Raw genomic sequence first — 56,569 nt, forward strand, 5'->3', positions numbered from 1 at the left:
GGCTGGGGGGCTGGATATCTGGGCGAATACAATGTGGTGTCCGCTTTTGTGTTTGAACTGGTCGCCACCTTCCTGTTTGTCGTCGTGATCCTTGGCGCGACGGGGGCAGGCGCGCCCGGTGCCGTCGCGGGCATGGCCATTGGCCTGACCCTGGTGGTGATCCATCTGGTGGGCATCAATGTGACCGGCGTGTCGGTGAACCCGGCGCGGTCTTTTGGTCCGGCGCTGTTTGCAGGTGGGCACGCCCTCAGCCAATTGTGGCTGTTCATCTTGGCCCCCGTGCTTGGTGCCGCTGCCGCCGGGGCCTTGTTCAGATCTGGCCTGCTGGACGCGGGTACAGCCACCGAGTAACATGAAAAAAGCCCCGGAGAAACTCCGGGGCTTTCTTTCTATTTCAACGCTTTAGACGTCAAACGCCAGGGGCGTGATCGTCTTGAACAACCCGGTGTCGCGCAGCGCCTGGCGCACATCTTCCGGCACGGGTGCATCGACATAGAGAAGCGCAATCGCATCTCCACCCGCCTCATTCCGGCCCAGGGTGAAGTTGGCGATGTTCACGCCACGCTCGCCCATGGTGGCCCCCAACGCGCCGATGATGCCGGGGATGTCATCATTGGTGGTGTAGAGCATGTGGTTGCCGATCTCGGCGTCGATATTGATGCCTTTGATCTGGATGAAGCGCGGTTTGCCGTCCGAGAACACGGTGCCCGCGATCGAGCGTTCGCGCTGTTCGGTCACCACGGTCACCTTGATGTAACCGTCAAACGACCCGCCCTTGGCCTGCGTGGTGGTCGAGGTTTTGATACCACGATCCGCCGCCACAACCGGCGCAGAAACCATATTCACATCAGGGGTTTGCGGCTTCATCAGGCCGGCGATCACGGCGCAGTCCAGCGCCTTCAGGTTCATTTCAGACGCGACACCATCATAGAGGATGTTCACCGCCTTGATCGGCTCATCGGTCATCTGGCCCACAAAGGCACCGAGGTGTTCGGCCAGTTTGATCCACGGGCCCATCACCTTGGCTTCTTCGGCGGTGACCGACGGCATGTTCAGCGCGTTTTGCACGGCCCCGGTCAAGAGGTAATCCGACATCTGTTCGGCCACTTGCAGGGCGACGTTTTCCTGTGCCTCGGTGGTGGCGGCGCCCAGGTGCGGGGTGCAGACCACGTTGGGAAGGCCAAAGAGCGCATTCTCGCGGGCGGGTTCTTCGGCGAACACGTCAAAGGCCGCGCCTGCGACATGACCCGATTTCAGCAGATCCGCCAGCGCCTCTTCATCCACCAGACCGCCGCGGGCACAGTTGATGATCCGCACACCTTTCTTTGTCTTTTCAAGGGCTTCACGCGACAGGATGTTCTTGGTCGCGTCCAGAAGCGGCACGTGCAGCGTGATGAAATCCGCGCGCGGCAACAGCTCTTCCAGCTCGACTTTTTCGACCCCCATCTGCGCGGCTTTCTCTTCCGACAGGAAGGGATCGTAAGCGATGACTTTCATCTTCAGGCCCAGCGCCCGGTCGCAAACAATGCCACCGATATTGCCGGCGCCGATCACGCCAAGCGTCTTGTTGGTCAGCTCGACCCCCATAAACTTCGACTTCTCCCATTTGCCCGCATGGGTCGAAGCAGAGGCCTCGGGGATCTGACGCGCCACTGCAAACATCATCGCAATCGCATGTTCGGCGGTGGTGATCATATTGCCGAACGGCGTGTTCATCACGATCACGCCTTTCTTGGAAGCTGCTGTTTTATCAACATTATCCGTACCGATCCCGGCGCGGCCAACCACTTTCAGGTTGGTGGCGGCCTCCAGAATGGTCGGGGTCACCTTGGTCGCGGACCGGATCGCCAGACCATCATATTGGCCGATGACTTCAGCCAGCTTTTCCTTGTCTTTGCCAAGCTCGGGCATGAAATCCACATCAATGCCACGGTCGCGGAAAATCTGGACGGCGGTTTCCGAAAGCTTGTCGGATACGAGAACTTTGGGGGCCATGTGCTGGGCTCCTATTCTTTAAAGTTTTTAAAGGGCCGGGACCCAAAACTTTAAACTTTTTTCAGCCTCAGAGGCGAAAGTTTAAAGTTTTTCGAGGGTCCAGCGGGTCATCTTATGAAAAGGATCCGAACCGGATCAGAGTGCTGCGATTTCCGCGTTGAACGCCCAGTCGATCCACGGCATCAGCGCCGCCACGTCAGAGGCTTCCACCGTGCCGCCACACCAGATGCGCAGACCGGCCGGTGCGTCGCGATAGGCGCCCACATCCAGCGCCACACCTTCGGCTTCCAATCGCTTGGCAACGGCCTTGGCGAAAGTTGCCCCATCGGTGATGCGCGCGTCGTTGAACTTCACGCAGACCGAGGTGTTCGACCGGGTCGCCGGATCATCGGCCAGAAAGTCGATCCAGTCGGTGGCTTCGACAAATTTCGTCACTTCGGCAGTGTTGGCATCGGCGCGGGCGATCAGCCCTTCCAGACCACCGACCGAGCGCGCCCAATCGAGCGCAAACAGGTAGTCTTCGACCGCCAGCATCGACGGCGTGTTGATCGTCGCGCCGGTAAAGATGCCTTCGATCAGCTTGCCACCTTTGGTCAGGCGGAAAATTTTCGGCAGCGGCCAGGCCGGGGTGTAGCTTTCCAGACGCTCCACCGCACGCGGGCTCAGGATCAGGATCCCGTGCGCCGCTTCGCCACCCAGCACCTTCTGCCAGGAAAACGTGGTCACATCCAGCTTGTCCCAGGGCAGGTCCATCGCAAAGGCGGCGCTGGTCGCATCACAAATGGTCAGCCCTTCACGGTCCGCCGGGATCCAGTCGCCGTTCGGAACGCGCACACCCGAGGTGGTGCCGTTCCAGGTGAAGACAACATCATTGGCAAAATCAACCGAGGCCAGATCCGGCAATTGGCCGTATTCGGCGGTCTTGGTGACAGCCTCCAGTTTCAGCTGTTTGGTCACGTCGGTGACCCAGCCGGACCCAAACGATTCCCACGCCAGCATTTCCACGCCGCGTGCGCCCAACAGCGACCAGAGCGCCATTTCAACAGCGCCCGTGTCAGATGCGGGCACAATGCCGATCTTGTAATCCGCCGGGATGCCCAGCACCTCACGGGTGCCTTCGATCGCCGCTTTCAGCTTGTCCTTGCCGATGGCGGCACGGTGCGAACGGCCCAAAGCGGCGTCCGACAGAGCATCCAAATTCCATGTGGGGGGTTTGGCACAGGGGCCAGAAGAAAACCGCGGGTTCGCCGGGCGGTTTGCCGGTTGCTGAGTAGCCATAGATGCTATCCTTCCAGATAAATGCCCTTCGTTGGGGAAGGGTGTCCCACGGACCGACATAAGGGGCGTTTTGATGCTGCACAAGCAAAATAATGTCGGTTTTGTCGCGGGATACGTCGAATACGGGCGCAAAATGACCACTATCGGAAACTTTCGGTCGCGCCGGATGCGGCGGTTTCTTGGGTTCATGGCGGATTTGATCTTGTGAAACGGACGGGATTCGCCGCATGTCTGGGGCAACAGGACACCCGCGCAGAAAGGCCCGTCACATGTATTTCGCCACGCTTCTTACCGCCCCCTCTGCCCCGTCGCTTGACGCCGCGCTGGTTGAAAATCTGCGCAACGCCTGGGGCGGCGGTGATGCGGTCTGGCTGGCGGCGGATGAGGCGGCGGAATTTGCGCTGGACCGGATGCCCGACAATCAGTGGGAGGTCTGGGCCGATCTGCAAGAGCTCGGCGTGGATCTGGTTGTGCTGCCCGCCGAGGGGCGCCGCAAAAAGATGCTGCTGGCGGATATGGACAGCACGATGATCCAGCAGGAATGTATTGATGAGCTGGCGGATGAGGCCGGTGTGGGCGAACGGGTCAAGGACATCACCGCGCGCGCAATGAATGGCGAGCTGGATTTCGAGGGCGCGTTGATCGAGCGGGTGGGGCTGTTGAAAGGCTTGCCGGAAAATGTGATCACAGATGTGATCACAAATCGCATCACCTTTATGCCTGGCGGCAAGGCGCTGCTCGCAACCATGAAAGCCAACGGTGCCTATGCGGCGCTGGTGTCCGGCGGGTTCACCGCCTTTACCGGACATGTGGCCGACGCGCTGGGGTTTGACGAAAACCGCGCCAATACGCTGAACGTGGCAGAGGGCGTGCTGACCGGCACCGTGGGGATGCCCATTTTGGGGCGCGAGGCCAAGGTGCAGGCGCTGAAAGAGATCTCGGCCCGGCTTGGGTTGGACCATGCGGATGTGATGGCCGTGGGCGATGGCGCTAATGATCTGGGCATGTTGGGTCTGGCGGGGGCCGGTGTGGCCCTGCACGCCAAACCGTCGGTCGCCGCCGAATGTGACATCCGCATCAACTACGGCGATCTGACTGCGCTGTTGTACATCCAGGGCTATGCGAAAGAAGACTTCGCCGCCTGACCCGTCTGGCGGCCTCCTGGTGAACATGTTAGGGCCTGTCTGACCTTCGCAGCAGGAGCGCCAAATGTTTGAGATCACAGGTGAAATCATCGCTTTACTGATGGGCGCGGCCTTTGTGGCCGGGTTTGTCGACGCGATTGCCGGCGGCGGTGGGTTGATCACCCTGCCCGCCCTGATGCTGGCCGGCGTCCCACCCGTGACCGCGCTGGCGACCAACAAGGTGCAGGGGCTGTTTGGCGCGGGGATGGCGGCGGTGAATTACGCGCGCGCGGGCCATGTGACCCTGCGCCGCCAGATCCGCCCGGCGCTCTTGTCTTTTGCGGGCGCGCTGATCGGCGCGCTGCTTGCCTCATCGCTGCCGACCGAGGTGATCCGGCTGGGATTGCCGGTTTTGCTGGTGGGTGTGGCGCTGTTTTTTGCGCTGAAACCCGGGCTGGATGACGTGGACAAGATCGAACGCATCTCGCCCTTGCTGTTTTCGCTGAGCTTCGTGCCGCTGATCGGGTTTTATGACGGGCTGTTGGGGCCGGGAACCGGGGCGTTTTTCATGCTGGGGTTTGTCAGCCTCGCGGGTTACGGCATTCTGCGCGCCACGGCGCATACCAAGCTGTTGAACTTCGCGTCGAATGTCGGCGGGCTGGCCGGGTTCATGCTCGTCGCCCCGCCGCTTTGGGCGCTTGGGCTGGCGATGGGGGTGGCGCAGATGGCAGGGGCCTGGCTGGGCTCGCATCTGGCCAGCCGGATCGGCGCGCGGTTGATCAAACCGGTGCTGGTGATCGCCTCGAGCGCGCTGGCGATCAAGCTGATCAGCGAATGGGTCTGACGGGGTGCTGCCGTGCCTTTTTCCCTGTCGGTCATCAGGCTTGCCGATCGCCTCGCTGTGCTCGGCAAGGGGCTTTGCCCCTCGGACTGCGTCCCCGGGCTCCGCCCGTTCTTCGGGCGAATTGATCCCCCGGATCAATTCCTGAAAGCCCTCGAACCCCAGGATATTTCCGATTAGAAAATGAACGGCACCTGGCCTCTTTTTCCTTGTTCCAAATATCCCAGGGTGAGCCGCGCATGCGGCGAGGGGCAGCGCCCCTCTTTCAGGCTCACGTAGTGAGCCACCGGCAGCGCGCCCAAAGCGAAGCGGTGGGCGCCCCTTCCTGGCGCGCGCTCCCTTAGGAGCAAATTGATGCAGTCGGTTTGATTTCGCCCGTGTCCACGCCGGCAAAATTCACCACGCGCGGATTGAGGCGTTTTTTGACCATCGGGTCTGCCGGATCAGCGACGCCAAGCCGCGCGAGGATCGCGGCGATTGCGCATTCCGAGGCACGGGTGGACCCGTCATTGACTTTCAACGCGACGCCGAGTTTCTGTTCCGGCAGGATTGCGATGAAAAAGGCTTCCGCCCCGGTTTTCACCGCCACTTTGCCCTTCATGGCGCGCATCAGTTCGGTGCAGGCGCGGCCTTCGCCGGCCACCAGATCGGGGTGCGCCATCATCGCCTCGCGCAGGCGCACCATGGCGCTGTCGCGGGCGGAACGACCTTCCTCGGCGCTGGCAAATGCCGCCATCGCGCGGCCCATGGCGTGCAGGGATGTGGCGAAGTTGGGCGCAGAGCAGCCATCGATGCCGAACCCCGGGCTGTCCATGCCGGTTACCTCTTCAAACGCCCGTTTCGCAGCCTGTTGCACCGGGTGGTCCGGGTTCACGTAATCCGCCACCTCGGCCCCGATATGACGCGCGAGGGTCAAAAACCCCGCGTGTTTGCCCGAGCAATTGTTGTGTATGCGGCAGGGTTTTTCTTCCGCGCAAATCAGGGCCTTTTTCGCCGGGCGATCCGCGGGCATTTGCGGCCCACAACAGAGGTCATCATTGCCCAGGCCCATTTCCGTGAGCCAGGCCGAGACGCGATCCGTGTGAATGGCCGCCCCTTCGTGGCTGGCGCAGGCCAGGGCGAGTTGTTCGGTCGTCAGCCCCGCCGCATCCGCCGCGCCGCTTTCCACCAAGGGCAGCGCCTGCAGCATTTTGGCGGACGAGCGCGGCAGGATCACCTCGTCCGGATTGCCCCAGCCTTCGATCACCTCACCCGCCGCGTTGACCACAACCGCATGGCCCCAATGCTGGCTTTCCATGAAATCGCCACGCCAGATTTCCACCAGACGCTCTGGTGCTTTTGCTTTACTCACCCCGATCACTCCCTTTTGATCCGCATTTCATCACGTCAAACACGCGGAAACGCGCAAAAATCCGCCACTTATTCAGGTTCCGGGGCTTTCACAATCCCGGCAATTCACGTTAGACTATGCGGCGTAGGTTTGAAATGCCCAGGCACCCGGACCCGTGATGAAAACCGCATAGACGGTTGGGGCATCGCGCCGTGGCATATTGGGGCAAGAGGCAGGAACAGCTTGGAGGCTGTAAGGACATGAAACGAGTGATCGCAGCTGTCACCGGTGCCATGATGATGGGCACCCTCAGCACCACAGCAGGTTTGGCGCAGGAAAGCACCAACCGCGTGGCTGCAAACACCGACTGGAGCGTGTTTGTCGAAGACAACCCCACCGAATGCTGGAGCGTCTCCAGCCCGAAAGAAACCGTGAACACCAAAAACGGCCGGGCCGTTGCGGTGAACCGTGGCGACATATTGCTGTTTGTGAGCTACCGCCCTGGTGCCAAGGTTAAGGGGCAGGTGTCGTTCACCGGCGGTTACCCCTTTGCCAAAGGGTCCACGGTATCGCTGACCGTGGGCAGCAATGTCTATCAGTTGTTCACCGACGGCGAATGGGCCTGGGCGGCCCCGGCGGATGACGCCAAGATCGTTGCCGCGATGAAACGCGGTGCGCAGGCCGTGTTGCAGGCGCAATCGTCACGCGGCACCAAGACCAAGGACACCTTCTCGCTTCTGGGCTTTACCGCTGCGGTGGAAGAAGCGGGCAAGCGTTGCGGCGGCTGATCCACGCCCCGCGTTCTTTGATCCAGATCTGAAGGCGCCCCCGTGCGGATATGTTCCGGGCGGGGTTTTGCTATGTAGGGCCTGCATATGCCTGTGGGGTGACAAGCCCTCTGTGCTAGTCTATGGCAGTGTTTCCAGCTTCATCGGATCGGTTTTCGCTGCCTCTCACCTTTGGTTCGAACGCAGAAATCCGATACAGGGTTCCACCGAATCTGGAAACGCTTTATAGACACCGATCTGCACGAAAAGACCCCGCCCCGCCTGTCGCAAGGCCAGTTTCAAGGGGTGGGTTGTATCAAGGAACGCGCCATGGATCCGAAACCGACCACCACCACCGCCGAGAATACGGCCCCCATTACACAAGAGGTAAAGGTTGCCCCGCGCATTCTGGTGCCCGAGGCCAAGCCGAACCTTGTGGGCATGACCCGCGACGCGATGCGCACGGCCCTGATCGAGATGGGCACGCCGGAAAAACAGGCCAAGATGCGGGTGAACCAGATCTGGCAGTGGATCTACCAATGGGGCAAGCGCGACTTTGCCGAAATGACCAACCTGGCCAAGGCGTTCCGCGCCCAATTGGCCGAGCATTTCGTGATTGAAACACCTGAGGTGGTGCAGAAACTGGTCAGCGAAGATGGCACGCGCAAATACCTGGTGCGGATTGCCGGCGGGCACGAGGTTGAGGTGGTGTATATCCCCGAAGAAGGCCGCGGCACGCTGTGTATTTCTTCACAGGTGGGCTGCACGCTGACCTGTTCTTTCTGCCACACGGGGACGCAAAAACTGGTGCGCAATCTGACCGCGGGCGAGATCATTGGCCAGGTGATGATGGCGCGGGACGATCTGGAGGAATGGCCCACCCCGGGCGCGCCAAAGGATGAAACGCGGCTGTTGTCAAACATCGTGCTGATGGGCATGGGCGAGCCGCTGTACAATTTTGAAAACGTGCGCGACGCGATGAAGATTGCGATGGACCCGGAAGGGATCCAGCTGTCGCGCCGCCGGATTACCCTGTCCACATCCGGTGTGGTGCCGGAAATTGCCCGCACCGCGCAGGAAATCGGTTGCCTTCTGGCGATCTCGTTCCACGCCACGACGGACGAGGTGCGGGATGTGCTGGTGCCGATCAACAAGCGGTGGAACATTGAAGAGCTGTTGGGCGCGCTGGCGGATTATCCCAAGGCGTCGAATTCAGAACGGATCACCTTTGAATATGTGATGCTCGATGGGGTGAATGACAGTGACGCGGACGCGCATCGCCTGATTGATCACATCAAGCGGCATAATATTCCGGCCAAGATCAACCTGATCCCGTTCAATGAATGGCCGGGCAGCCCTTATAAACGGTCCTCGAACAACCGGATCCGGGCCTTTGCCAACATCATCTATCAGGCGGGCTATGCCAGCCCCATTCGCAAGACGCGCGGCGATGACATCATGGCGGCCTGTGGGCAGTTGAAATCGGCCACGGAACGCGCGCGCAAGTCGCGCAAAGAGATCGAGAAAGAGGCGGGGTTGTCGTGACCCCCTGACGAGATGAGCCAAGACGCATAGACGGATGCGAGGGCGCTGCCCTCGCGCTCCCGGGATATTTGCGGACCAAAGATGGGGGCCGTGATCCTCACTTTGCGATTGTTTCGAATTCCTCAGAAATGCCCCAATTGCGCACGAATTGTGCCATCAGCCAGCGCGATGTTGCTTTCAGGGTTAATGCTCTGAAGGAGAAGGCTGTGACCATGCAACATCGTGACATCAAGGAAATGGAAATGCTGGCCCGCTTTCTGAAGCGTGAGCGCGACAAGGTGCCGAGTTTTTCCGAGTTTCGCACGCGCCTGCGCAATTACGGCTATTGCATTCGCCGGGAAGAGGGTGGGCATTTCCTGCATGCGCTGCCGTCGCGTCGGCGGATTTGTTCGATGCCGATGGAAGTGTTTGGTTAACACCCCGTCTGACAAGTAAACTACAAAAACCCCCGGTGTATCGCTCCGGGGGTTTTGTTTTATGGTTTTGCCTTTTCGGACAGTTGGCTTACCGCCCCGGGATCACATCGCGCGGTTGATCAGCGCTGTCCCAGCCATCGATTGCGGCAATCGCCTCTTCGGCGCTGTCGACAAAACGGAAGAGGTTGAGGTCTTCGGGGCTGATGGTGCCTGCGTCCGACAGGGCGTCCCAATTGACGATCTTGGTCCAGAAGTCGCGCCCGAAAAGCAGGATCGGCAGGCGGTTCATCCGGCCGGTCTGCACCAGGGTCAGGGTTTCAAACAGCTCGTCCAGCGTGCCGAAGCCGCCGGGGAAGACGGCGATCGCCTCGGCCCGCATCAGGAAATGCATCTTGCGGATGGCGAAATAGTGGAAGTTGAAGCAGAGGTCCGGGGTCACATATTCATTGGGTGCCTGTTCGTGGGGCAGCACGATATTGAGGCCAATGGACACGCCGCCCGCATCAACGGCGCCACGGTTGCCCGCCTCCATCACGCCGGGGCCGCCACCGGTGACCACCACATGTTCCTTGCCCCCCGTGGCGAGCGAACGTTCGGTCATCAGCTTGGCGAACTCGCGCGCCTCGTCATAAAAGGCCGACAGATCCGCCAGCGTCTGGGTGCGCGCGCTGTCTTTCTTGGCGGGTTCCGGGATCCGGGCCCCGCCAAACAGCACCACGGTGCTTTGCACCCCATATTCCGACATCATCAGTTCCGGCTTCAACAGCTCCAGCTGCAACCGCACCGGGCGCAGCTCTTCACGGCACATGAAATCCTGATCATCATAGGCCAGGCGATAGGCCGGGGCGCGGGTTTGCGGCGTATCCGGTGTGTGATGTGATGCCTCGCGGTCCTGACGTGAACGGCGCAGCGGGTGGCGACGCCCCTGTTCGGGCTTCGGGGTGTGATCTTCCATGTAAATTCCTGTTCGATACGCGTTAATCTGGTTTGCTCCCGTCGATGTTAGCGCGCACCCGCGGGAGTGACCAGCCACGCCCCGTCACGTTTCAGTGCAAATCCACGGGGTCAAACGGGGAATTTCACTTGCCGCGCGGCAGGGGTGATTTTATCTATTATCTTGGAAACGAGGATCTCATGACCGCCACCATCGCCGACACCATCTATCAAGCGCTGAGTGCCAAGATCATTTCCGGTGACCTGATCGCCGGGGAAAAGCTGCGCCAGGACCATATCGCCAAGGCGTTCAACACCAGCCATGTGCCGGTGCGCGAGGCGCTTTTGCGGCTGGAGGCGCATGGGCTGGCGGTCAGCATTCCGCGCCGGGGTACGCGGGTGACCCTGCTCGATCCCGGTGAGGTGCGCGAGGTGACCGAGATGCGCGTGGCGCTGGAAACGCTGGCGCTGTCGCACGCTATCCCGCGTCTGACCGCCACGGATCTGAAGGTAATCGAGGCGACGCGCGTGGCCTGTGACGCGGCTGAGGATATGGCCAGTTGGGAGGCAAAGAACCGTGCCTTTCACCGCGCGATCCTGACGCCTTGCGCCATGCCACGCCTGCTGTCGACCATCGACGATCTGCATATCGCCAGCGCGCGCCACCTGTTTGCCCATTGGAAACACCGCTGGACGCAGCGCGCCGATATGGATCACGCGGCGATCCTGCAGGCGATGAAAAAGCGCGACGTGGAGGCGGCGTCTGACATCCTCACCCGCCATCTGCGCCGCGTCAGGTAAGGCCCGACAGACACGGCCCCAGCAAAGGATCCCCCATGGACTGGACACAAGAGATCACAGCCGCCAGCGCGCGGATCGCCCAACATGTGCTGCGCACCCCGGTGGCCGAGCTACGGTTGCCCAGGTTTGACCGCCCCATCGAGGTGAAGTTTGAACAGATGCAGCACACCGGCACGTTCAAGGCGCGCGGCGCGTTCAATTCGCTTCTGTCAGCCCATGTGCCGCAAGCCGGGATCGTCGCGGCCTCTGGCGGCAATCACGGCGCGGCGGTCGCCTATGCGGCCAGCCAGCTGGGCCACACCGCGGCGGTGTTTGTGCCGGAAATGGCGGGGCCTGCAAAGATCGACCTCATTTGCCGCGCGGGGGCCGATCTGCGCGTGGTGCCGGGGGCCTATGCAGATGCGCTGGACGCCGCGCTGGCCTATGAGGCCGAGACCGGCGCGATGCAGGTCCATGCTTATGACGCGCTGGGAACGCTGGCCGGTCAGGGAACGGTGATGCAGGAATGGGAGGAACAGGGTCTGATGGCCGACACGGTGCTGATCGCCGTGGGCGGCGGAGGCTTGATCGGCGGATCGCTGGCGTGGACGTCCGGGCAGACGCAGGGGGGACGCAAGATTGTGGCGGTGGAGCCGGAAACGTCTTGTGCGCTGCACGCGGCGCTTCAGGCCGGCGCACCGGTCGATGTGGACGTGTCGGGCATTGCCGCCAACGCACTGGGGGCGAAGCGGATTGGGCAACTGTGTTTCGATCTGGCGCGCGATCATCTGCATGACAGTGTGCTGGTCACCGATGCGGCGATTGCCGAGGCGCAGAAAATCCTGTGGCAAAGCCTGCGGCAATATGTGGAACCGGCCGGGGCGACGGCGCTGGCGGCGCTTCTGTCCGGGGCCTATTGCCCCGCGCCCGATGGACGCATTGCGGTGCTGATCTGCGGCGCGAACCCGGCACCTGACCCGTTTTCCTGAACATTTCACCGCAATCCGGGCGCAAAACCGTCGTTTTGGCGATTGAGCGCGCGGGCGCGGGCCTTTATACGCGGTGCGAACCGATCCATCGGACCTGAACGTTTAAGGGAGAGACCCCATGTCAAATGCCCAACTGGAACAAGCCATCGAAGCCGCGTGGGACGCGCGCGACACGATCACGCCCTCGACCGGCGGGGAAACCCGCGAAGCGATCGAGGCCACGCTGAATGCGCTGGACAGTGGCAAGCTGCGTGTGGCGGAACGTCAGGATGACGGCAACTGGCATGTGAACCAATGGGCGAAGAAGGCGGTGCTGCTGGGCTTTCGCATCAAGGATATGGAGTTCCACGATGGCGGCCCGCAAGGTGGCGGCTGGTGGGACAAGGTCGACAGCAAGTTCAAAGGCTGGGGCGACCATGAATGGAAAGAAGCGGGCTTTCGCGCCGTGCCGAACTGCGTTGTGCGCAAATCAGCCTATGTCGCGCCGGGCGCGGTGCTGATGCCGTCTTTCGTGAACCTTGGCGCCTATGTGGACGAGGGCACGATGGTTGACACCTGGGTGACGGTTGGGTCCTGCGCACAGATCGGCAAGAACGTGCACCTGTCGGGCGGTGTGGGCATTGGCGGCGTGTTGGAGCCAATGCAGGCCGGCCCGACCATCATCGAAGACAATTGCTTTATCGGCGCGCGGTCTGAGGTGGTCGAAGGCTGCATCATCCGCGAAGGGTCTGTGCTGGGCATGGGCGTTTTCATCGGCCAGTCGACCAAAATCGTCGACCGCGAAACCGGCGAAGTGATGTATGGCGAAGTGCCAGCAGGCTCGGTTGTGGTGGCTGGCTCCATGCCATCGAAAAACGGGGTGAACCTTTATTGCGCCGTGATCGTGAAACGCGTCGACGCCAAGACGCGGTCGAAGACCTCGATCAACGACCTGTTGCGCGACTGATCAGGAGCAAACAAACCCGATGATTTTCGCGTCCATCGCGGACAATTCTGGGCGTGCCGGGCCACATGCGCGGCGCGCCCTTGCCATTCTGGATCTGGGCTGTGTGGCCGGGTTCGGGCTGGTCTGTTTCGAACCGCTTCTTTTGTTGATTTATTTGCTTGGCTACGGGGTGATTGGGACCGTCGTGCTGATGACACTGTTTGCCCTGCCCCTGTTGTTTCTGGCCGGGCTGGCCCTGCGCGCCTTTCGCCCGGCGCGAGATACAACAGGCGACAATCTGGTCGGCACATTGGGCGACGCACCGCGCGACACAGCGGGCAAAACACAAGGCAAGACGGGCTGAACGGTCTTTTCCTCTTGCCTAAAATACCTCGGGGTGAGCGCGGCACGCGCGAGGGGCAGCGCCCCTTCCCCTTTCACCCATTCAGTTCGACGCGCCGAAATATTTGCGCCGCAACTGATCATACCGCCCGCTTTCGCGCAGCGACAACAGCGCCCGGTTGATGTCTTCGGTCAGCGGGCTGCCTGTGGCCAGGGCAATGCCATAGTTTTCGCTTTTGAACACGCGGGGCAACAGGCGCCCGGCGCGGCTGCCGTTTTCGTTGATATACCAGGCCAGGATCGGCCCATCGAACACCACGGCCTCCAGCGCGCCTGTTTCAAAAGCGGTCAACAGGTCGTCCAGATTGTCATACCCACCATAGGCGATCTCGCGTTGATCAAGGAAAAGCGCGGCGGTGGAGCCGGTCGTAGTGCCAATGCGCCGCCCGTCCAGATCGGCGAGGCTGTCGATATTGCCGGAAATCGCTGCGACCGTCATCGCCGCGGTGATCCGCGCCACGAAGATCGACACGATAAAGAGCGAGGAAATCACCAAAAGGATCGCAAAGACCCGCCCACCCCGCGATTGCGGCACACGTTCTTCGAACCCGCCATTGACCACCAGATTGAGCGCCCACCAGAAAGAGGGGAACAGGGCCTCGTTCAGCGGGCGGTCAAAGTAAACCTGCTTGCGCCGTTCAAACAGCCACATCATCATGCCCCCGCCAAACAACAGCGCCCCGGCCAGCAACACCGCCAGGGCGATGTCCCGATTAAAAAGCGCTGCAAACAGGCTGCTGCCATCCGACCCTTCGGGCGGCAGCATGATCTGCAGGCCGGCCTCGAAAATCGGATGCGAGAAATCGAGGATTTCTTCGCGCGCAGCCGTGATCGAGATATTGGCCACCGCCCCTTGCACCCGGCCGCTTTCGATGGCCGTGAACATGTCTGTGAAACGGGTCTGCATGTCAAACTGCACCGGGCGGCCGATCTCGGTGCCGATGGCGCGCATGAGTTCAACCGAGAACCCCTCGACACCGGTGTCGGTTTGATAGGCAAACGGGGCACGATCCACCGTGGCAAACACCAGGGGCTCTTCGCCCGTTTGCATTACGGTTTGCGCCATCACCTTCGGACTGGCGGCCAGCAAAAGAAGGCTGGTCAACACCAGCACAACGCAACGAAATGAGTACATGACAATTGGTCCCCACCAGATATCACGCCCCGTCTATACGCTTTGCTTTCAAAGGACCAGTAGGACGATAGGGCAGGTTGTGAAAACCCCAAGAGGCTGGACCTTCGCGGTTTTTTTCGGCATGTGAAGGACGAACAGACAGGAGCACCCCATGTCAGGCAACGCAAATTCGGGCAATGCGAAACCCGCCAAAAAAACGAAGAAGAAGCAACAGGTCTATACCCTGCTGGTCGAAGTTGGCCGCAAGGACGGCGACGGGCTGCCTGCAGACGCCACCGGCGGGGCGTTGGTTTGCTATGCCTCTGGCGTGGACGAAGCCGAAGCTGTGCGCGAAACCGTGGCAATCCTGAAACAGGCGGATCTGGCGCCGCTGGATGTGTCGGGCTATGGGTCGCTGGACGAACGTCTGGCGGAAGGTCATGACATTCCGGGGGATGAACGCAAGCTGATGGGGCGGGCACTGGCCGAAAACTCTGTCGTGATTGCCCAAATGACCCCGTTTTATGACGGTGAACGCATGGATGATGCGGCGGGCGAGGCATGAGCCGAGTGACCGGCAGAGCCGTGTACTGGGATCTCGATGGCACGCTGACCGATCCCAAGAAGGGCATCACCGAAAGCATTCAACATGCGCTGCGTGAACTGGACCTGCCTGTGCCGCATGTGGATGATCTGACCTGGTGTATCGGCCCCGCGCTTTTGTGGAGTTTCGAGCGGCTGGGGGCGCCCGACCCGCAGGCAGCTCTGGATCATTACCGCGCGGTCTACACCACCAAAGGGCTTTATGATTGCACGCTTTATGACGGCATTCTGGACGCGCTGGCCGAGATTGGCGCGGGCCGGGATCAGCATATCGCCACCGCAAAACCCCATGCCTATGCCAGGAAAATTACCGCCCACTACGGCATTGCCCCACATATGAGACATGAATTTGGCCCGGAACTTGACGGCACCCGCAATGACAAGGGCGAGTTGCTGGCCCACGCGCTGGGGATCACCGGGGATGATCCGGCACGCTCGGTGATGGTGGGCGATCGGCATTATGACCTGAAAGCGGCGCGTGAGGTGGGGATGAAGTTCATCGCGGTGGGCTGGGGCTATGGCGGTGCGGATGACCTGTCGGGCGCAGATGCGTTTGTGGAGAGGCCGGGTGAATTGGCGATGACGGTGCGGGATTTGGTTGGGTAACCGTTGCGGTTGCGATTGCGGGTGATCCCTCATACTTCTTTCAGCTGATAAAATGGCGGCGTTTTCAGACCGGCCTCGTGAATCGCAGCCTTCAGCCTGTCCGACACATAGAAATTGAACCCCGAAATGCCGGTCTCGGGCGTGACAATGCCGCGCCAGATATGATGATCCCCGATCACACTGCGCGACAAAGCAATTCCATGTGCATGGTTTTCCTTGGGGCGCATCATTTTTAATATCCGGCCGGATTTTTTCCAACAACTGGGATCACTTTTCTCTTTGTCAAATGGGTCCAGTTGGCTCAGAACCCGGAGCATAAAATACTCCGTAGGATAAGCCTCTCCCGAAGGCAGGATAACCTCAATGGGCCAGATCTGATGACGCCCAGGCTCCAATTCTTCTATCAGGTCACGCAGCCGCGAAGACACTGCGATTCCCGCCCCAAGATAGATGATATCCCCAAGCGACTTATATGACTTCGCAAGAGAATACCGCTTGGGCAACAGATCATCAGCAATAGGATCAGTACCGCGATGCATGTCCCGAATCAGATCAGACTTGAAGCCAGGAAAGAACTCCTGTCTGGCCTCTCCCTTGGCTGACATTTCATGAAAGCGCTCCATGAGGTATTCATCATAAAAGCCGAGAAACTCGCCATCCGGGAATAATTTTCCGAAAGTTGAAGGTCTATCAAATCCGTAAGCCATACTGTGTCTCCACAATTGTCTTTGTCTATTTAAAGCGTTTCCAGCTATTGTTGGATCACAGCAATCGCTGGAAACGCTTTAGTTCTCTAGTTTTCTTCGAAATCTGAATTGGGCAGCGCACGTCAAACCGCCTTTTACAAACCAAACCGCCCCGGATGATCCGAGGCGGTCTGTTGTGCATTCAGGTGTGATTGATCAGCTCGGATCCACCACCACGTCAAAGCTGCTGGGCAAGTCGTTTTCCGGGGCAAAAAGCTTGGTCAGCGGGATCTGCATGGTGGCGGATTTGCCGTCTTCGGCCAGCACACCATTGGTTTCAATCACCTCGTGACCGGCCACGGTGATGGTGATGTTGCGCCCGGTGAAGGCCTGCATCATGCCGGCCATCATCTGCGGGTCCATGCCCTGTTCATTCATGTCATCATTCATGCGGGCAAGGTCAAAGGCGACTTTGATATTGCCATTGTCCAGACGTTCAATCACAAATCCGTCACCCATATCCATCGGATTTTCCGGATCAGATCCGCCCTCTTTCAATTCGGCGATGATATTGTCGATGCTGTCCGCTTCCTCAATTGTGCAGATAAACCCGCCATCGGCCTGCGCCTCGCCCACGCCCTCTTCACAGGGATCTTCGCCCGAGGCGGCGATCATGCCGTAAAGTTCCGGCCCCATGCGCATCACCGCGTGCATCTTGGCATTGTCTTCATCTTTGATGGTGAAGGTCATATCGGCGTCAAAACAGGCCGCCAGCGGCATCAGCAGAAGGGCGAGCAATAGCTTTTTCATAAGAAACTCCCATGCCCCATCCCCGGGGCGTTCAATGTTGATCTGTGGAAACGCTACGCGGCCAGCAGCCCGGGGTCCAGCCCCAAGCAGGCGCAACAGGGTCGCAGCGGTCAGGCGTAAAGACCGGTGACCAGATTGCGCGCTTCAAAGCGCGACAGGCTGGGGGTCGGCATCAGCTTGTGGATCGGCACATTCAGCGGCGCCATATCCGACAGAACCGTGGTGCGCAGCATGTCCGGCACAATCGGCCCGACAAACAGACTTTCCACCCACAGCCCCTGCACCGACAGGCATTCATGACTGTCCAGAAGCACCGAATGATAGCGGATCAGCGGGCCGGTGTCGGCCCAGCTGGCGGCATGGAAATGGCGCAGGTGACGGGCCTGGATCATCACCGCATCCTCGCCATACAGGTATTCCGCATCGCCGCCGGCCATGATCAGGCGCTGATGCGGGCCCAGCACCAGATCCCGGGTCAGGCCCAGAAACGGCGCACGTAGATGCAGCGGGCGCATCAGCCCCATGGCCGGCACAAGGCGGCTGGCCACATGGCGTACCTGACGTGGCGCACCTTCTGCGGTCAGCACGGTCTCTCCGGGTCGCAGGGTTTCGATCGGGCGCGGGCCACACGCCGTGTCAATCAGACTGCCGGTGGCCAGACCCGGCGCCAGGGCCACCGGGGCAATGCCCCGGGCCACGCCCAGTGACAGGATCTTGCCGCCGTCACAGAGGACACCTTCGCCTTTGACCAGACGTTCTGCATCATCCTGCGGCAGCGGCAGAGGACCCCGGAACCGTCTTTGATGCAGGGTTTCCGCCTCGAGATGCTCAACCGACAGAATGCCGCCCCGCGCAGGCGCATCCCAACTGAGCGTGATGCGCAGATCCGTTTCGCCAATGATCGGCGCGATGTGAACCGAGGTGCGGCGGATGTCGTGCCCCTGCACCATGTCCACCACCAACCGGTCATCACCGGGGTGGTAGGTGATCATCAGCCCACGCAACCAGCCCTGTTTGGCGCCATAGCGCAGAATAGGCACCTCTTTGCCCGGCCAGCAATCCACCCGCACTTCAAGCACAATCGACCCGGTGGTGATCAAACCATCCGCGCCCGGATCCGGCATCAGAATGTCCGGCGTGCCCTTTTCGGTCAGGCCGCGGCGGTCATGAACAACCTGCCCACCCGCCGCCACCCCCAGCCATGTCACCGGCCCGGCGGTTACGGCTTTGCAGCCACGTGGGGCCCGCCCCCTAAGCCGCATCAGCCTGCGCCACCAGAAGCTGCGCCTCAAAACTGCGCAGGGTGCGACGGGCGGCGGGGGAATAGCCCTCGCCGGTTTCCGGGTCCAGCTCCGGGAACAGGGCGCAGATCTCGTCCACCACGTTTTGCTCCATCACGCTGGTCACTTGTGGGCCGGGCAGGAAGCTCTCGGTGGCCAGGCCCTGCGAATAGACCACCTGATGTTCGTCAAACAGGATATGGACATAGTCCACCTCGCCGCCTTCCACGCGCCGCACGGATTGATCATTGACCAGATCTTTTGCCGCCACCAACACCTCGCGCTCGCCGAACAGCAGCTCGGCCAACACATCCCGGATCAGCACCCGGTGCTGCGGCGACAAGAGCAGGCGACCGTGTTCGCCAAAAGTGTTTGCGGCGATCTGGATCGGGGCGAACCGCCCCTTGGCGGCCACCGTCCGACGGCCGATCCATCGCAGGGGCTGCGCGCCATTGTCATGGGTCAGCACCAGGTCGCCCGGCACCAGGGTTTCCACCGGCACCCGGCGCCCATCGGCCAGTTCAATCAGGGTGCCCGCCACGAAACAGGGCACGGCGGATACCGTGACCATCCCGGTGTCACTTTCCCCGGTTAATGTGTCTGCAATCCGGTAGGTGAAGGTGAAGTCTTCGTCGTTGCCATCCCCCACCAGGGTCAGGGTCCCGTCACCATTCAGCGTGACCTGCTGCCCGGTGGTCAGCGTGACCGTATCCCCCGGATTGACCGCCACGCCGTTGATATGGGTAACGGTCACCACCGCCCCGGCGTCAATCACATCGTTTTCCAGAACGTCCAGCACCTTGGTCTGGTTGCCCTGCAAATGCATCTCGTCATTGAAGGCCAGAACATCGGCCTGGCCACTGTCCGCGGCAATCAGAAGGTTTGAATCATAGCTGCTGTCAGACGTGTCAGCGATGCCGAGCTTCAGCGTATTGACCTGCCCGGGGATGACCGGGATTTTCACCGACAGGGTCACGGTGAACCCGTCCATTTCGGTGTTGAACTGATCCCCGGTATTGTCGTTGTAGAGGTTCTGGTTATCGGCCTGGTTCACATTGGTCACGCTTGTGTTGCCAATGGACACATTCACCGGGTTGCCGTCGACCCAGATCCCGACCACGTCATTGTAGATCGAATTGATATATTCGGGGTATTCATCCGACGAGAACACGAATTGCAACGAAATGAAGTTTGTGTCCGCATCCGGGATGAAATCGATCTCCAGGAATGACGCGTCATAGGTGCGCGCCCCCGCCAGCGCATCAAAATCGCTGTCGCGATTCACACCGCGCGTGTTGGTCGACTGGTTGTTGTCCTGGTTTGACTGTCCGCTGGAATTGGTGAAATCCCTTGCCCGCCCGGTGGACAGGATCACGCCTTCATCCGATGGCACCACCCCAGGAGAGGTCGTATCCCCACCGGAAAACGTGCCCGAGCTGCGCCAGTCGCCCGAATAGGACGCACCGGTCACGGTGACCCCGTCACCCATGATGGTTTCCGCCATATTCATGGCGCTTGCGCTTGTGTTGATCGAAAGCTCTGATGCCGCGACCATATCTGCCTCCTGCCCCTTCACGAGACAAAAGCACAGGAAACCGGGCCCATTGCGGGCGTCATCTCGATTTCTGCTCGTCGAACCGCTGCACTTTTGTGCTTATCTATCAGTTCGTTGCCCTGCCTCGGGTCATGTTATTGCCCCGACTATGCCGCAGTTTTCACATATTGTTAACCCTGCGCCTGTGTTTTTTGCGCGCCCGTGCAGGGGTGACACATTTTCCCCACAGCCCCCCCTGCCCCGTTTCCTCTTTGATCCCAACCCTGTATGGGATTGGGAAAGGAGCCCCGCATGACCACACCCGCCCCCGCACCAACCGACCCCGTCCTGTTGACCCAACGCCTGATCCAATGCCCGTCTGTGACACCGGAGGAAGGCGGCGCGCTGGTGCTGCTGGAAGGGATGCTGACAGAGGCCGGGTTTGCCTGCACGCGGGTGGATCGGGGGGACACCTCAAACCTCTTTGCCCGCTGGGGGTCCAAAAACGCCCGCACGCTGGGCTTTAACGGCCACACCGATGTGGTTCCCGTGGGCGATGCGGCTGCCTGGACGGCGGATCCCTTCGGCGGCGAGATCAAGGACGGCGTGTTGTGGGGCCGGGGGGCCACCGACATGAAGTCGGGGGTTGCCGCCTGGGTCGCCGCGGCGATTGATTTCGTGGGTGAGGTCCCGGAAGATGCTTCGCTGGTCATCACCATCACCGGCGACGAGGAAGGCCCCGCCACGGACGGCACCGTGGCGATCCTGGATTGGATGGCGGAGAACGGCGAAACCATGACCGATTGCATTGTCGGCGAACCCACCTGCCCCAATGACATGGGCGAGATGATGAAGATCGGGCGGCGCGGGTCGATGACCGCCTATTTCACCGCGCGCGGCCTGCAAGGTCACGTCGCCTATCCGCACCGCGCCAAGAACCCGGTGCCGGCGCTGGCGCGGCTGGTGGCGGATCTGGACGCGCATGTGCTGGATGAGGGCACCGCCCATTTCGATCCGTCCACGCTGGCAGTGACCACGCTCGACGTGGGCAACCCGGCGACCAATGTGATCCCCGCCGAGTCGCGCGCGACCGTCAACATCCGCTTCAATGACGCCCATACATCGGACACACTGACCCAATGGCTGCGGGGCGAGGTCGACCGGATTGCCACCGCGACTGGGGTCGAGATCGACATGCAGGTGACGGTGTCGGGCGACAGTTTCGTCACCCCGCCGGGCGCGCTGTCTGATCTGGTGGCAAATTCGGTTGAGGCCGAAACCGGCCGCCGACCCGAGGCGTCCACCTCTGGCGGCACCTCGGATGCGCGGTTCGTGAAAAACCTGTGCCCGGTGGTGGAATTTGGCCTTGTGGGCAAGACCATGCACCAGGTGGATGAACGGGTTGAGGTGGACCAGATCCAGCAGCTCAAAGCGATCTATCTGCGGATGATGCAGGATTATTTCCCTCGGCGGTAACCTTTCGCAAGGGCGCCCTCGCGCACGCTCAGGCTCGCTGTCGGTGGCCTCGCTGCGCTCGGCCAAGGGGCGCTGCCCCTCGCGCTGCGCGCTCACCCCGGGATACTTTTGATTAGAAAATAAGGCATCTCCATTCTGCTTATTTTCTTGCCATAAATATCCTGGGGGAGACCACGCCCATAGGGCGGGGGTGGGGGCAAAGCCCCTGCTGGAAAACGGACCGAGCGCAGCGAGGCCACGCCCAAGCCTGTCGACCGTCCGGTCGTTAGGGCGCGGGAGAGCATCTGGTCGCTTGCGATCACGCGGGTGCTTTCTCATTGCGCGCCGCTGTGCTAGGGCCGTTTGCATGAAACAAATGCCCACCAAAGCCGAGATCCTGCAATGGATCACCGAAAATCCCACCCTCACCTCGAAGCGCGACATATCGAAAGCGTTCGGGATCAAGGGGGCGGCGCGGATTGATCTGAAGCGGATCCTGAAGGAGCTGGAAGCCGAAGGGCATCTGCAAAAGCGCAAGAAGACCTATCGCGAGAAAGACAAGCTGCCGCCGGTTTCGGTGCTCTTGGTGGGCGAGGCGGATGTGGATGGCGACCTGTTTGCGACGCCGCTGGAGTGGCATGGCGAGGGCGAGATGCCGCGCGTGCTGATGGTCACCAAAGCGTCGGAACCTGCACTGGGCAAAGGGGAACGCATCCTGGCGCGTCTGACCGAGATGCAGGATGAGGATCACGCCTATGAAGGGCGGCTCATTCGCAAGATCGGCACCAACCCGCGCACCATTTTGGGGCTTTACCGGGCGGGCGCCGAAGGCGGGCGGATCGTGCCGATTGACAAGGGCGCGGACCGTGAATGGATGGTCGCGCCGGGTGCGGATGAAGGGGCGCGCGATGGCGAGCTGGTTGAGGCGCAGCAGGTTGGGCCGAAGGCGCGCATGGGTCTGCCCAAGGCGCGGATCATCGCCCGGCTGGGCGACCCGTCGGCCCCCAAGGCGGTCAGCCTGATTGCCATTCACCAGCACGGCATCCCCGACCGTTTCCCGGACGCGGTGATTGCCGAGGCGGACAAAATGAAACCGGCGGGCCTGAAAGGCCGCGAAGACCTGCGTCACCTGCCGCTGATCACCATCGACCCGGCGGATGCGCGCGACCATGATGACGCGGTTTACGCCCACGCCGATGAGAACCCGAAAAACCCCGGCGGGCACGTGGTCTGGGTCGCGATTGCCGATGTGGCCCATTACGTCACACCCGGGTCTGCGCTGGACCAGGAAGCGCGCAAACGCGGCAATTCCACCTATTTCCCGGACCGCGTGGTGCCGATGCTGCCGGATCGTCTGTCGGGTGACCTGTGTTCGCTGCACGAAGGGGTGCCGCGCGCCTGTATCGCCGTGCGCATGGTGCTGGACGCGCAGGGGCACAAGATCAGCCACAGTTTCATTCGTGGGCTGATGAAAAGCCATGCCTCGTTGAACTATGCCGAGGTGCAGGCCGCGCAGGATGGTGCCCCGAACGAGAAATGCGCGCCCCTGATGGACGAGGTGATCACGCCGCTTTATGCCGCTTACGAGGCCGCCAAACTGGCGCGTCATGACCGGCAACCGCTGGATCTGGATCTGCCGGAGCGCAAGATCATCCTGAGCGACGAGGGCAAGGTGGAAAGCGTGCGCTTTGCCGACCGGTTTGATGCCCACAAGCTGATCGAAGAGTTCATGATCCTTGCGAATGTGGCGGCGGCCGAAGAGCTGACACGGCTGAAACGCCCGCTCCTCTTTCGGGTGCATGAAGAACCCAGCCCGCAAAAGCTTGAGGCGTTGCGCGAGGTGGCGCAAGCGTCGGGGTTCACGCTGGCCAAGGGGCAGGTCTTGAAGACGCGGCATCTGAACAATCTGCTGGCCCAGGCCGAAGAGACCGAATTTGACGAGTTGGTGAATATGTCGACCCTGCGGTCGATGACGCAGGCCTATTATCACCCGGAAAACTACGGGCATTTTGGCCTCGCGCTGCAGTCTTACGCCCATTTCACCAGCCCGATCCGCCGCTATTCCGACCTGATCGTGCACCGCGCGCTGATTTCCGGGCATGGCTGGGGCAAGGATGGGCTGAGCCCCGAAGATATGGAGCGTCTGGAAAGCACGGCTGAGCATATTTCCGAGACCGAACGCCGGTCGATGGTGGCCGAACGCGACACCAATGATCGTTACCTCGCCGCCTATCTGTCGGAGCGGCTGGGCAATGAGTTTACCGGGCGGATTTCCGGCGTGCAGCGCTTTGGCGCCTTTGTGCGGCTGGATGACACCGGGGCGGATGGGTTGATCCCGGTGGCCAACATTGGCACCGAATATTTCCGTTATGACCGCGACGAACAGACCCTGACCGGCGAGCATTCCGGCGTGGTGATTGGCATTGGCGGTCGGGTCACCGTGCGTCTGGCCGAAGCGGTGCCCACCACGGGCGGGGTGATGCTGGATCTGCTCACGCTGAACGGGGCGCCCTTGCCCAGGGGTGGACGGGGCCGCAAGGGACGCGTGGTCAAGCGCAAAGCCGATCGTGGCAAGCACAAACAGCGAAAATTGAAAAAGAAACTCACGCGAAAGTGAGCCGCGACATTTTGACAGCCCCGTGTGGTTGTTTAGGCTGTATTTGATTAGCATGTGAACAGACATGCCCGTGTGATCAGAAAATACCAGGGACAGAAACAGTGGCCGAGACCACGGAAAACAGTTTTGACGGATGGAAAGAGACGCTTTGTCTGCGCGCGCAGGGTCATGGGATTCGGGCGCGGACGCAGCGGGTGTTTTTGGAAACTGCAGATTTCCTGCCCGAGGTGCTGGACCGCCAGATGAACCAGAAAGAGGTTCTGTGGTCGGTGCATGATTATCTGGAAATCACCGTGTCGGATGAACGGGTGCGCAAGGGCCGCAGCGCGCTGCGCAAACATCGAATGTTGATGGGCCAGATCGAAGAGCATTTCAAAGTGTCCGCAGATGCGGTGCTGGCGATCTGGGGGCTGGAGACCGGGTTTGGGGCCAACCGGGGCAGCTTTCCGGTGCTCTCGGCGCTTGCGACCCTGGCCTTTGCCGGGGACCGCGCCGCGTTTTTCGAAAGCGAGTTGATGGCCGCGCTGAAGATCATTCAATCGCGCGATATCAAACCCGAAAAGATGCTGGGATCCTGGGCCGGGGCTATGGGGCATGGGCAGTTCATGCCGTCGAGCTATCTGAAATACGCGGTGGATTTTGACGGGGATGGCAAGCGCAATATCTGGTCGGATGATCCAACCGATGCGCTGGCGTCGATTGCCAATTACCTGCGCGAACATGGCTGGCGATCCGGGCAGCCCTGCGGCGTCGAGATGGAATTGCCCAAAGGGTTTGACCTGTCTTTAACCGGGCGCGATCAGGTGCGCCCCGTGGAAGACTGGTCCGATATGGGGGTGCGGTCGCCGCGGGGTCTGGCCCCGGTGGATTACGGCCCGGCCGCGATCCTGCTGGCGGCAGGGGCGCAAGGCCCGGCCTATCTGGCCTATCAGAATTTTGATGTGTTCCTCGCCTATAACAACTCGGTGTCTTATGCGCTGTCGGTGGGGTGTCTGGCGCACCGGATCGACGGGAACATGAAGTTCACCAAGCCCTGGCCCGCGGACCAGCGGGTGCTGTCACGCGCCGATATGCGCGAGTTGCAAGAGCGATTGACCGCGCTTGGCCATGACACGCAGGGGGCGGACGGGATTGCCGGGCCGAACACGCATCGGGCGCTTCGGTCCTGGCAGAAAGATGTAGGCCTGCCGGCGGATGGCTTTCCCTGTGGCGAAATGCTGGATCGGTTGCGGGGCCAGCCTGCCCCGCACTGAGCGTCGAGCCCGGGGTTATTCGAACTCCATCTCGGAAAAGACCTGACCCGCGTTTTTCGTGGCCAGTTCGTCGAACGTGTCGTGATGGGCATAAGCGGATTGGTCGACGTAATAGGCATCTTCCAGCGTGCCGCCATTGTCCAGATGCTCGCCCACCTTGCCGCGCAGATGTTTCAGATAGCCGATCGTGTGATCTTCGACCTGCGCCATATTGGTCGGGTATCCGTGACCCGGGATCACATAGGTGGCATTCAGCGGCGCAAACGCGGTTTCCCAGGTTTCGATCCAGCAACTGGTGCAGGTGTCTTCGAAAATCGGCGGGATGCGGTTGTGAAACGCCATGTCGCCCGCGATCATCAGGCCTTCGGCGGGGATCCAGACCTGCGTGTCGCCGGGGCTGTGGGCGGGGCCGAGGTTCATCACCTCGATGGTGAACCGCCCCATGTTGATCACCTCTTTGTCCTCGAACGTGCGGGTCGGACCGGTGGGGTCGGTGCCTTCGGCGTTTTCCTTCGCGTAGTTCTGCATCTGCTGCAACAGGGTGCCGCTGTCATGCTCAAACACCTCGGCAGCGTCCACATGGGCCAGCACCTCGACCCCCTGTTCGGTCCAGTAATTGTTGCCCAGCATCGCGTGACCCTGGCCGTTTTCATTGATCACCAGCTTCACCGGCTGATCGGTGATCGCCTTGATTTCATTGTGCAAAGCTTCGGCCAGTTTCGCGTTGGCCCCCGCGTTGACCACAATCACCCCGTCACCGGTGACAATGAAACTGAGGTTGTTGTTATGGCCCGCGTTTTCATAACCCGGCGGCGCGGTGGCGCCGATGGCGGTCCAGACATCCGGAATCACCTCAACCGGTTTTTCATACAGCACCGATCCGGGGTACTGGTCCTTGATATCTTCGTCGGCCAAGGCGGGCGTGACAAGGGCGACAAATACGGCGAGCGCAGGGATGATGCGAGTCATTCGGGTGTGTTCCTTCTCCTGTTAAATAAATACATAGACGCATTCGCATGTATCAATCCAGAGTTTTATGTCAGCAGAGATGGTCTGGCTGCTCCCGCCCTTTGTTACCCCTTCGGGGTGCCGCCGGTTGGGGGTGGCTCACTTCGTGAGCCTATAGTGTTTCGAAACCAATAAAATCATGGATCACGTCTCGCGCTCGACCGTTGGGTCGAACACGTGACACAGTGAGTTCTCGAAACACTTTTGCCTCCGGCGGAGGTGTTTTAAAGCGTTTCGCCTCATTATTGTGTCTCAACGATAAGTCGAAACGCTTTAGGCAAGAAAAAAGAGGGCCCGGTTCGAGCCCCCTTCATCAATTTACCCTGCCTGTAGCGGTGGTCAGCCCAGCGCGGCCTCGGCGGCGGCGCGGATGGCGCGGATGTTGTCGCCATAGACCTCGGGCTTGTCGACCGAACCGCCTTTAAAGACGGCTGACCCGGCGACGAAACAGTCGGCGCCTGCGGCCACCAGCGGCCCCACGGTGGTCGGATCCACGCCCCCGTCCACCTGGATGTGGATCTCACGATCGCCAATCATCTCGCGCACCTGACGGACCTTGTCGACCGACGAGGGGATGAATTTCTGACCGCCAAAGCCGGGGTTCACGCTCATCACCAGCACCATGTCACATAGCGGCAGCAGGTGTTCGATCACCGAGGCCGGGGTGCCGGGGTTCAGGCTGATCCCTGCCTTCGCGCCCGTGGCCTTGATCGCCTGCAGGGTGCGGTGCGGGTGGGGGCCGGCCTCGTAATGGGCGACAATCATGTCAGCGCCCGCCTCGGCGTAGGCTTCGATATACGGGTCCACGGGCGCAATCATCAGATGCACATCCATGAAGGTTTTCACATGCGGGCGGAACGCCTTCACCGCTGGCGGTCCGAAGGTAAGGTTCGGCACAAAATGCCCGTCCATCACATCCACATGCACCCAATCCGCGCCCTGCGCCTCGATGGCTCGGATTTCCTGGCCAAAATTGGCGAAATCAGCAGACAGGATCGACGGGGCAATCTTGATGGAACGATCAAAGGAAGTGTCAGACATGGGGCAGCTCCTGAAGTCTCTGTTGCGCGCCTTATAACGGGATTCCCGGCGATGCGAAGGGAAAACGACACCCTGCCATCTTTGGTCCCCAAATATCCCCGCCGGAGGCAAAAGCGTTGTAAAACGCTACAGGCTCACGCAGTGAGCCACCGATAGCGCGCCAGAGCGTAAGCGAAGGCGCCCCTGCCGGTCTTACCGTTCCGGCAATTCCGGATCACATCCCGACCCGCGCACACAGGCTTTGACCCGCGACAGGATATCAGGGTCGGGGTCAGCAAAGGCAAACCCGCCACAGGGGTTGGTCTCCAACAGATACCCGTCATCGGTTTGCTTGAGGAACGCCAGATAGACCTCGCCATTGGTCAGGCTGGAACACCACGGGCCCGCGCATTGCACATTGGCGGTGATCTCTTCGCAAAACGGCATCACGAAGCCACGACGCGCCAGGCTGTGCCCGGCCAGATGGGCGGGAAACAGGTTGTCCGGCGTCACCTCTTCCTGCTTGTTCCAATCGACAACGGGCAGCTGCGCATCGTCAAACGTCAATGTGCCCAGCACAATCAGGTAAGCGTCCGAAGCGTTTTGCGCGTCGTGGTAGGCCTGCACCGCGTTATAGGGCATGCAGGACAGCGCCAGCGCGGGGGCGGCGAGCAGGGTAAAACACAGGGTCAATAGGCTGCGCATCGGGGGCTCCGTTGTCAGAGATAGGGCAGGAAACCGTCGATCACCTTGGCATAAATCTCGCGTTTGAAGGGCACGATATTCTTAGCCACGTCACGCGCATCCATCCACGCCCATTGGGAAAATTCCGGGTGATCCGTGTCGATATTCACATCCGCATCCGTGCCCTTGAACCGCATCAGGAACCAGCGCTGTTTCTGGCCGCGATAGCGCCCTTTCCAGATCTTCGGCACGAGATCGTGGGGCAGATCGTAGGGCAGCCAGTCGGGCAGCTCGGCCTCGATATCCACCAGATCGGCGGTCACGCCGGTTTCTTCCCACAGCTCGCGCAGGGCGGCATCACGCGGGTCTTCGCCGTCGTCCACACCCCCTTGCGGCATCTGCCACGCGGTTTTGGTGCCAAGCTTCGGCGCATCGAGCCGTTGGCCCACAAAAACACGCCCATCGGGGTGGGCCAGCATAATGCCGACGCAGTTGCGATAGGGCAGATTGGCGATCTCTTCCGGGGTCATTGTCACACTCCTCGACCTCTTCTTTCGTCCTCTTACACCGAATTGAAATCAAACGCAAAAAGGCCGCCCATGTGGGGCGGCCCTCTGCTGTTTCCTGCTTACAGATCAGATCATTGCGCCAGCGCGATGGTCGACAGACCCTTGATCAGATCCACGGCGTAGGACAGTTGGAAATCGTCATCACGCAGCTTTGCGGCCTCTTCAGCGGCGTCGCGCTCTTCTTCAATCTGGCGACGTTCGTCTTCCGACAGGCTGTCATTGTTCAGGCTGCCCCGCAGGTCGGCCTCGGTGCGCGGGCTGCGACCCTCCTCCTCGGTCTCGGCCTCGGGCTGGCGCGGCGGCTGTTCGACCACGATGTCGGGGCTGACGCCCAGCGCCTGGATCGACCGGCCCGACGGCGTGTAATAGCGCGCGGTGGTCAGGCGCATGGCGCCATTGGACGGCAACGGCATCACAGTCTGAACCGAACCTTTGCCAAAGCTTTTGGTGCCAACAATAATCGCCCGATGGTGATCTTGCAGGGCACCGGCCACAATTTCAGAGGCCGAGGCAGAGCCGCCATTGATCAACACCACAATCGGCTTGCCTTCCGCCAGATCCCCCGGTGCGGCATTCACCCGGTCGCTTTCCCCCGGGTTGCGGCCGCGGGTCGAGACGATCTCGCCGCTTTCCAGGAACGTGTCCGACACGGAAATCGCCTGGGTCAGCAGGCCGCCGGGGTTGTTGCGCAGATCGAGCACAAAGCCCGACACGTTGCCCATGCCGCCCAGTGCCTCGACCTCGCGCTTCAGCCCTTCCACCAGGTTCGGCGTGGTTTGATCGTTAAACGTGGTGACCCGCAAAACAACGGTATCCCCCACGGTGCGGGCGGTGGCCGCGGTCAGTTTGATTGTGTCGCGGATGATCGAGACATCAAAGGGTTCATCCACCCCTTCGCGCACCACGGTCACAATGATTTCCGATCCCACCGGGCCGCGCATCAGCTCCACCGCTTCATCAAGCGTCAGGCCCAGCAGGCTTTCGCCATCCACATGGGTGATGAAATCTCCGGTTTCGATGCCGGCCTTATCAGCAGGTGTGCCATCCATCGGTGAGACGACGCGCACATAGCCTTCTTCATGGGTGACTTCGATCCCAAGCCCCCCAAAGGACCCGCGCGTTTGCACCCGCATCTGCGCGGCGTCATCCGCCGACAGATAGCTGGAATGCGGATCAAGCGAAGAGAGCATGCCATCAATGGCCGCCTCGATCAGATCCTTCGCCTCAACCTCTTCCACATATTGCGCCCGGATGCGTTCGAACACGTCCCCAAACAGATCCAGCTGTTCATAGACCGTGCTGCCCCGGCCCGTGTCCTGGGCCAGAAGGGGGGCGGCGACCTGTGTGGTCAAAATGGCGCCCGCCAGGGTGCCGCCAAGTGCGGCCATCACGAATTTCTTCATCCGTCTCTATTCCTTACCTGCCGTGAACCAGTCAGCCGGGTCCACGGGTGTTTGGTTTTCTCTTAACTCTATATAAAGCGTTTCCGAGGCTTCAGTGCCAGCACCTTGCACAAGTTCGATCAAAAAGGCTTGATCTGTGCCGTTTTCCGCCACTTCAGACCGTATTTCCGGGGCCGCCCCCCCCATCAGCCCGATGGGGGCGCCTTGCGCCAGCACCTCACCCACTTCGCCATAAAGCTGACCCAGCCCCGCAAGCACCATCAGGTATCCGTCACCGGGTTCCAAAATGGCGACATTGCCATAATCCAGAAGGGGGCCAAGGTAGCGGATCGTGGCAGGCCAGGGCGTGGTCACCAACGCCAGCGGGCGGGTGGCAATCACCCAACCGGGGCGTTTTACCCCGGCCGCATCGCTGTCATTGAACCCGCGCAGGAGGCGGCCCAGAACCGGCAGGTCAAGCCGCCCCTTGGCCGACGCAAAATCATCAAGCGTACCGGCGCTTTGCGGGCTGACTGGGTCTGACAACAACCCGCTGGCAAAACTGGCCAAGGTATCCGAGCTTTCGATAAGCGCCTGCATCGCCGCCTTGTCCTGCACAAATCGGCGCGGCAATTCGGTGCGCGCGGCAATCGCCTGGCTGAGTTTTGCACGCGCGGTTTGCGCCCCCGCCAAACCGTTTTGCAATGTGTCCAGCGCGCCTTCCTGCAGGGCGCGAATGGTGGCGAGCTCTTCCAACCCCTGCCGCAATGTGTCGGCCTGGTTTTGCAGGGCCGGGGCCACATCGGACAGGATCATGCCGGATCGCGCCGTGCCGATCGGGCCGTCCGGGTGGATGAGCAAAGAAGGTTCCGGGGCTTTTTCAATGGTCTGCAACACCCCCAGAAGCTGTGCCAGCCGGTCACTTTCGGCGTCAAAGGCGGTCTGGATCGTGGCCTCGCGCAGCGACGCGCGGCGCAAGCCTTCACGAAGCGCGGACAGCCCGGTTTCATAGGCTTTCACGGTCTGGGTCAGCGCCGCCACGCGGTCGCGCGCCGAGGTGGCATCTTCCAGAGCGGCCCCCGCCACGTCGAGCGCAATCATCGCAGCGCGGGCATCCGCCGCCGGACCAGCCTGTGCCACCACCTGCCCGGCGGGCAGGCAAAGGAGAAGGGCAGTCAGAAGGCGGCGCGCGATGATCACTTCAGCAGGCTCTCTCCGGTCATTTCTTCGGGCTTGGGCAGATGCATCAGTTCCAGAAGCGTGGGGGCCAGATCGGCCAACCGACCATGGCCGAGCGACGCACCCTCAGGCCCGCCAAACAGCACCACCGGCACCGGGTTGGTGGTGTGGGCCGTGTGCGGGCCATTGGTGGCGTCATCCCACATGGTCTCGCAATTGCCGTGATCCGCGGTGACGATCATCGCGCCACCGACCTTTTCCAGCGCCGCGATCACCCGGCCCAGCCCCTGATCCACCGCTTCGCAGGCCGCGATGGCGGCGTCCAGATCGCCGGTGTGGCCGACCATATCGGGGTTGGCGTAGTTGGTGACGATCAGGTCATAACCGTCCTCAATCGCCTCGACAAAATGATCGGTCACATCGGGCGCGGACATTTCCGGTTGCAGGTCATAGGTGGCCACTTTCGGACTGGCGGCCATATAGCGGGTCTCGCCCTCCACCGGATCCTCTTTGCCACCGTTCAGAAAGAAGGTGACATGGGGGTATTTCTCGGTTTCGGCCGTGTGAAACTGGGTTTTGCCCTGTTTGGCGACCCATTCGGCCAGCGTGTTCACGATGTCGCGCTTCGGGAAACAGGTGGTCATATAGGCGTTATGGGCGTCGGAATATTCGACCATCCCCAGAAGCGCGGAAAGTTTCGGGCGCGGGCCGGTATCGAACTCGGCAAAATCGGGTTCGCCAATGGCGCGCAGGATTTCACGGGCGCGGTCGGCGCGGAAGTTGATGAAGAAGAGCCCGTCGCCATCCCGCATCCCGGCATAGTCATCAATCACCACCGGGCGGATAAATTCGTCGGTGGTTTCGTTGTTATAGGCATAGCTGATCGCGGCATCGGCGCTGCTGAACATGGTGCCCTGCCCTTGCACCATGGCCTTATAGGCCAGCGAGACGCGCTCCCACCGATTGTCGCGGTCCATCGCGAAATAGCGGCCCGACAGGGTGACGATCTTTGCACCATCGGGCAGGTCGGCGCCGAAGGCCGCGAGCTGTGCGCGGGCGGATTGCGGCGCCACGTCGCGCCCATCGGTGATGGCGTGGATCGCCACCGACAGGCCCTGATCGGTCAGTGCCTTGGCTGCGGCAACAAGGTGGTCTTGGTGCGCATGCACCCCCCCCGGGCTGACCAACCCGGCGATATGCGCAACACCGCCCGCGGCTTTCACCTTGGAAGCAAACTCCTGCAACGCGTCATTGTCAAAAAACGATCCGTCCTCGATGGCGAGGTCGATCTGCCCCAGATCCATCGCCACCACACGGCCTGCGCCGATATTGGTGTGGCCGACTTCGGAATTGCCCATCTGCCCGGTGGGCAGGCCCACATCGGGGCCGTGGGTGATCAGCGTATTGTTCGGGCAGGTGTTCATCAGCCGGTCGAAATTTGGCGTATTGGCCAGCGCGGGCGCGTTATGTGCGGTTTCTTCGCGAAGCCCCCAACCGTCGAGAATGCACAGAACTACGGGTTTCGGGGCGCTCATCGGAATGTTCCTCGTGGTGGTGGTGACTGCTCGGGGATGTTCTAGGCGCTAGAGGGGGGTATGGCAACGGGGAAGGGGCGTTGCCCCTCTTGGCTGCGCCAATTCACCCCAGGATATTTGTGATTAGAAAATAAGGATCGGTTAGAAAGATCAGACCCGGTGATAGGGGCTGCCCGCCAGGATGGAGGCGGCGCGGTAGAGCTGTTCGGAGAGCATCACGCGGGCGAGCATATGCGGCCAGACCATTTTGCCAAAGGACACGGACGCATCGGCCTGGGCGCGTAAGCTGGGGTCGATGCCATCCGCGCCGCCGATCACAAAGGCCACGTCCTGACGGCCATCGTCACGCCAGCGGCCCAGAAGGGTCGCGAAATCGGGCGAGGACATCAGCTTGCCGCGTTCATCCAGCGTGCAGATCAGCGCGCCCTTGGGGATGGATTTTTCAAGAAGGGCGGCTTCGGGCCTCATGCCGCCGCCTTTCTTGTCTTCAACCTCAACGAGTTTGGCCGGGCCAAGCCCCAAGGGCCGCCCGGAGCGGTCAAACCGTGTCAGGTAGTCGTCGATCAGATCGCGCTCGGGGCCGCCACGCAGGCGCCCCACGGCACAGATTTGCACGCGCATTTGGGCCTCTCCTTCGGATCAGCCCTTTTGGTCGGACACATCCACCGGGCCGGGTGCAGCAGGTTGGGCTGCGCCCGGTTCCATCCACATCTTTTCGACCTGGTAAAATTCGCGCACTTCGGGACGGAACACATGGACAATCACATCGCCCGCGTCGATCAGCACCCAATCGCCCTGCGATTTGCCTTCGACCTTGGAATAGATGCCAAATTCCGACTTGATCTTGTCGGTCAGCTTTTCCGAGATCGCGGCGACCTGTCGGGTGGAACGACCCGAACAGACCACCATGTGATCGGCCATTTCCGATTTGCCGTGCAAATCGATCACCACCACATCTTCGGCTTTGTCTTCTTCCAGGGATTTGAGGATGCGCGCGAGCAGAGCGCCGTCCGCTGCGGATTTCAGGATCTCGACCGTCATCTGCGGTCCTCCTGCGGCCGGGTCAGTGCCCGCCTGATGTTCAAGAGACAGGACATAGTCCTCCTATCAAAGCACGCCGATCCGCCCCGACGCTGGGCATAACGAATCGTACCACCAGTTGGTTACGATCTCAATGACAGGCCTGTTTACATCAAGTTCATGGGATGCAAAAGGGCCACGCCATAATGATGCCGCAAAAGGACGATAGGGTTGCGTGTTGATGAGGATGTTTTGTGCGAGGGACACATGGCAAAAGACGGCAAGCCGCAGGGGGCAGAGGACCGGGCGCTATCAGAGGCGGACCCGGATATCCTGGCCATTCGGGCACTGATGGAGGCGCAAGAGATTGATATCGCGCCAAAAGTTGATGATGCGCCGATGGAAACACACACTGCGCGCCAGCCCGACGCCCCCCTTGCCCCCCCGCCTGAGCCTGACACGAAAGAGATCAAGGCGGCGATCGACACGATGATCACCGAGGCAAAAGCGGCCCCCGAGGACGAGCCTTCATCACCAGAGGCCGCCGGCCCACGGTCGGACGGTGCCCCCCGTCCCCCCGGCGCGACCCTGACATCAAAAACGGCCCGGTTCACACGCGTTCTGTCGCTGCTTGGCACATTTTCCGTCCAGGTGTTGCGCCATCCGCAGACTCCTCGTGTGGCGGGTGTGGCTCTGTTGATTGTCGCGTTTGTTCTGCGCCCCGTCCTGATGATCATCCTGGCCCTTTTCGCCATATTGGCGGCGGCGGTGGTGTACTTCTCGGTCGGACCAGAGGCGGTGGACAATTATATCCTGCGCAGGTTCGAGGCGCTAAGGAAACGCGACCCCAAGAAAGCGGATCAATTGCGTGGGCAGACAGTGCGCGGCATTTCCATGTTGAACACGCTGATTGACCGCCTGCCGGACCGCTGGACCGCGGGGCTATATTTGCCGGATCTGGAGGCGCCGGTGGATCCTCCGGAAAAGATGCAGGAGGATCCGTTTGATCGGTTGGAGCCGGTGGCCGGGGGACAACGGGTGATCCGCAAGGCCGCGACGACAGAGCCTGTTTTACCGCCGGACCCGCGCGAACGGAAGGCTAGCCCTTCGGCTGCTTCGCGTCGTCCGCCGCGCCAGATCCGTCCATGACCAGATCCGCCTGGCGATTGGCGTCGCCCAGCACCCGCACCTCGCGTTGTGGGAACGGGATGTCGATGTCGTTTTCCTGAAACGCGTCCCAGAGCGCCAGATAGACATTGCCGCGGATATTGGTCAGCCCGCCGGTGGGATCGTCGATCCAGAACCGCAGGATGTAATCGACAGAGGAATCCCCGAACCCAACAATGTGGCAAACGGGCGGGCGGAAGCTCAGCACCCGATCCACGCTGGTGGCCGCCTGAATGGCGATTTTGCGCACTTGATGGGGATCGTTGTCGTAAGCGGTGCCAAAAAAGATATCGAGCCGCACAAAGGCGTTGGTGTGGGACCAGTTGACCACCTGCCCGGTGATCAGGTCTTCGTTCGGGATCAGATATTCGCGCCCATCGCGGGTGACCACGGACACGTACCGCGCCCCCAGCTGCTGGATCCAGCCAAAGGTTTCGCCCAGCGAAATCACGTCCCCCGGTTTGATCGATTTGTCCAGAAGGATGATCACACCGGACACCAGGTTCGAGACCACCTTTTGCAAGCCAAAGCCAAGCCCCACACCGATGGCCCCGGACAGCACCGCAAGGCCGGTCAGATCCACGCCCACCGCCTTTAACCCAATGAAGAAGGCCGCGCCGTAAAGCAGCATCTGAAGGAATTTGACCACCAGCACCTGCATCGAGGGCGAGATGTCTTCGTTCTTCTGGATCTGCTCTGCCGAGGTGCGCGAAAACATCCTGGCAACGGCAAACAACACGCCGGTGATCACCACCGCGCGGATCACATCCAGAAGGGACAGGCGCATGTCGCCCACCGAAAGGGCAAGATTGTCGAGCACCCCCGACACCGCATCGACGGCACCAAGGTAAAAGAGGGTCACATAGATCCAGAGGCCCCATTTGATCAGGCGCCTGAGCGCGCGGTTTTCCACCACAAAAGAGGCGATCCCCACTGCCACCCAGGCCAGGGCAATGGTGCAGACCAACCCGATCAGATAGGACCGGGACGGCCAGGTGACCTCTTGCATCACGGTGACCGCAATCCATGTGAGGATCACGAAGATGATCATCGGAACGCGGCGGCGCAGTTGCAGGGCAAAGCGCAACCGGCGTTTCGACCAGCCATCACGGGCGCGCAGCCACTCTTCCACCTTGGGGTCAACCATCCGCCCCAGGCCCCAGGACAGGACGGCCAGGGCAATGATGATTCCCACCTGATAGAGGCGCCAGGTCTGGGTCAGGCTAAGCAGGAAATCTCCGCCTTGGCGCGCCAGTTCCAGCACCTCTTCCGTTGGCGTGGAACCAACCCCGTCGACAGCCGGATCCGGGGTCTGATCGGCCGGGGGGGTATCGGGGGTATTCCGTTGTGGCGGCTTGATTTCTTCCTGCTCCATTTAACCAGTTTTGCACGGTTTCCCCTTATGGTCCAGCTTACGCCACCCCCTTTCGCAACAGGCGCGAATATTCAGGTCGGTGCCCGTTGTGAACCCGTTAACGGCCAGCTATGGTGAGGTGTAGGTTGACAAAACTTCGGTTGATGTGATGCGTGTTTATCCCACCCTTCTTGGCGCAACAGCTCTGCTGCTGTCCCTGGCGCAGGGGCAGGCAGAAACTGTTGGGGGGACGCAATCTTCGCCCAATTGGAACGGGCTTTATCTGGGCGGCGCTCTGGGGCATCGCAGTCAGGAATTGGTCTGGACCGCGCTTGGCACCGGTCTGTTGGACTGGGACGGTACACCGCCGCTTCAAGCCGATGAAGATGATCTTGATTTCGGTGCGCATCTGGGGCGGCTGTATCGGCTGGACAATGGCATCGTGCTGGGGTGGGAACTGGGGTGGAACAACACGTCGTCCGCCGTCAGCTATACCGGTGGCCCGGTGGGGTTCAACGGCACCTGGGTGAGCGAACTTGACAATATCGCCACACTGACCGGGCGTATTGGTCGCGATATGGGACCGCTGCTGCCGTATGTCGAACTGGGCATCGCCGGGGCCGAGGTAAAGGTGTCCAACAGCCAGCCCGGATTGTGCGCGGGTCAGGATTGTGCCTCGGATCTGGGGGGCTGGACGCCGGGGATCGTCGCCGGCCTTGGCGTGGACTACCGCATCACCGATCAGATTTCTCTGGGTCTGAGCTATCGCCACGTGCGCTTCCCGGAACAACGCACATCGCTGGACCTGCCAATCGGCAATGTGATCTCGGAAGAAGAGTTTTATCTGGAAGGGCAAAGCGATATCTTCGCCGCGCGCTTCACATACCACTTCAACTGACCGGGCGGCGCTTTTGCCATTATTCGACCTGTGGACGGGGACCCAGCCTGAATTCACACGTCCTATCGCGTCATTTCTGGCCACAAGCCTTGCCTGAGAGGGCACAAAAGAGTATCTCCCCTGCATGACTCGGATTTTTGACATGGATGACCACGCCTTTTTGCCGTGGCGCTTTCACGGCGCCATGAAGGCCGTGCTCGCCCGACTATAAGCTGCCGCGCCCAGATGCGGGCGCTGATGCATCGCCTTTGATCGGGCGTATGATCCCTGTCACCCTTCACAACATGACCATCCACGGAGAGCGAAGATGACCGCCCCGAAGACACTCTATGATAAAATCTGGGACGCACATGTGGCCCATGAAGCGGACGATGGCACCTGCCTTCTGTATATCGACCGCCACCTGGTGCACGAAGTGACCAGCCCGCAGGCGTTTGAAGGCCTGCGCATGGCGGGCCGCAAGGTGCACGCGCCGGACAAGACCATCGCCGTGCCGGACCACAACGTGCCCACCACCGCGGGCCGCGAAGACCCGGCGCAGATGACCGAGGAAAGCCGCATTCAGGTGGCCGCCCTTGACACCAACGCCCGCGAATTTGGCGTGCATTACTACCCGGTGACCGACGTGCGTCAGGGCATTGTGCACATTGTTGGCCCGGAACAGGGCTGGACCCTGCCCGGCATGACCGTGGTCTGCGGCGACAGCCACACCGCGACCCACGGTGCCTTTGGCGCGCTGGCCCACGGCATCGGCACCTCGGAAGTAGAACATGTTCTGGCCACGCAGACGCTGATCCAGAAGAAATCCAAGAACATGAAGGTGGAAATCACCGGCAAGCTGAAACCGGGTGTGACCGCCAAGGACATCACCCTTGCCGTAATCGGGGAAACCGGCACCGGTGGCGGCACCGGCTATGTCATCGAATATTGCGGTGAAGCGATCCGCGACCTGTCGATGGAAGGCCGCATGACCGTCTGCAACATGGCCATCGAAGGCGGCGCGCGCGCCGGTCTGATCGCCCCGGACGAGACCACCTTCGAATATTGCAAAGGCCGCGCCCACGCCCCGAAAGGTGCCCAGTGGGAGGAAGCTGTCGCCTATTGGCAAACGCTCTTCACAGATGAAGGCGCGCATTTCGACAAGGTTGTCACGCTGAAAGGCGAGGAGATTGAACCAGTTGTGACCTGGGGCACCTCGCCCGAGGACGTTCTGCCGATTTCCGGCGTTGTGCCGAACCCGTCCGATTTCGAAGGCGGCAAGGTTGAGGCCGCAGCCCGTTCAATCGAATATATGGGTCTGGAGCCGGGTCAGAAGCTGACCGACATCGAGATCGACACCGTGTTCATCGGATCCTGCACCAATGGCCGCATCGAAGACATGCGCGCCGTGGCCGAGATTGTGAAAGGCAAAAAGATCAAAGACGGTCTGCGCGCGATGATCGTGCCGGGATCGGGTCTTGTGCGCGCGCAAGCCGAGGAAGAAGGTCTGGCCGAGATCTTTGAAGAGGCCGGGTTTGAATGGCGTCTGGCGGGCTGTTCGATGTGCCTTGCCATGAACCCCGATCAGCTGTCCGAGAACGAGCGTTGTGCCTCCACCTCGAACCGCAACTTCGAAGGCCGTCAGGGTTACAAAGGGCGCACGCACCTTGTGTCCCCCGCCATGGCCGCCGCCGCCGCCCTCACCGGTCGTCTGACCGATGTGCGTGACTTGATCTAAGGAGCCGAGATTATGGAAAAGTTTGAAAAACTCCAAGGTATCGCGGCCCCCATGCCGCTGGTGAATATCGACACCGACATGATCATCCCCAAGGTGTTCCTGAAGTCGATCCAACGCACGGGCTTTGGCAAGAACCTGTTTGACGAGATGCGCTACAACCGCGATGGCTCGGAAATCGAGGATTTTGTGCTGAACAAACCGCAATACCGCAACGCGGAAATCCTGATTGCCGGTGACAATTTCGGCTGTGGCTCGTCGCGCGAACACGCGCCCTGGGCGATTGCGGATTTCGGCATCAAATGTGTGGTCTCGACCAGCTTTGCCGACATCTTCTTCAACAATTGCTTCAAGAACGGCATCCTGCCGATTGTTCTGCCGCAAGAGCAGGTGGACCTGTTGATGGCGGATGCGGAAAAGGGCGAAAACGCCCGGATGACCGTGGATCTGGAAGCGCAGGAAATCACCACGTCCGATGGCGAAGTGGTCAAGTTCGACGTGGACCCGTTCAAGAAACACTGCCTGCTGGAAGGGCTGGATGACATTGGCCTGACCCTGGAAAAGAAGGCGTCGATTGACGCGTTTGAAGCGCAGGCGTCCGCCGCGCGTCCGTGGGTTTGAGCAAGGCGTAACCTCAGCCAAACGGCGCGGGTTCCCAGAGAAAACCAGAGCAAAATGGGGCGGTCCGTTCGCGGGTCGCCCCTTTCACTTGCGGCACGCCTTTTTTCGCGATGATGCAATGTCGCACCAGTTTTGCCTTAAAATTTCCAAAATTATAATGAGAAATTAACCCATTGCTTGCAGATTCCCGGTTATGAAGGCATCGTAGCTTAAATGAGGCAACCGCTAAAATGGCGGGGATCAACAACGGAACAAGGGCGCGGCATCGTATCGCTCCCGTCCAAGGTTGAGGGTTGAAACGTGGTTTCAAGACTGACAGGAGCGCTGTTGCGCGCGATTTTGATGGTGGTGGTGATTGCACTGCCATCCATGATGGTGCCCGGCACCGATGCAGACACGGCGCAGATCGTGGCGCTGGTGGCGCTATGCGCCGGTGCGCTGACCCTTTTCGAATACGCCTCGGCCTATCCCGGCCTTGTTGAATTTCGCGACGCGCCCCCCTTTAACCGCATTCGTTTTCTCAGCCTGTTCACGATGGTGCTTACCCTGTCGATCATGGCGCGCGGGACCACCACCCCAACGACATCGACCGAGTTCGTGACCCTGGTGGGCACGCTGATCGGCCATGCAATTGACTTCCCGTATTCGCCGGTTCGCCTGATTGTGCTGATGCTGCCTGATGACGCCAGCGCGGCAGAAATTGCCACATTGCGCACCGCCGCTGGCATGACCTATCTGATCTCGTTGATTTCGCTGGCCATCTTCGTCATTGCGTTGGGGGCTGGCCGCTGGCCCTCTCGCGGGGCGTTTAACGTGTGGGTCAACCTGCCGACATTTGATCCGACCGCCGGCGGCGATGTGGTGGCCCGGCTGGAACGGGACGCGCGCTTTAACATCGCCTTTGGCTTTCTGCTGCCCTTTTTGACCCCCGCCGTGATTCAGGCCGCCTCGTCGCTGTTTGGCTCGGTCTCGGTCACCAACAACCAAACCATGATCTGGACAATCACCGCATGGGCCTTTTTGCCAGCAAGCCTGTTCATGCGCGGCATCGCCATGGGGCGGGTTGCGGCAATGATCAGCACGGAACGCAAGAAAAACACCAAAGATGGCAAGGACGACGCGCTTCAGCCCGCCTGATTGGGCTGATCCTGTCTGCCTTGCTTCTGTGTCCCGGCCCGGCGCTGGCAGAAAAACTGCGCTTTGCCACGTTTAACGTAGAGCTATCCCGAAAGGGGCCGGGCATATTGCTGCGTGATCTTCTGAAGGGCAAAGATCCGCAAATCGCAGCGGTCTTACAAGTGATCACCCAGGCCGCACCGGATGTGCTGGTGCTGCAAGGGTTTGATCATGACCTCGAAAACCACGCGCTGACGGCGTTCCAATCCGCCTTGGCCAAGGCGGGCCACGACCTGCCACATCGCTTTGCCGCGCGCCCCAACAGCGGGGTGGCCACGGGTCTGGATCTGGACGGCAACGGGCGGCTTGGCGAACCGCGTGACAGTCAGGGATATGGCGCGTTTACCGGCGAAGATGGCATGGCTATTCTGTCGCGCCTGCCTTTGGGGGAGGTGCGCGATTTCTCGGGCTTTTTGTGGCGGGCTCTGCCCGGCGCGGATCTGCCCTTGCACCCGGATGGCACCCCCTTTCCGTCCCCCGAAGCACAAGCCATTCAGCGCCTGTCCAGTGTCGCCCATTGGGATGTGCCGGTCGGGTTGCCAGACGGGCGGCAGCTCCACCTGCTGACTTGGCACGGGTCCACCCCGGCGTTTGATGGCGCGGAAGATCGCAATGGCAAACGGGGCGCAGATGAAGCCCGGTTCTGGCTGCACCTGCTGGACGGCACCCTGCCCTTTCAGCCCCCCGACGCGCCCTATGTGGTGATCGGGCAGGCCAATATTGACCCGATTGATGGCGAAGGGCGGCAGGATGCGATCCACGCGCTTTTGTCTGATCCACGCCTGATCGACCCCGCCCCAACCGGATCCGAGGGCACGGACACCGCGGATTGGAGCGCGATCGACGTGGGCAAATTGCGCGCGAGCTACATCCTGCCCTGGGCCGGGGCGACGGTCTTGGATGCGGGGGTGATCTGGCCCACCAAAGACGATCCGCTCGCCGAAACCACCGCCGCGGCCTCGCGCCATCATCTGGTCTGGGTGGATCTGGATTTTTAGGCGCAAAATCTGCGCTATTTCCCCTGCATTTCTTGACGCTTTGCGCCCAAACCGCTAGGCCAGAGCGCAACTGAACAGATGCAATTCATGCAAGGATACGCGACATGTCGAACCCCTCTCTCCTCATCCTGCCCGGCGATGGTATTGGCCAGGAAGTCATGGCCGAAGTGCGCAAGGTCATCGACTGGATCGGCGACAAGCGCGGCGTGACCTTTGACGTGTCCGAGGACCTGGTGGGCGGGGCCGCCTATGACAAGCACGGTGTGCCGCTGGCCGACGAAACCATGGCCAAAGCGCAAGAGGTGGACGCGGTTTTGCTGGGGGCCGTGGGCGGGCCGAAATACGACGATCTGGATTTTTCGGTAAAGCCTGAGCGCGGTCTTCTGCGTCTGCGCAAGGAAATGGACCTCTTTGCCAACCTGCGCCCCGCACAGTGCTTTGACGCGCTGGCCGATTTCTCGTCGCTGAAGCGCGACATCGTTTCGGGTCTTGATATCATGATCGTGCGCGAGCTGACCTCGGGCGTATATTTCGGTGAACCGCGCGGCATTTCCGAAGTGGACGGCCAGCGTGTGGGTGTAAACACCCAGCGTTACACCGAGGCCGAGATCGAACGCGGCGCGCGGGCGGCCTTTGAGCTGGCGATGAAGCGCAACAAAAAGCTTTGCTCGATGGAAAAAGCCAATGTGATGGAATCGGGCATCCTGTGGCGCGACGTGGTGACCGAGGTGTCGAAGGATTACCCCGAGGTCGAGCTCAGCCACATGTATGCCGACAATGGCGCGATGCAGCTGGTGCGCGCGCCCAAGCAGTTTGACGTGATCTATACCGACAACCTGTTTGGCGACATCCTGTCCGATTGTGCCGCGATGCTGACCGGGTCGCTGGGCATGTTGCCCTCCGCCAGCCTTGGCGCGCCGATGGAAAATGGCCGCCCGAAAGCCATGTATGAACCCGTGCACGGGTCGGCCCCGGACATTGCCGGTGAAGGCAAAGCCAACCCCTGCGCCTGTATCCTCAGCTTTGCCATGGCGCTGCGCTACAGCTTTGACATGGGCGCAGAAGCCGACCGTCTGGAAGCAGCGGTTGAGAAGGTTCTGGCTGACGGGGTGCGCACCGGTGATCTCTTGAACGAAGATGGTGTCAAACCGGTGTCGACCAGCGAGATGGGCGACGCCGTGATCGCCGCGCTGAACGCCAGCCTGTAAGCCCACATCTTCAGAATTTCAGAGCGGCCCGCCCCCATGCGGGCCGTTTTCGTTTTTGGAGTGGGACGGCAAAGAATCCGGCCCCTTGGTGCATTTTGGGGCTTGCAGATCAGGCCTATTGAGGCTATCCCGCTCGCCACGGTCGGGCTGTAGCGCAGCCTGGTAGCGCACCTGCTTCGGGAGCAGGGGGTCGGAGGTTCGAATCCTCTCAGCCCGACCAAATAAACAAAGGCGCCCCTCTCTCAGAGCGGCGCCTTTTTTGTTGTCTGAAGTCGGGCCCCCTTTGGTCTGACCTCAGTTCAGATCCTTCAACAACCGCGAATGGCGTTTCGCCTCGGCCACCGCATCCGCCAGCGTCGTCACGCCGCGTGATTGCAACATCGCCAGCATCTTGCACAAGACCTCGGCCGTGGCATGGGCATCACCCAGCGCGGTGTGGCGCAGTTCGGGCGGGATCACCACATCCAGCCGGTCACAGAGCGCATCGAGCGTGTGCACCTCGGTCCGGCCAAACAGCACCGCCGACAGCAACACCGTGTCAAGAATCGGATGATCCCACGTGACGCCCGCGTCTTTTTCGTGGTTGTGCAAAAACGCCATGTCGAAGGGCGCGTTATGGGCGACCAGAACCGCGCCAGAGGAAAACCCGTGCAACACCCGGCTGGCTTCGGAAATCCGGGCGGCCCCGGCCACCATCGCGTCGGTCACCCCGTGCACTTTGGTCGAGGCGGGCGGGATCTGCATCCCCGGATTGACCAGCATGTCGATCTGTTCGCCGGGGACAATCTTTGACTTCACCACACGCACCGCGCCGATCTGCACGATCTCGTCCTTGTGAGGCTGCAACCCGGTGGTTTCGGTGTCGAACACCACAAAGGTCAGGTCGTTCAGGTTGGCCTGCCACATGTCTTCGCCTGCGGCCTGCGCTTCCATCAGGTCGAAATCGAACACCACCGGGCGGGCGGCGTCGGGGGCGAAATTGGCCTGCGTGTCGTCGATGATCAGCATATAGCCATCGCCGCTGTCCAGCGGTTTGATCCGCGCTTCGAACTGGAACTTGGAATGGGCCGAGCGGTCCGAAAAGCTTTGCTCTTTGCCCGTTTCGACCATCTTGCGGTGGGCGTCCATGAAGGGGGCTTCCTGGAAATATTCAAAGATCGACGCGTTCAGGCGGGGGGGCGACACCTGCGACAGGATCCCCGCCGCCTGACTGTCGTAAAGCACAATCTGGTGGGACGGGCTGACCAGCACCATCGCCACCGGGATTTCGGACAAAAGCGCCGTCAGCCGCGCCTTGTCGGCATTCAGTCGCGAGGTTTCATGCGCAATTGCGCTGGCCTGGTCCAGGGTCGAGCTGGACAGCTGTTGCGCCACCGACGCGGTCGCCTGCACGATATCGCCCAGATAGCGGCCTTCATGTTCGTCGATCTGGCCCGATTTCGCGTGGACCTTGGCACGCAGGTTGACCGCAAGGCGTTCGATCGGGCGGGCGATGTTTTCGTCAAACAGGAACCAGATCCCCGCCACCAGCGCCAATTGGCCAAAGATGGCGATCACCGCCGACAGGGTGAACCCGGCCTCGACGCCGGCCTCATCGACGCGTTGGTAGCCCAGGTAAAGCGCCGCGCCGATCACGACGATCGAGGCCACCGCGAGGAAGGCAAAGAACAGGAAATTGCGGAGCCGAAGCGAGAGGCGGGACAAGGGGGTCATGAGGCCGCCTCCGTCTGACAGCTATGCGCCAGCAGCGGATCATCGCCCGCGGCCTCGACCCAATCGGCCCCGGTGACGGTGCCATCCGCGGCAACCGTAACCGCAGGCGTCAGCTGTGCGCGCCGGCCGCCCTTGCAATCCAGCAATACGGTGAGCTTTTGCGGCGCGGCCCAGCGCCCCAGAAAGAGCGTATCAACCATGCGCAGATCCGCCTGCGCGGGGTGGGTGCGCAGCGACAGCGTGTCCACCGCAACAAAGCGATCCACGAAGGGGGCGGCATAGGTCCAGGGGCGGAAGGCCGCGCGGTTTTCTTCCTGCGCGATCACGTCCAGCCCTTCGGGCAGGCCACCGACCGTGCGGTCATACCAGCTGTATTCATTTGCGATCGTTGCGATCAGCATCGCCAAACCCGCGCCCACCGGCGTGGCCCATTTCGGCAAACGCCCGCGCAGGGATTTGTTCACGACCAGCACCAGTCCGGCCCCGGCAAAGCCTGCCACCAATGTGGCCACCGTTTCATAAAACATATCTCTCCTCCCCTGACGCCTGCCTTACCCCAACATCCCGCGCCCGTGCCCGATGGCGCTTTGCAGGGATTTCACCACCACAAACGCGTCGCGCAGGTGGCTGCGTTCAAAATCCGACAGGTCGGACGGGGTAAGAAAATTGTCCGGTGCCTGGCCCTGGCGGATTTGCGCGGCCTGATGCGCCAGGCGGGTGTCGGCGATCAGATCATAGGCATCCAGCAGGTCACTGCCGCCCGAACTGCTCAGCACACCAGCGGCCTGCGCAGCCTCAAGGCGCGCGCGGGTGTTCACCTCGGTCAGCTTGCCTTGCAGGGCGTAGATCCGCCCCAGATCCACCACCGGCACCACGCCGTTATGTTTCATATCGAGCTGGTTTTTGTGTTCGCCCGACCGGATCGTTGCGAACCCGCGCAACAGGCCCAGGGGCGGCGTGTGTTTCAGGCTGTTCGACACCATATGCGCGACGAAGATCGAGTTCTTCTCGGCCATATTCAGCGTCTCGGTCTGCAGCCCGTCGAACAAGGTGTCGTCACCGCCGATAGGGCGCAGGTCAAACATCACCGAGGCGAGCATCTGCGCCTCTGGGTCGGGTTTGTTGATCCAGCCGGTGAAATAGTCTTTCCACACCGCGACCGGCTGGCACCAGCGCGGGTTGGTCGCCATCATGTCGCCCGGGCAATAGACATATCCGCAGGTGTCCAGCCCGTCGCAGACAAACTTGGCAAGCTCGGCGAAATAGCCATCGCGGTCGGCATCCGTCACGTCGTCATGCAGGATCAGGCAGTTGTCTTGGTCGCTGACGCCGGTCTGTTCCTGCCGTCCCTGGCTGCCGCAGGCCAGCCACAGATAGGGCACGGGCGGCGGGCCGAGCGTGTCTTCGGCAAGCGTCAAAAGGCGCCGGGTGACCGTGTCGGCCACATCGGTGATCAGCCGGGTGACGATCTGATGCGCCAGGCCCGATCCAACCAGTTGCGCCAAGAGGTTGGGAATGCGCGCGGTGATGTGCTTCATCTCGTCCGCCGATCCGGCCACGGCAATTTCACGCACCAATTCGGCAGAGCTGACCGTTTGAAACCGGGTCAGGTCGGTCTGCGAGACAATGCCCACAAGCCTACCCGCCTCGACAATCGGAATATGCCCGATGCGTTTTTCCATCATCAGGTGCAGCACATCCGACCCAATGGCCGAGGGCGACAGGGTGATCGGGTTCGGGACCATGATCTCGGACACGGGGCCGGAAATGTCGCGCGCCTGGGCCACCACTTTTCGGGCCAGATCGCTGGTTGTCACGATCCCGGTCAGGTGATCATCCTGCGTCACACAAAGCGACGAGATCTTGCGCTCTCCCATCATCTTCGCGGCGTTCTGGATGGTCACATCCGGTGCGCAGGTCACCGGGTTGGGAGCCATCAAATTGTCAACGGTCACGGTGGACAGATTGTTGGTTTCCGTTTTCGGGCCCCGGCTGCGGTCAAAAAACCGGCGCACGGTGTCGTCACTTTGCATGAGGTGCGTGAACACATCCTTGGGCAGCATCAAAAGCGTGGTGTCGCTTTCGGCCACCGCGCGGGTCGCGGCCTTGCCGTCGCGCATCAGGCCGCGTTCGCCAAAAGAGTTGCGCAGGTGCAGGTGGGAAATCAGAACGCCGTTTTCATCGCGCACCTCCACGTCACCTTCATGGATGATGTAAAGCCCGTCCAACACATCGCCCACTTCATAGATCACCTGGCCCTTGGGCACGGATCGCGCCACCATATTGGGCACGACGGCACGCACCCTGTCGGCTGGCAAGCTGTCATATGGGTGGACGGATTTCAGGAAACGTTCGATCTGATCGGGGGAAAGCGGCATAGCGAAGCCTTTGAAATTCTTGTTGCTGGACAAGGTTTACACCCTTTCCAACGCGTTTGGGGATAAATTTGGCACCCAAATCCAGTCCGAAACGCCCAGTTGACCGAGACCCTTGCCGATCTTGCCGTTCCCAGCCTTGGGCAACGTCAAATCCTGTCGGTCGAAGGGAAAGAAGGCCGCCCCGAAAGGCGGCCTTCGCTGTTTTTAGTGGTCTGCAGCGGCAGCGCCTGCCCCTTTCGGGATGCGGACGTTTTCCACCAGTTCGTTGATCTCGGCCGGAATGGCATCCGACGATTTCGACACCAGGAAGGCCACGATGAAGTTGATCATCGCACCAACAGCACCAAACGAGGTCGACTTGATGGTACCCAGAAGCGGGTCAGCATCCGAGAACGAGTTGGTGCCCGGGATGAAGAACCAGCCTTTGTGCAGGAAGATGTAGATCAGGGTCACAACCAGACCGGCCAGCATGCCAGCCACGGCGCCTTTGTTGTTCACCTTGGTGAAGATCCCCATCATCAGAGCCGGGAAGATCGACGCAGCGGCCAGACCGAAGGCCAGAGCCACGGTTTGCGCCGCGAAGCCTGGAGGGTTCAGACCGAGGTAGGTCGCAACTGCGATGGCCACAGCCATGGCAATACGCGCCGACATCAGCTCGCCTTTTTCCGAGATACCCGGGCTGATCGCACCTTTGATCAGGTCATGCGACACGGCCGACGAGATTGCGAGCAGAAGGCCCGCAGCAGTCGACAGAGCCGCCGCCAGACCACCGGCCGCCACCAGGGCAATCACCCAACCCGGCAGGTTGGCGATTTCCGGGTTGGCCAGAACCAGGATGTCGCGGTTGAACTTGACCAGTTCATTTTCGCTGCCCAGACCGGCGGCTTCCATTGCAGCAACCTTCTCGGGGTTCTTGTCGTTGAAGTAGGCAATTTTGCCGTCGCCGTTCTTGTCTTCCCAGTTCAGAAGACCGGTCTTCTGCCAGGTTGCCATCCAGGCATAACGCTCGTCCGTTTCCATCATCTCAACCGAGACCGGTTCCGACGTCGTGCCGTTCGGCCACATCATGTCCGAGATGTTCAGGCGCGCCATGGCCCCAACAGCCGGAGCAGTCAGGTACAGCAGGGCGATGAACACCAGGGTCCAACCAGCCGACCAACGGGCCGACGATACGGTGGGAACGGTGAAGAAGCGCATGATCACGTGCGGCAGGCCGGCGGTCCCGATCATCAGCGACAGGGTGAACAGAACCATGTTCAGCGTGTCAGCGTGGTGGGCGGTATACTCCTTAAAGCCCAGCTCGGTCACGATCTGGTCCAGCTTCATCAGAAGCGGTTCACCCGAGGCAGCGTGATCACCAAACAGGCCCAGGGCCGGGATCGGATTGCCGGTCAGCTGCAGCGAGATGAAGATCGCCGGGATGGTGTAGGCGATGATCAGAACGCAGTATTGCGCCACCTGGGTGTAAGTCACACCCTTCATGCCGCCAAACACGGCATAGGCAAACACAACAGCGGCACCAATCAGAAGGCCGGTGGTGTTGTCCACTTCCAGGAAGCGGCCAAAGGCCACGCCAACGCCGGTCATCTGGCCGATCACGTAGGTGGTCGATGCCACGATCAGACAGATCACGGCCACCAGACGTGCGGTGGGCGAATAGAAGCGATCGCCGATAAACTCCGACACGGTGAACTTGCCGAACTTGCGCAGGTAAGGCGCCAGCATCAGGGCAAGCAGCACATAACCGCCGGTCCAACCCATCAGGAAGGACGAGTTGTCATAGCCGGTGAAGGCGATCAGGCCCGCCATCGAGATGAACGAAGCCGCCGACATCCAGTCAGCGCCAGTTGCCATGCCGTTGACGACGGGGTGAACCCCCTGGCCCGCAGCATAGAATTCAGACGTCGAGCCCGCGCGGGCCCATACGGCGATACCGATGTACAGCGCAAAGCTCGCGCCGATAAAAATCCAGTTGAGTACAAACTGATCCATGTGTTCCTCAGTCCCTCTTATTCATCCACGCCGTGTTCGGCGTCGAGTTTGTTCATGCGCCAGGCGTAGAAAAAGATCAGCGCCAGGAACACAAGGATCGAACCCTGCTGGGCAAACCAGAAGCCCAGATCGGTTCCGCCGACGGCAATGCCGCTCAGCATCGGACGCAGCAGAATGCCGAATCCAAAAGAGACCAGCGCCCAAATTACGAGGCTGATCTGAATGATGCGAATATTGGCTTTCCAATAGTCGTTGTTGGATGAGTTGTCGGACATGAAGCCTCCTCCCTCTTCTCCGTTTCCTCGGGCGACCCCCTCCTGGTGCCGCCCATCCTTCCCCTTAGCGTGTTGCCGTATCGACAATGCTGCTCAGGGTGCCTGCGATGTCGTCGATTGCTCCCATGGCATCGACTTTTTGCAGGCAGTTGGCCGCGTCGTAAAACGCAACCAGCGGTGCCGTTTGTGCGTGATAGGCCTCAAGGCGGCTCACCACGGTTTCGGCATTATCGTCGGCCCGGCGTTTCATATCCGTGCCGCCGCATTTGTCGCAAACGCCATCAACGGCAGTCTGCTTATACGTGTCATGATACCCTTCACCACAACCACCGCAAGTAAAACGACCGCTGATCCGGGTGACCATTTCGCTGTCATCCACCTCAAGGCTGATGGCGGCGTCGATCTTCTGACCGGATTCCGCCAAAAGCGCGTCCAGCGCCTCGGCCTGTACGGTGGTGCGCGGGAAGCCATCGAGGATCACACCCTTCGCGCAATCCTCATCCGCAAGACGGTCACGCAGGATGTTGATGACGATCTCATCCGAGACCAGTTCCCCGGCCTCCATCACCGCCTTCGCGGCCTTACCTGCATCGGTGCCCGCCGCCACAGCCGCGCGCAACAGATCGCCGGTGGACAGTTGCACCAGGCCGAATTTCTCTTCCAGCATCCGGGCCTGCGTGCCCTTGCCGGCCCCGGGAGGGCCAAGCAGGATCAGAACCGGGGCGGTCGATTGGGTTTTCATACCGTCCATGTTCTCACGCCTTGTTCATGCGGTTGTCGATCAGCTCGTCCACCACCGACGGATCGGCAAGGGTCGAGGTGTCGCCCAGCGCGCCGTAGTCATTTTCGGCGATCTTGCGCAGGATGCGGCGCATGATTTTACCCGAACGCGTTTTCGGCAGACCCGGCGCCCATTGGATCAGGTCGGGGCTGGCGATCGGGCCAATTTCGGTGCGCACCCAGTTACGCAGCTCCTTGCGCAGCTCTTCGGTCGGCTCCACCCCGTTCATCAGCGTGACATAGCAATAGATGCCCTGCCCCTTGATGTCGTGCGGGTAACCCACCACGGCGGCCTCGGCCACGGCTTCGTGCGCGACCAGGGCGCTTTCCACCTCGGCGGTGCCCATGCGGTGGCCCGACACGTTGATCACGTCATCCACGCGGCCGGTGATCCAGTAATCGCCATCTTCGTCGCGACGACAGCCATCACCCGCGAAATAGTAGTTCTTGTAGTCCGAGAAATAGGTCTTCTCAAACCGCTCATGATCGCCCCAGACGGTGCGCATCTGGCCCGGCCAGCTGTCTTTCATGCACAGCACACCTTCGGTCGGAAACTCATGAATTTCCTCGCCCGAGGTGGGTTCCAGAACCACCGGCTGCACGCCGAAGAACGGCTTCATCGCAGCGCCCGGTTTCGCAGCATGTGCGCCGGGCAGCGGGGTCATCATGTGGCCGCCGGTTTCGGTCTGCCACCAGGTGTCGACGATCGGGCAGTTCCCCTTGCCGACCACCTCGTGATACCAGGTCCAGGCTTCCGGGTTGATCGGCTCACCCACGGTGCCCAGAACTTTCAGGTCGCTCAGGTCGCACTTTTCAACAAACTCGTTGCCCTGCCCCATCAGCGCGCGCAGCGCGGTGGGGGCGGTGTAGAACTGGTTCACCTTGTGCTTTTCACAGACCTGCCAAAAGCGGCTCGCGTCCGGATAGGTCGGCGTGCCTTCGAACATCACCGTGGTCGCACCATTGGCCAGCGGGCCGTAAACGATATAGCTGTGGCCGGTCACCCAGCCCACATCCGCGGTACACCAGTAAATGTCGCCATCGTGGTAATCAAAGGTGATTTCCTGGGTCATCGACGCCCAGACCAGATAGCCACCCGAGCAATGCACAACGCCCTTCGGCTGGCCGGTCGACCCCGAAGTGTAGAGGATGAACAGCGGATCTTCGGCGTTCATCTCCTCCGGCGGGCAATCGGCGGAGGCGGTTTTCACCAGTTCGTTATAATCATGGTCGCGACCATCCACCCAGTTCACATCGTCACCGGTGCGGCGCACCATCAGAACCTGGGCCTTGGTCTCTGCATGGTCCAGCGCCAGATCGGCATTGGATTTCAGCGCGGTCTTGCGGCCGCCCCGCGGTGCGAAATCGGCGGTGATCACCAGCTTGGCATCACACCCATCAATCCGGGCGGCCAGAGCGTCGGGCGAGAACCCGGCAAAAACGATCGAGTGGATGGCGCCAATGCGGGCACAGGCCAGCATCGCATAGGCCGCTTCCGGGATCATCGGGAGATACAGAATAACGCGGTCGCCTTTGCCCACGCCCAGATCCTTCAGGATGTTGGCCATGCGGCTGACATGCCCGTGCAGGTCGCGATAGGTGATGTGCTGCGCTTCGTCGGTCGGCTCATCCGGTTCAAAGATGATCGCGGTCTGATCGCCCCGGGTTTCCAGATGGCGGTCGACACAATTGGCGGACACGTTCAGTGTGCCATCTTCGAACCATTTGATCGAAACGTTTCCGGGCGCATAGCTGGTGTTTTTTACAATCGAAAACGGTTTGATCCAATCGATGCGCTTGCCGTGCTCTCCCCAGAACGCCTCCGGATCATTGATCGACGCGGCATACATCTCTTCGTATTTGGCCGCATCCACATGTGCGTTTGCTGCGAAATCAGAATTGGGTGCAAAAGTTTGCTTGGTAACGTCGTTCAACGACATGCCTCCTCCGTAATGATGTATTTCGCGCTCATCTTCGACAAACCTGTCAAGAAAACCAGCGCAACCCTCCTGATGCAGAAAATAGTGGCCTAACCCATGATGGAGCAATAGTTTTTTGGTTAATAAATTACCAGCCAGAGATCCTATTCTGTAAATTGGATTTACAGCACTCAAATTACCGAATGAAACGAGTGGCGTGAGCGGACAGAAGATTTCTGCAAGTGCGAAATAATCGTAATAAAATTACGCATATTGACCTGCCCGCCAGGAGAAAACAGAGGGTATGACCGTCAAGGCCGGGCCCTATTGCGCTGACCAGCCTGAGCTATCTAGCCCTGCGGCCAGAATCATTCCATGTGCAACAGTCATGTCTAATGCGGCTCATTCATGCAAAGCGTCAGAAGTAGCTGCGCACCAAAGCACCTGAAATCAGGCTCCACCCATCCGCCACCACAAAGAACGCCAGTTTGAACGGCAACGACACAATGGCGGGTGGCACCATCATCATCCCCATCGACATCAATATGGCTGCCACAACAAGGTCGATGATCAGGAAAGGTAAAAACACCAGAAAGCCGATCTGAAAAGCGCGTTCCACTTCGGACAAAAGGAAAGATGGGACCAGGATCGACAAGGGCGAGGTGGCAGCGACCTCGGATCCCGCCTCGGGGCGCAGGGCCGCAAGCTGGGTAAACGTCTCCGGATCAATCCGGTTGGCCATGAAACTCCGAAATGGTTCAAGGGCTGCTGAAAAGGCCGGTTCCAATTCCAACTCACCCTGCGTGAACGGTTCCGCCCCGCGGGTCCAGGCCTCGGTAAAGACCGGCTCCATCACGAAATATGTAAGAAACAAGGCCAAGCTGATGATCAGCATATTTGGTGGCGATTGCTGCAACCCAATCGCCTGACGCAAAATCGACAACACGGTCACAATGAAAGGAAAACAGGTGATCATCACCGCAAGCCCGGGCACCAGGCTAAGCAATGTGACCAGCACCATCAATTGCAAAGACCGGGTGGCCAGTGACCCATCGTCGCCCAGATTGATCGATATATCTTGCGCCAATGCCGGTTCGGCACTGAGCAATATCATGGTTAACGCGACCAGCCGAACGAGGTGCAAGGTCATCTGATACCGGTTTTGCATTGGTTCAGAGCCCCGATTTAAGATCCGCAACTTCGGTCAGGCGCACCGCCAACCGGCCGCTTTCATCCCCTTCAACCTCCTCCAACTCTCCGCGCGCTATCAGCTTGTCCCCCACATAAAGCTCCACCGGATCTTCGACCTTCTTGTCGAGCGGCAGGATGCTGTCATTCTTGAGCCGCAACAGCTCGTGCACCGTGGGCCGTGCTTTCCCCACCGAGATCGTGATCTCGATCGGGACCTGGGTAAACGGACTGGCTTGCGGGGTGTCTTGAAAATCTTCAGCCATTTTCAACTGCCTTTTCATTGATTTCGTAAAGACCGGCAATTGCTTCGCCGATCCGATGCACAGCGCCACTGAGATCGATTTGTTTTTCGGTATTGCCCATGCGGATATGGACCTGCCCTTCGACCAAAGTGCCTTCTTCGACAATGCTCAGCGGGACGGAGATATTTTGCGACAGAAACTCTTCCAGTGTCGCGCGACCTGCCGGATGGGTCACCACCTCGATTGGGCAATCCGCTGCATCCGCTGCCAGGGGCAAAATTTCTTCGACAATTGCCTGCCCGATCGTATCTGACACAAGCTCGGGAAGGACCTTGTTCACCATGCTCGCCAACAGTGGTTCCAGCGATTGCATCACATGACTGCGCGCCTCGTGGAAGGTAAATCCCAGGTCCTGCAAGTTACGCGCGAACTCCGCGCCAATCCGCTCTCGCTCGTTGTCGTCCGCCTTGGTCGCATCATCCCAGCCAGCCTGGTATCCGGCCTCATATCCCGCCAGTCGAGCGGCTTCCAGTTCGGCTTCCGATATTTGCGGCGCCGGTTGAACCGGAACTGGTTTATCGGCTTGGGGCGAAGGTGTCGTACCAAATTCTTCAAGTGGAAACAGAGGCATCACACAACACTCTCGTCTTCTTCCATCCAGCCCCGCAGGATTTCAAGGGTTTCGCCCTGGCGTTCCTCGATCAGCTCTCGCAGCCGTTCCACCGGGTCTGCCGAAGCGGTTCCATCATCAAAATCAATATCCGATACGACCGCCATCTGGGGTGGCGAGAACTCTCCTTCATCAATCTCCCCCATAAGCGGTGGCATATCCGAGAAGTCGGTATTGAATTCGATAGGATCCTGCCCGGGTGCCGCAGCACTTGGCACAGGCATATTGGCCCCTGTTCCGGGTGCGGCAGGCGCGGGGCCCGGCAGCGCGGCGGACGCCGAGGACCTATCTTCGAAGGGCGAAGCATTCGCCAGAACCGGGCGGATCACAAAAAGCCCCAAGATCAGAGCCACACCTGACAGGACTGCCAGTTGCACCAGGGACATCACATCCAGATGCATGTTTTGCATAAACCCGCTGGTGGCTTCGGTTCCATCAACCGGGATCGGTTCAAACTCCATGGTTTTCAGCGTAATCGTATCCCCGCGCGCCTCATCAAAGCCGATCGCAGAGGCCACCAGATCGCGCAGGCTCTTCATCTCTTCCTCGGATCGCGGTGACCACACCGTTTCCCCGGCCTCATTCACGGATCGGATCCCGTCCACCAAAACGGCCACGGTTATTCGCTTGGTGGCCCCGGGAGATCTGATGATTTCCCGCGTGGTTTCAGAGACTTCATAATTGATCCGCTCACGCGTTTCGCTGTTATTCGCAGACGAAGTTCCACCGTCGGCAGCCCCATCCCCATCGGGCAGGTTCGAAGCAACCGACACACCGCCATTTGCACTGTCGGAACTGGAGCTGGTGTTTTCCTGAGTATCGGTTGAAATCACCACCCTGCCATTGGGATCAAAAGTCTTTTCCAGAATGGATTCGCGTTCGGTCGCCGTCTCAAGGCTCAGCTCCACAACCGCATTCCCGATCCCGACACGCGCCTCAAGCAGCCGCTCCACGTTGGCCTTCAGTTCCGCGGCGCGATCCCCGGCAAGATTCGGGGCGTCATCAGTCTCGTCCCCGGCAGTAATCAACCCGCCACGGCTGTCGATGATAGAAACATCTTCCGGAGCCATGCCCGGAACTGCCGATGCCACAAGATATTTGAACGCCTTTGCCTGCGCCCCGGTCAAAGTGCCTGATGACGTTCCAAGCGTTACAGAGGCCGTTGGTCGGGCGCGTTGACGCAGGCCTTGCTGCGCAGATTGCGCAATATGCACACGTGCGTTTTGCACAAAGGGGCTTGCTACGATGGTGCGCGCCAGCTCCCCTTCTTTTGCCCGCCAATAGGCGGCATCAAACATCTGCGACGTGGTGCCAAATCCGGACAAACCATCCAGCAATTCATATCCCTTGGACGAGTTTGACGGCAGCCCCTCACTGGCCAAAGTCATGCGCAACCCATCCCGCTGCGCACTGTTCACATAGATCGCACCACCGCGCACTTCATATTGCGCCCCGCGCGCTTCCAGAGCGTTCACGACCTCTCCTGCAGCCCCCGATTCGAGCCCCGCATACAACAGGCTCATCGATGGTTGACTGGCCATGCGGGAAATCCCCAGCACCGCTGCAAACATTGCCAATGTGGCAAGAACAACCACTACTTTTTTACGCACATCCAGTACCGACCAGACCGACAGGATTTGTTGCAAGACGTGACTCCTTCTGCGAGCGGGCTTCTGCCCCCGTCATGCAAACAGTTTTCTACGACCAGCCTTAACAATCGGTTAGTGCCCGCCGGTCTATAACGATTCGAAAGAAAAAAATCTGGTGATGATATGGCAGAAGCTGAAGAACCGGTTGAAGGTGAAGACGAGGCCCCTAAGAAAAAGTCGAAAAAGGGGCTGATAATAGGAATGGTGCTGGCACTGCTCCTGGGAGGGGGCGGTTTCTTTGCCGTGTATTCCGGGATGATTCTCGCACCAGCCTCAGAGGAAAAAACCGTTGCGGCAGAAGAGACGGTCATGTTGGATCTGCCGCCGGTGGCCTATGTCGAGCTTGATCCGCTGGTCATTTCACTGGGCAATGCCTCCAGCAACAAACACCTGCGATTTCGCGCGTCCCTTGAGGTGGACCCGAACCATCTGGACGATGTTTCCACCCTGAAGCCCCGGGTGCTGGATGTGCTCAATTCTTATCTTCGTGCTGTCGAGATTTCTGACCTGGAAGATCGCGGCACCCTTGTTTCGCTGCGGGCGCAAATGCTGCGTCGCATTCAACTTGTTACCGGTGAAGGGCGGGTTCGTGACCTGTTGATCATCGAATTTGTCCTGAATTGACGGAGGGACTGAACATGGATCTCATTGCTGATGCCCTGTTGGCGGCCGGTGCGTTGGGGGCTGCCATTTACTGTATCGTATTGTCGCGGCGCCTGAAGCGGTTCAACAACCTGCAAAATGGCATGGGGGGGGCTGTGGCCGTACTGTCCGCCCAGGTGGACGATATGACCAAGACACTTGAGAAGGCGCAGGGGGCCGCAGGGGCAAGCGCCGCACAGCTTTCGGACCTGACGAAACGGGCAGAAGCCGCGTCTCGCAAGCTGGAACTGATGATGGCCAGCCTGCACGATCTGCCGGATGAAGCGCCTGCAGTTCCGCAG

At 60.5% G+C, this 56,569-nt stretch carries 55 protein-coding genes and 1 tRNA gene (2 of these 56 only partly in view); 26 read left to right on the plus strand and 30 right to left on the minus strand.

Going from position 1 to position 56,569, the window contains the following annotated elements:
- On the plus strand, positions 1-351 hold the 3' portion of the coding sequence (locus ACP15V_RS05265) for an aquaporin (RefSeq protein WP_424942610.1). It extends 345 nt beyond the left edge of the window; the window shows 351 of its 696 coding nt (coding positions 346-696); the start codon falls outside the window, past its left edge; it ends in the stop codon at positions 349-351.
- Positions 352-402: 51 nt separating this feature from the next.
- Here ACP15V_RS05265 and serA read toward each other — a convergent pair whose 3' ends face one another.
- Together serA and ACP15V_RS05275 are read right to left on the minus strand one after the other, a co-directional pair.
- The gene (serA, locus tag ACP15V_RS05270; RefSeq protein ID WP_424942611.1) at positions 403-1,995 is read right to left on the minus strand and encodes a phosphoglycerate dehydrogenase; all 1,593 of its coding nucleotides are present in this window, start codon (positions 1,993-1,995) and stop codon (positions 403-405) included.
- Between the two features lie 135 nt (positions 1,996-2,130).
- Positions 2,131-3,273, minus strand: coding sequence for a phosphoserine transaminase (locus ACP15V_RS05275; RefSeq protein WP_424942612.1), 1,143 nt, complete (start codon positions 3,271-3,273; stop codon positions 2,131-2,133).
- A 73-nt stretch (positions 3,274-3,346) separates the two neighbouring features.
- Here ACP15V_RS05275 and ACP15V_RS05280 point away from each other — a divergent pair, with 73 nt between their 5' ends.
- From ACP15V_RS05280 to ACP15V_RS05290, 3 genes are all read left to right on the plus strand, one after another.
- Positions 3,347-3,481 carry a hypothetical protein gene (locus tag ACP15V_RS05280; protein ID WP_424942613.1) on the plus strand — a complete coding sequence of 45 codons (135 nt, stop codon included), beginning with the start codon at positions 3,347-3,349 and terminating at the stop codon, positions 3,479-3,481.
- 61 nt (positions 3,482-3,542) lie between these two features.
- Entirely contained in the window at positions 3,543-4,418 is an 876-nt protein-coding gene (gene serB, locus ACP15V_RS05285) for a phosphoserine phosphatase SerB (protein ID WP_424942614.1), read from the plus strand.
- Positions 4,419-4,482: 64 nt separating this feature from the next.
- Positions 4,483-5,241, plus strand: coding sequence for a TSUP family transporter (locus tag ACP15V_RS05290; protein WP_424942615.1), 759 nt, complete (start codon positions 4,483-4,485; stop codon positions 5,239-5,241).
- Between the two features lie 337 nt (positions 5,242-5,578).
- On the opposite strand, the gene ACP15V_RS05295 is transcribed toward ACP15V_RS05290, so the two are convergent.
- A complete protein-coding gene (locus ACP15V_RS05295) occupies positions 5,579-6,589 on the minus strand; it encodes an asparaginase (protein ID WP_424942616.1) in 1,011 nt (336 codons plus the stop codon).
- 272 nt (positions 6,590-6,861) lie between these two features.
- On the opposite strand from ACP15V_RS05295, the gene ACP15V_RS05300 reads away from it, so the two are divergent.
- The 3 genes from ACP15V_RS05300 (at position 6,862) to ACP15V_RS05310 (ending at position 9,296) form a co-directional block, all read left to right on the plus strand.
- Positions 6,862-7,356, plus strand: coding sequence for an invasion associated locus B family protein (locus ACP15V_RS05300; RefSeq protein ID WP_424942729.1), 495 nt, complete (start codon positions 6,862-6,864; stop codon positions 7,354-7,356).
- Between the two features lie 309 nt (positions 7,357-7,665).
- A complete protein-coding gene (rlmN, locus tag ACP15V_RS05305) occupies positions 7,666-8,880 on the plus strand; it encodes a 23S rRNA (adenine(2503)-C(2))-methyltransferase RlmN (protein WP_424942617.1) in 1,215 nt (404 codons plus the stop codon).
- A gap of 206 nt (positions 8,881-9,086) precedes the next feature.
- A complete protein-coding gene (locus tag ACP15V_RS05310) occupies positions 9,087-9,296 on the plus strand; it encodes a hypothetical protein (protein ID WP_424942618.1) in 210 nt (69 codons plus the stop codon).
- An 88-nt stretch (positions 9,297-9,384) separates the two neighbouring features.
- Here ACP15V_RS05310 and ACP15V_RS05315 read toward each other — a convergent pair whose 3' ends face one another.
- Positions 9,385-10,251 (minus strand): TIGR00730 family Rossman fold protein, encoded by an 867-nt coding sequence (locus tag ACP15V_RS05315; RefSeq protein WP_424942619.1) that lies wholly within the window; start codon positions 10,249-10,251, stop codon positions 9,385-9,387.
- Positions 10,252-10,430: 179 nt separating this feature from the next.
- Between ACP15V_RS05315 and ACP15V_RS05320 the strand changes: the two genes are divergently transcribed.
- From ACP15V_RS05320 to ACP15V_RS05335, 4 genes are all read left to right on the plus strand, one after another.
- Positions 10,431-11,030, plus strand: coding sequence for a GntR family transcriptional regulator (locus tag ACP15V_RS05320; RefSeq protein WP_424942620.1), 600 nt, complete (start codon positions 10,431-10,433; stop codon positions 11,028-11,030).
- A gap of 35 nt (positions 11,031-11,065) precedes the next feature.
- Positions 11,066-11,998, plus strand: coding sequence for a threonine/serine dehydratase (locus ACP15V_RS05325; RefSeq protein ID WP_424942621.1), 933 nt, complete (start codon positions 11,066-11,068; stop codon positions 11,996-11,998).
- Between the two features lie 118 nt (positions 11,999-12,116).
- Positions 12,117-12,944, plus strand: a complete 828-nt coding sequence (gene dapD, locus ACP15V_RS05330; RefSeq protein ID WP_424942622.1) for a 2,3,4,5-tetrahydropyridine-2,6-dicarboxylate N-succinyltransferase — start codon at positions 12,117-12,119, stop codon at positions 12,942-12,944.
- A gap of 19 nt (positions 12,945-12,963) precedes the next feature.
- Positions 12,964-13,287: a hypothetical protein gene (locus tag ACP15V_RS05335; RefSeq protein WP_424942623.1), complete on the plus strand. Its 324-nt coding sequence runs from the start codon at positions 12,964-12,966 to the stop codon at positions 13,285-13,287.
- Between the two features lie 81 nt (positions 13,288-13,368).
- Here ACP15V_RS05335 and ACP15V_RS05340 read toward each other — a convergent pair whose 3' ends face one another.
- Complete coding sequence (locus ACP15V_RS05340) at positions 13,369-14,460, minus strand: transporter substrate-binding domain-containing protein (protein WP_424942624.1); 1,092 nt, start codon at positions 14,458-14,460, stop codon at positions 13,369-13,371.
- Between the two features lie 151 nt (positions 14,461-14,611).
- Here ACP15V_RS05340 and ACP15V_RS05345 point away from each other — a divergent pair, with 151 nt between their 5' ends.
- Positions 14,612-15,004 (plus strand): hypothetical protein, encoded by a 393-nt coding sequence (locus ACP15V_RS05345; RefSeq protein ID WP_424942625.1) that lies wholly within the window; start codon positions 14,612-14,614, stop codon positions 15,002-15,004.
- Entirely contained in the window at positions 15,001-15,648 is a 648-nt protein-coding gene (locus ACP15V_RS05350) for an HAD hydrolase-like protein (protein ID WP_424942626.1), read from the plus strand. Before ACP15V_RS05345 ends, ACP15V_RS05350 begins: the two co-directional genes overlap by 4 nt.
- A gap of 29 nt (positions 15,649-15,677) precedes the next feature.
- Here the strand turns inward: ACP15V_RS05350 and ACP15V_RS05355 are convergent, their stop codons facing one another.
- The 4 genes from ACP15V_RS05355 to ACP15V_RS05370 all read right to left on the minus strand — a co-directional run bounded on the left by ACP15V_RS05355 (position 15,678) and on the right by ACP15V_RS05370 (position 19,979).
- The gene (locus ACP15V_RS05355) at positions 15,678-16,355 is read right to left on the minus strand and encodes an imm11 family protein (protein WP_424942627.1); all 678 of its coding nucleotides are present in this window, start codon (positions 16,353-16,355) and stop codon (positions 15,678-15,680) included.
- A 195-nt stretch (positions 16,356-16,550) separates the two neighbouring features.
- Positions 16,551-17,144, minus strand: a complete 594-nt coding sequence (locus ACP15V_RS05360) for a hypothetical protein (protein ID WP_424942628.1) — start codon at positions 17,142-17,144, stop codon at positions 16,551-16,553.
- Positions 17,145-17,254: 110 nt separating this feature from the next.
- Positions 17,255-18,406 carry a Hint domain-containing protein gene (locus tag ACP15V_RS05365; RefSeq protein WP_424942629.1) on the minus strand — a complete coding sequence of 384 codons (1,152 nt, stop codon included), beginning with the start codon at positions 18,404-18,406 and terminating at the stop codon, positions 17,255-17,257.
- Complete coding sequence (locus ACP15V_RS05370) at positions 18,396-19,979, minus strand: choice-of-anchor L domain-containing protein (RefSeq protein ID WP_424942630.1); 1,584 nt, start codon at positions 19,977-19,979, stop codon at positions 18,396-18,398. Before ACP15V_RS05370 ends, ACP15V_RS05365 begins: the two co-directional genes overlap by 11 nt.
- A gap of 291 nt (positions 19,980-20,270) precedes the next feature.
- On the opposite strand from ACP15V_RS05370, the gene dapE reads away from it, so the two are divergent.
- The 3 genes from dapE (at position 20,271) to ACP15V_RS05385 (ending at position 25,283) form a co-directional block, all read left to right on the plus strand.
- Positions 20,271-21,434, plus strand: a complete 1,164-nt coding sequence (gene dapE, locus ACP15V_RS05375; RefSeq protein WP_424942631.1) for a succinyl-diaminopimelate desuccinylase — start codon at positions 20,271-20,273, stop codon at positions 21,432-21,434.
- Between the two features lie 346 nt (positions 21,435-21,780).
- Positions 21,781-24,030, plus strand: coding sequence for a ribonuclease R (rnr, locus tag ACP15V_RS05380; protein WP_424942632.1), 2,250 nt, complete (start codon positions 21,781-21,783; stop codon positions 24,028-24,030).
- Positions 24,031-24,131: 101 nt separating this feature from the next.
- The gene (locus tag ACP15V_RS05385; RefSeq protein WP_424942633.1) at positions 24,132-25,283 is read left to right on the plus strand and encodes a lytic murein transglycosylase; all 1,152 of its coding nucleotides are present in this window, start codon (positions 24,132-24,134) and stop codon (positions 25,281-25,283) included.
- 15 nt (positions 25,284-25,298) lie between these two features.
- Here the strand turns inward: ACP15V_RS05385 and ACP15V_RS05390 are convergent, their stop codons facing one another.
- From ACP15V_RS05390 to rsfS, 9 genes are all read right to left on the minus strand, one after another.
- On the minus strand, positions 25,299-26,252 hold the full coding sequence (locus ACP15V_RS05390) for an MBL fold metallo-hydrolase (protein WP_424942634.1): 954 nt from the start codon (positions 26,250-26,252) through the stop codon (positions 25,299-25,301).
- Positions 26,253-26,630: 378 nt separating this feature from the next.
- Positions 26,631-27,332 carry a ribulose-phosphate 3-epimerase gene (rpe, locus tag ACP15V_RS05395; protein WP_424942635.1) on the minus strand — a complete coding sequence of 234 codons (702 nt, stop codon included), beginning with the start codon at positions 27,330-27,332 and terminating at the stop codon, positions 26,631-26,633.
- A gap of 192 nt (positions 27,333-27,524) precedes the next feature.
- Positions 27,525-28,016 (minus strand): hypothetical protein, encoded by a 492-nt coding sequence (locus tag ACP15V_RS05400; RefSeq protein WP_424942636.1) that lies wholly within the window; start codon positions 28,014-28,016, stop codon positions 27,525-27,527.
- 14 nt (positions 28,017-28,030) lie between these two features.
- Positions 28,031-28,525 carry an RNA pyrophosphohydrolase gene (locus tag ACP15V_RS05405; RefSeq protein ID WP_424942637.1) on the minus strand — a complete coding sequence of 165 codons (495 nt, stop codon included), beginning with the start codon at positions 28,523-28,525 and terminating at the stop codon, positions 28,031-28,033.
- A gap of 110 nt (positions 28,526-28,635) precedes the next feature.
- Positions 28,636-29,967: a S41 family peptidase gene (locus tag ACP15V_RS05410; RefSeq protein WP_424942638.1), complete on the minus strand. Its 1,332-nt coding sequence runs from the start codon at positions 29,965-29,967 to the stop codon at positions 28,636-28,638.
- Positions 29,968-29,973: 6 nt separating this feature from the next.
- Positions 29,974-31,140: a murein hydrolase activator EnvC family protein gene (locus tag ACP15V_RS05415; protein ID WP_424942730.1), complete on the minus strand. Its 1,167-nt coding sequence runs from the start codon at positions 31,138-31,140 to the stop codon at positions 29,974-29,976.
- Positions 31,141-31,142: 2 nt separating this feature from the next.
- A complete protein-coding gene (gene gpmI / locus ACP15V_RS05420; RefSeq protein WP_424942639.1) occupies positions 31,143-32,660 on the minus strand; it encodes a 2,3-bisphosphoglycerate-independent phosphoglycerate mutase in 1,518 nt (505 codons plus the stop codon).
- Positions 32,661-32,810: 150 nt separating this feature from the next.
- Positions 32,811-33,281 carry a 23S rRNA (pseudouridine(1915)-N(3))-methyltransferase RlmH gene (gene rlmH, locus ACP15V_RS05425; RefSeq protein WP_424942640.1) on the minus strand — a complete coding sequence of 157 codons (471 nt, stop codon included), beginning with the start codon at positions 33,279-33,281 and terminating at the stop codon, positions 32,811-32,813.
- Between the two features lie 18 nt (positions 33,282-33,299).
- Positions 33,300-33,701 (minus strand): ribosome silencing factor, encoded by a 402-nt coding sequence (rsfS, locus tag ACP15V_RS05430; RefSeq protein ID WP_424942641.1) that lies wholly within the window; start codon positions 33,699-33,701, stop codon positions 33,300-33,302.
- 246 nt (positions 33,702-33,947) lie between these two features.
- Here rsfS and ACP15V_RS05435 point away from each other — a divergent pair, with 246 nt between their 5' ends.
- Positions 33,948-34,829 (plus strand): hypothetical protein, encoded by an 882-nt coding sequence (locus ACP15V_RS05435; protein ID WP_424942642.1) that lies wholly within the window; start codon positions 33,948-33,950, stop codon positions 34,827-34,829.
- Here ACP15V_RS05435 and ACP15V_RS05440 read toward each other — a convergent pair.
- Positions 34,780-36,222: a mechanosensitive ion channel family protein gene (locus ACP15V_RS05440; RefSeq protein WP_424942643.1), complete on the minus strand. Its 1,443-nt coding sequence runs from the start codon at positions 36,220-36,222 to the stop codon at positions 34,780-34,782. The two genes, ACP15V_RS05435 and ACP15V_RS05440, sit on opposite strands and share 50 nt — an antisense overlap.
- Before the next feature lie 148 nt (positions 36,223-36,370).
- On the opposite strand from ACP15V_RS05440, the gene ACP15V_RS05445 reads away from it, so the two are divergent.
- The 7 genes from ACP15V_RS05445 (at position 36,371) to ACP15V_RS05475 (ending at position 43,036) form a co-directional block, all read left to right on the plus strand.
- Positions 36,371-37,099 carry an outer membrane protein gene (locus ACP15V_RS05445; RefSeq protein ID WP_424942644.1) on the plus strand — a complete coding sequence of 243 codons (729 nt, stop codon included), beginning with the start codon at positions 36,371-36,373 and terminating at the stop codon, positions 37,097-37,099.
- A gap of 307 nt (positions 37,100-37,406) precedes the next feature.
- A complete protein-coding gene (gene leuC, locus ACP15V_RS05450; protein ID WP_424942645.1) occupies positions 37,407-38,816 on the plus strand; it encodes a 3-isopropylmalate dehydratase large subunit in 1,410 nt (469 codons plus the stop codon).
- A 12-nt stretch (positions 38,817-38,828) separates the two neighbouring features.
- Complete coding sequence (gene leuD, locus ACP15V_RS05455) at positions 38,829-39,434, plus strand: 3-isopropylmalate dehydratase small subunit (RefSeq protein WP_424942646.1); 606 nt, start codon at positions 38,829-38,831, stop codon at positions 39,432-39,434.
- A 300-nt stretch (positions 39,435-39,734) separates the two neighbouring features.
- Positions 39,735-40,571: a hypothetical protein gene (locus ACP15V_RS05460; RefSeq protein WP_424942647.1), complete on the plus strand. Its 837-nt coding sequence runs from the start codon at positions 39,735-39,737 to the stop codon at positions 40,569-40,571.
- 20 nt (positions 40,572-40,591) lie between these two features.
- The gene (locus ACP15V_RS05465; RefSeq protein ID WP_424942648.1) at positions 40,592-41,608 is read left to right on the plus strand and encodes an endonuclease/exonuclease/phosphatase family protein; all 1,017 of its coding nucleotides are present in this window, start codon (positions 40,592-40,594) and stop codon (positions 41,606-41,608) included.
- 104 nt (positions 41,609-41,712) lie between these two features.
- Complete coding sequence (leuB, locus tag ACP15V_RS05470) at positions 41,713-42,816, plus strand: 3-isopropylmalate dehydrogenase (protein WP_424942649.1); 1,104 nt, start codon at positions 41,713-41,715, stop codon at positions 42,814-42,816.
- 143 nt (positions 42,817-42,959) lie between these two features.
- Positions 42,960-43,036 (plus strand) — tRNA-Pro (locus ACP15V_RS05475).
- Positions 43,037-43,110: 74 nt separating this feature from the next.
- Here the strand turns inward: ACP15V_RS05475 and ACP15V_RS05480 are convergent.
- The 11 genes from ACP15V_RS05480 to fliF form a co-directional block, all read right to left on the minus strand.
- A complete protein-coding gene (locus tag ACP15V_RS05480; protein ID WP_424942650.1) occupies positions 43,111-44,529 on the minus strand; it encodes an exonuclease domain-containing protein in 1,419 nt (472 codons plus the stop codon).
- The gene (locus tag ACP15V_RS05485) at positions 44,526-45,056 is read right to left on the minus strand and encodes a hypothetical protein (RefSeq protein WP_424942651.1); all 531 of its coding nucleotides are present in this window, start codon (positions 45,054-45,056) and stop codon (positions 44,526-44,528) included. Before ACP15V_RS05485 ends, ACP15V_RS05480 begins: the two co-directional genes overlap by 4 nt.
- A gap of 24 nt (positions 45,057-45,080) precedes the next feature.
- Positions 45,081-46,907, minus strand: a complete 1,827-nt coding sequence (locus ACP15V_RS05490; RefSeq protein ID WP_424942652.1) for a DUF294 nucleotidyltransferase-like domain-containing protein — start codon at positions 46,905-46,907, stop codon at positions 45,081-45,083.
- A 204-nt stretch (positions 46,908-47,111) separates the two neighbouring features.
- On the minus strand, positions 47,112-48,899 hold the full coding sequence (locus ACP15V_RS05495) for a sodium:solute symporter family protein (protein WP_424942653.1): 1,788 nt from the start codon (positions 48,897-48,899) through the stop codon (positions 47,112-47,114).
- A 17-nt stretch (positions 48,900-48,916) separates the two neighbouring features.
- A complete protein-coding gene (locus ACP15V_RS05500) occupies positions 48,917-49,174 on the minus strand; it encodes a DUF4212 domain-containing protein (protein WP_424942654.1) in 258 nt (85 codons plus the stop codon).
- A 64-nt stretch (positions 49,175-49,238) separates the two neighbouring features.
- A complete protein-coding gene (locus tag ACP15V_RS05505; protein ID WP_424942655.1) occupies positions 49,239-49,925 on the minus strand; it encodes an adenylate kinase in 687 nt (228 codons plus the stop codon).
- Between the two features lie 4 nt (positions 49,926-49,929).
- Positions 49,930-51,894, minus strand: coding sequence for an acetate--CoA ligase (gene acs, locus ACP15V_RS05510; protein WP_424942656.1), 1,965 nt, complete (start codon positions 51,892-51,894; stop codon positions 49,930-49,932).
- Positions 51,895-52,291: 397 nt separating this feature from the next.
- Positions 52,292-52,987 carry a flagellar type III secretion system pore protein FliP gene (gene fliP, locus ACP15V_RS05515; RefSeq protein ID WP_424942657.1) on the minus strand — a complete coding sequence of 232 codons (696 nt, stop codon included), beginning with the start codon at positions 52,985-52,987 and terminating at the stop codon, positions 52,292-52,294.
- A gap of 58 nt (positions 52,988-53,045) precedes the next feature.
- Positions 53,046-53,327: a FliM/FliN family flagellar motor switch protein gene (locus tag ACP15V_RS05520; protein WP_424942658.1), complete on the minus strand. Its 282-nt coding sequence runs from the start codon at positions 53,325-53,327 to the stop codon at positions 53,046-53,048.
- Positions 53,320-53,937 carry a flagellar biosynthesis protein gene (locus tag ACP15V_RS05525; protein WP_424942659.1) on the minus strand — a complete coding sequence of 206 codons (618 nt, stop codon included), beginning with the start codon at positions 53,935-53,937 and terminating at the stop codon, positions 53,320-53,322. The genes ACP15V_RS05520 and ACP15V_RS05525 overlap by 8 nt, the downstream gene beginning before the upstream one ends.
- The gene (gene fliF / locus ACP15V_RS05530; RefSeq protein ID WP_424942660.1) at positions 53,937-55,622 is read right to left on the minus strand and encodes a flagellar basal-body MS-ring/collar protein FliF; all 1,686 of its coding nucleotides are present in this window, start codon (positions 55,620-55,622) and stop codon (positions 53,937-53,939) included. Before fliF ends, ACP15V_RS05525 begins: the two co-directional genes overlap by 1 nt.
- 126 nt (positions 55,623-55,748) lie before the next feature.
- Between fliF and ACP15V_RS05535 the strand changes: the two genes are divergently transcribed.
- The gene (locus tag ACP15V_RS05535) at positions 55,749-56,249 is read left to right on the plus strand and encodes a flagellar basal body-associated FliL family protein (protein ID WP_424942661.1); all 501 of its coding nucleotides are present in this window, start codon (positions 55,749-55,751) and stop codon (positions 56,247-56,249) included.
- Between the two features lie 14 nt (positions 56,250-56,263).
- On the plus strand, positions 56,264-56,569 hold the 5' portion of the coding sequence (locus ACP15V_RS05540; RefSeq protein WP_424942662.1) for a hypothetical protein. Its footprint extends 111 nt past the window's final position; only the first 306 of its 417 coding nucleotides appear in the window; it begins with the start codon at positions 56,264-56,266; the stop codon falls past the right edge of the window.

The organism is Aliiroseovarius crassostreae (assembly GCF_049803815.1).
GTDB lineage: Bacteria > Pseudomonadota > Alphaproteobacteria > Rhodobacterales > Rhodobacteraceae > Aliiroseovarius > Aliiroseovarius crassostreae_A.

Excerpts from the sequence above, each read along its gene's own strand:
- ACP15V_RS05365 (WP_424942629.1), bottom strand. The coding sequence starts at position 18,406 with ATGCGGCTTAGGGGGCGGGCCCCACGTGGCTGCAAAGCCGTAACCGCC.
- ACP15V_RS05500 (WP_424942654.1), bottom strand. The coding sequence starts at position 49,174 with ATGTCCGACAACTCATCCAACAACGACTATTGGAAAGCCAATATTCGC.
- ACP15V_RS05495 (WP_424942653.1), bottom strand. The coding sequence starts at position 48,899 with ATGGATCAGTTTGTACTCAACTGGATTTTTATCGGCGCGAGCTTTGCG.
- leuC (WP_424942645.1), top strand. The coding sequence starts at position 37,407 with ATGACCGCCCCGAAGACACTCTATGATAAAATCTGGGACGCACATGTG.
- dapE (WP_424942631.1), top strand. The coding sequence starts at position 20,271 with ATGACCACACCCGCCCCCGCACCAACCGACCCCGTCCTGTTGACCCAA.
- ACP15V_RS05370 (WP_424942630.1), bottom strand. The coding sequence starts at position 19,979 with ATGGTCGCGGCATCAGAGCTTTCGATCAACACAAGCGCAAGCGCCATG.
- ACP15V_RS05505 (WP_424942655.1), bottom strand. The coding sequence starts at position 49,925 with ATGGACGGTATGAAAACCCAATCGACCGCCCCGGTTCTGATCCTGCTT.
- rnr (WP_424942632.1), top strand. The coding sequence starts at position 21,781 with ATGAAACAAATGCCCACCAAAGCCGAGATCCTGCAATGGATCACCGAA.
- fliP (WP_424942657.1), bottom strand. The coding sequence starts at position 52,987 with ATGATATTGCTCAGTGCCGAACCGGCATTGGCGCAAGATATATCGATC.
- ACP15V_RS05485 (WP_424942651.1), bottom strand. The coding sequence starts at position 45,056 with ATGTTTTATGAAACGGTGGCCACATTGGTGGCAGGCTTTGCCGGGGCC.
- ACP15V_RS05290 (WP_424942615.1), top strand. The coding sequence starts at position 4,483 with ATGTTTGAGATCACAGGTGAAATCATCGCTTTACTGATGGGCGCGGCC.
- ACP15V_RS05440 (WP_424942643.1), bottom strand. The coding sequence starts at position 36,222 with ATGGAGCAGGAAGAAATCAAGCCGCCACAACGGAATACCCCCGATACC.
- serB (WP_424942614.1), top strand. The coding sequence starts at position 3,543 with ATGTATTTCGCCACGCTTCTTACCGCCCCCTCTGCCCCGTCGCTTGAC.
- gpmI (WP_424942639.1), bottom strand. The coding sequence starts at position 32,660 with ATGAGCGCCCCGAAACCCGTAGTTCTGTGCATTCTCGACGGTTGGGGG.
- ACP15V_RS05400 (WP_424942636.1), bottom strand. The coding sequence starts at position 28,016 with ATGCGCAGCCTATTGACCCTGTGTTTTACCCTGCTCGCCGCCCCCGCG.
- ACP15V_RS05520 (WP_424942658.1), bottom strand. The coding sequence starts at position 53,327 with ATGGCTGAAGATTTTCAAGACACCCCGCAAGCCAGTCCGTTTACCCAG.
- rlmN (WP_424942617.1), top strand. The coding sequence starts at position 7,666 with ATGGATCCGAAACCGACCACCACCACCGCCGAGAATACGGCCCCCATT.
- ACP15V_RS05325 (WP_424942621.1), top strand. The coding sequence starts at position 11,066 with ATGGACTGGACACAAGAGATCACAGCCGCCAGCGCGCGGATCGCCCAA.
- ACP15V_RS05525 (WP_424942659.1), bottom strand. The coding sequence starts at position 53,937 with ATGCCTCTGTTTCCACTTGAAGAATTTGGTACGACACCTTCGCCCCAA.
- ACP15V_RS05410 (WP_424942638.1), bottom strand. The coding sequence starts at position 29,967 with ATGAAGAAATTCGTGATGGCCGCACTTGGCGGCACCCTGGCGGGCGCC.
- ACP15V_RS05340 (WP_424942624.1), bottom strand. The coding sequence starts at position 14,460 with ATGTACTCATTTCGTTGCGTTGTGCTGGTGTTGACCAGCCTTCTTTTG.
- leuD (WP_424942646.1), top strand. The coding sequence starts at position 38,829 with ATGGAAAAGTTTGAAAAACTCCAAGGTATCGCGGCCCCCATGCCGCTG.
- rlmH (WP_424942640.1), bottom strand. The coding sequence starts at position 33,281 with ATGCGCGTGCAAATCTGTGCCGTGGGGCGCCTGCGTGGCGGCCCCGAG.
- dapD (WP_424942622.1), top strand. The coding sequence starts at position 12,117 with ATGTCAAATGCCCAACTGGAACAAGCCATCGAAGCCGCGTGGGACGCG.
- ACP15V_RS05335 (WP_424942623.1), top strand. The coding sequence starts at position 12,964 with ATGATTTTCGCGTCCATCGCGGACAATTCTGGGCGTGCCGGGCCACAT.
- ACP15V_RS05405 (WP_424942637.1), bottom strand. The coding sequence starts at position 28,525 with ATGACCCCGGAAGAGATCGCCAATCTGCCCTATCGCAACTGCGTCGGC.
- ACP15V_RS05445 (WP_424942644.1), top strand. The coding sequence starts at position 36,371 with ATGCGTGTTTATCCCACCCTTCTTGGCGCAACAGCTCTGCTGCTGTCC.
- ACP15V_RS05355 (WP_424942627.1), bottom strand. The coding sequence starts at position 16,355 with ATGGCTTACGGATTTGATAGACCTTCAACTTTCGGAAAATTATTCCCG.
- ACP15V_RS05435 (WP_424942642.1), top strand. The coding sequence starts at position 33,948 with ATGGCAAAAGACGGCAAGCCGCAGGGGGCAGAGGACCGGGCGCTATCA.
- ACP15V_RS05320 (WP_424942620.1), top strand. The coding sequence starts at position 10,431 with ATGACCGCCACCATCGCCGACACCATCTATCAAGCGCTGAGTGCCAAG.
- ACP15V_RS05275 (WP_424942612.1), bottom strand. The coding sequence starts at position 3,273 with ATGGCTACTCAGCAACCGGCAAACCGCCCGGCGAACCCGCGGTTTTCT.
- rsfS (WP_424942641.1), bottom strand. The coding sequence starts at position 33,701 with ATGACGGTCGAGATCCTGAAATCCGCAGCGGACGGCGCTCTGCTCGCG.
- ACP15V_RS05350 (WP_424942626.1), top strand. The coding sequence starts at position 15,001 with ATGAGCCGAGTGACCGGCAGAGCCGTGTACTGGGATCTCGATGGCACG.
- rpe (WP_424942635.1), bottom strand. The coding sequence starts at position 27,332 with ATGTCTGACACTTCCTTTGATCGTTCCATCAAGATTGCCCCGTCGATC.
- ACP15V_RS05280 (WP_424942613.1), top strand. The coding sequence starts at position 3,347 with ATGCTGCACAAGCAAAATAATGTCGGTTTTGTCGCGGGATACGTCGAA.
- ACP15V_RS05315 (WP_424942619.1), bottom strand. The coding sequence starts at position 10,251 with ATGGAAGATCACACCCCGAAGCCCGAACAGGGGCGTCGCCACCCGCTG.
- acs (WP_424942656.1), bottom strand. The coding sequence starts at position 51,894 with ATGTCGTTGAACGACGTTACCAAGCAAACTTTTGCACCCAATTCTGAT.
- ACP15V_RS05345 (WP_424942625.1), top strand. The coding sequence starts at position 14,612 with ATGTCAGGCAACGCAAATTCGGGCAATGCGAAACCCGCCAAAAAAACG.
- serA (WP_424942611.1), bottom strand. The coding sequence starts at position 1,995 with ATGGCCCCCAAAGTTCTCGTATCCGACAAGCTTTCGGAAACCGCCGTC.
- ACP15V_RS05490 (WP_424942652.1), bottom strand. The coding sequence starts at position 46,907 with ATGCCGCTTTCCCCCGATCAGATCGAACGTTTCCTGAAATCCGTCCAC.
- ACP15V_RS05390 (WP_424942634.1), bottom strand. The coding sequence starts at position 26,252 with ATGACTCGCATCATCCCTGCGCTCGCCGTATTTGTCGCCCTTGTCACG.
- ACP15V_RS05300 (WP_424942729.1), top strand. The coding sequence starts at position 6,862 with ATGATGATGGGCACCCTCAGCACCACAGCAGGTTTGGCGCAGGAAAGC.
- ACP15V_RS05535 (WP_424942661.1), top strand. The coding sequence starts at position 55,749 with ATGGCAGAAGCTGAAGAACCGGTTGAAGGTGAAGACGAGGCCCCTAAG.
- ACP15V_RS05480 (WP_424942650.1), bottom strand. The coding sequence starts at position 44,529 with ATGACCCCCTTGTCCCGCCTCTCGCTTCGGCTCCGCAATTTCCTGTTC.
- ACP15V_RS05360 (WP_424942628.1), bottom strand. The coding sequence starts at position 17,144 with ATGAAAAAGCTATTGCTCGCCCTTCTGCTGATGCCGCTGGCGGCCTGT.
- leuB (WP_424942649.1), top strand. The coding sequence starts at position 41,713 with ATGTCGAACCCCTCTCTCCTCATCCTGCCCGGCGATGGTATTGGCCAG.